Source organism: Corynebacterium sp. HMSC074E01 (genome assembly GCF_001808885.1).
Lineage (GTDB): Bacteria > Actinomycetota > Actinomycetes > Mycobacteriales > Mycobacteriaceae > Corynebacterium.
In genome coordinates this window covers 1-56712 of record NZ_KV794821.1, presented here as the reverse complement: position 1 = coordinate 56712, position 56712 = coordinate 1, and the positions used below count along the sequence as shown (strand labels likewise).

At 60.4% G+C, this 56712-nt stretch carries 53 protein-coding genes (1 of these 53 only partly in view); 29 read left to right on the top strand and 24 right to left on the bottom strand.

What is annotated here, in order from left to right; genetic code table 11:
- The 5 genes in view from yidC to HMPREF2537_RS01325 are tightly spaced (at most 23 nt apart) and all read left to right on the top strand, a layout consistent with a single transcriptional unit that may run on beyond the window.
- On the top strand, positions 1-811 hold the 3' portion of the coding sequence (gene yidC / locus HMPREF2537_RS01345; RefSeq protein ID WP_070524940.1) for a membrane protein insertase YidC. It extends 176 nt beyond the left edge of the window; only the last 811 of its 987 coding nucleotides appear in the window; its start codon lies off the left edge, out of view; it ends in the stop codon at positions 809-811.
- Between the two features lie 23 nt (positions 812-834).
- Positions 835-1464 carry a 16S rRNA (guanine(527)-N(7))-methyltransferase RsmG gene (gene rsmG, locus HMPREF2537_RS01340; RefSeq protein ID WP_070524939.1) on the top strand — a complete coding sequence of 210 codons (630 nt, stop codon included), beginning with the start codon at positions 835-837 and terminating at the stop codon, positions 1462-1464.
- Between the two features lie 10 nt (positions 1465-1474).
- Positions 1475-2323 (top strand): ParA family protein, encoded by an 849-nt coding sequence (locus HMPREF2537_RS01335; protein ID WP_070444533.1) that lies wholly within the window; start codon positions 1475-1477, stop codon positions 2321-2323.
- A 6-nt stretch (positions 2324-2329) separates the two neighbouring features.
- The gene (locus HMPREF2537_RS01330) at positions 2330-3385 is read left to right on the top strand and encodes a ParB/RepB/Spo0J family partition protein (RefSeq protein ID WP_070524937.1); all 1056 of its coding nucleotides are present in this window, start codon (positions 2330-2332) and stop codon (positions 3383-3385) included.
- A 6-nt stretch (positions 3386-3391) separates the two neighbouring features.
- The gene (locus HMPREF2537_RS01325; protein WP_070524935.1) at positions 3392-3967 is read left to right on the top strand and encodes a hypothetical protein; all 576 of its coding nucleotides are present in this window, start codon (positions 3392-3394) and stop codon (positions 3965-3967) included.
- 5 nt (positions 3968-3972) lie between these two features.
- Here the strand turns inward: HMPREF2537_RS01325 and HMPREF2537_RS01320 are convergent, their stop codons facing one another.
- From HMPREF2537_RS01320 to HMPREF2537_RS01280, 9 genes are all read right to left on the bottom strand, one after another.
- The gene (locus tag HMPREF2537_RS01320) at positions 3973-5157 is read right to left on the bottom strand and encodes an N-acetylmuramoyl-L-alanine amidase (RefSeq protein ID WP_070524933.1); all 1185 of its coding nucleotides are present in this window, start codon (positions 5155-5157) and stop codon (positions 3973-3975) included.
- Between the two features lie 65 nt (positions 5158-5222).
- Positions 5223-5546, bottom strand: a complete 324-nt coding sequence (trxA, locus tag HMPREF2537_RS01315) for a thioredoxin (protein WP_070444541.1) — start codon at positions 5544-5546, stop codon at positions 5223-5225.
- 7 nt (positions 5547-5553) lie between these two features.
- Positions 5554-6480, bottom strand: a complete 927-nt coding sequence (gene trxB / locus HMPREF2537_RS01310; protein ID WP_010188061.1) for a thioredoxin-disulfide reductase — start codon at positions 6478-6480, stop codon at positions 5554-5556.
- Positions 6481-6534: 54 nt separating this feature from the next.
- Positions 6535-7077 carry a sigma-70 family RNA polymerase sigma factor gene (locus HMPREF2537_RS01305; RefSeq protein WP_010188059.1) on the bottom strand — a complete coding sequence of 181 codons (543 nt, stop codon included), beginning with the start codon at positions 7075-7077 and terminating at the stop codon, positions 6535-6537.
- A 138-nt stretch (positions 7078-7215) separates the two neighbouring features.
- A complete protein-coding gene (gene pepN / locus HMPREF2537_RS01300) occupies positions 7216-9726 on the bottom strand; it encodes an aminopeptidase N (protein ID WP_070524931.1) in 2511 nt (836 codons plus the stop codon).
- Between the two features lie 160 nt (positions 9727-9886).
- Entirely contained in the window at positions 9887-10420 is a 534-nt protein-coding gene (locus HMPREF2537_RS01295) for a YceI family protein (RefSeq protein WP_070524929.1), read from the bottom strand.
- 220 nt (positions 10421-10640) lie between these two features.
- Complete coding sequence (gene murJ / locus HMPREF2537_RS01290; RefSeq protein ID WP_070524927.1) at positions 10641-13883, bottom strand: murein biosynthesis integral membrane protein MurJ; 3243 nt, start codon at positions 13881-13883, stop codon at positions 10641-10643.
- A gap of 8 nt (positions 13884-13891) precedes the next feature.
- Positions 13892-16033, bottom strand: coding sequence for a hypothetical protein (locus HMPREF2537_RS01285; protein ID WP_070524925.1), 2142 nt, complete (start codon positions 16031-16033; stop codon positions 13892-13894).
- Complete coding sequence (locus HMPREF2537_RS01280) at positions 16030-16632, bottom strand: NUDIX hydrolase (RefSeq protein WP_010188049.1); 603 nt, start codon at positions 16630-16632, stop codon at positions 16030-16032. Before HMPREF2537_RS01280 ends, HMPREF2537_RS01285 begins: the two co-directional genes overlap by 4 nt.
- 28 nt (positions 16633-16660) lie before the next feature.
- On the opposite strand from HMPREF2537_RS01280, the gene HMPREF2537_RS01275 reads away from it, so the two are divergent.
- The 4 genes from HMPREF2537_RS01275 to HMPREF2537_RS01260 are packed head-to-tail and all read left to right on the top strand — an operon-like array spanning position 16661 to position 19765.
- Complete coding sequence (locus HMPREF2537_RS01275) at positions 16661-18094, top strand: CCA tRNA nucleotidyltransferase (protein ID WP_070524923.1); 1434 nt, start codon at positions 16661-16663, stop codon at positions 18092-18094.
- A gap of 2 nt (positions 18095-18096) precedes the next feature.
- Complete coding sequence (locus tag HMPREF2537_RS01270; RefSeq protein WP_070524921.1) at positions 18097-18696, top strand: YqgE/AlgH family protein; 600 nt, start codon at positions 18097-18099, stop codon at positions 18694-18696.
- A 35-nt stretch (positions 18697-18731) separates the two neighbouring features.
- Positions 18732-19448, top strand: a complete 717-nt coding sequence (locus tag HMPREF2537_RS01265) for an AzlC family ABC transporter permease (RefSeq protein WP_070524919.1) — start codon at positions 18732-18734, stop codon at positions 19446-19448.
- On the top strand, positions 19433-19765 hold the full coding sequence (locus HMPREF2537_RS01260) for a branched-chain amino acid transporter permease (protein ID WP_070524917.1): 333 nt from the start codon (positions 19433-19435) through the stop codon (positions 19763-19765). The genes HMPREF2537_RS01265 and HMPREF2537_RS01260 overlap by 16 nt, the downstream gene beginning before the upstream one ends.
- Here the strand turns inward: HMPREF2537_RS01260 and HMPREF2537_RS01255 are convergent.
- The 5 genes from HMPREF2537_RS01255 to HMPREF2537_RS01235 form a co-directional block, all read right to left on the bottom strand.
- Positions 19762-20070, bottom strand: coding sequence for a hypothetical protein (locus HMPREF2537_RS01255; protein ID WP_070524915.1), 309 nt, complete (start codon positions 20068-20070; stop codon positions 19762-19764). The two genes, HMPREF2537_RS01260 and HMPREF2537_RS01255, sit on opposite strands and share 4 nt — an antisense overlap.
- Positions 20071-20076: 6 nt before the next feature.
- Entirely contained in the window at positions 20077-21036 is a 960-nt protein-coding gene (locus HMPREF2537_RS01250) for a bile acid:sodium symporter family protein (RefSeq protein ID WP_070524913.1), read from the bottom strand.
- Between the two features lie 75 nt (positions 21037-21111).
- Positions 21112-21483 carry a Rieske (2Fe-2S) protein gene (locus tag HMPREF2537_RS01245; protein ID WP_070524911.1) on the bottom strand — a complete coding sequence of 124 codons (372 nt, stop codon included), beginning with the start codon at positions 21481-21483 and terminating at the stop codon, positions 21112-21114.
- Between the two features lie 51 nt (positions 21484-21534).
- Positions 21535-21759 (bottom strand): hypothetical protein, encoded by a 225-nt coding sequence (locus HMPREF2537_RS01240; protein ID WP_070524909.1) that lies wholly within the window; start codon positions 21757-21759, stop codon positions 21535-21537.
- Between the two features lie 221 nt (positions 21760-21980).
- Positions 21981-22445, bottom strand: a complete 465-nt coding sequence (locus tag HMPREF2537_RS01235; protein WP_070524908.1) for an SdpI family protein — start codon at positions 22443-22445, stop codon at positions 21981-21983.
- 157 nt (positions 22446-22602) lie between these two features.
- Between HMPREF2537_RS01235 and HMPREF2537_RS01230 the strand changes: the two genes are divergently transcribed.
- Both HMPREF2537_RS01230 and HMPREF2537_RS01225 read left to right on the top strand, forming a co-directional pair.
- Positions 22603-23838 (top strand): dicarboxylate/amino acid:cation symporter, encoded by a 1236-nt coding sequence (locus HMPREF2537_RS01230; RefSeq protein ID WP_070524906.1) that lies wholly within the window; start codon positions 22603-22605, stop codon positions 23836-23838.
- Between the two features lie 440 nt (positions 23839-24278).
- Positions 24279-25397 (top strand): HNH endonuclease signature motif containing protein, encoded by a 1119-nt coding sequence (locus HMPREF2537_RS01225; protein WP_246818763.1) that lies wholly within the window; start codon positions 24279-24281, stop codon positions 25395-25397.
- A gap of 278 nt (positions 25398-25675) precedes the next feature.
- Here HMPREF2537_RS01225 and trpA read toward each other — a convergent pair whose 3' ends face one another.
- Genes trpA through HMPREF2537_RS01195 form a run of 6 tightly spaced genes read right to left on the bottom strand, consistent with a single transcriptional unit; the run spans position 25676 to position 32303 of the window.
- Positions 25676-26506, bottom strand: a complete 831-nt coding sequence (gene trpA / locus HMPREF2537_RS01220; protein WP_070524904.1) for a tryptophan synthase subunit alpha — start codon at positions 26504-26506, stop codon at positions 25676-25678.
- Complete coding sequence (gene trpB, locus HMPREF2537_RS01215) at positions 26506-27720, bottom strand: tryptophan synthase subunit beta (protein ID WP_070524902.1); 1215 nt, start codon at positions 27718-27720, stop codon at positions 26506-26508. The genes trpA and trpB overlap by 1 nt, the downstream gene beginning before the upstream one ends.
- 45 nt (positions 27721-27765) lie before the next feature.
- On the bottom strand, positions 27766-29148 hold the full coding sequence (gene trpCF / locus HMPREF2537_RS01210; RefSeq protein ID WP_070524900.1) for a bifunctional indole-3-glycerol-phosphate synthase TrpC/phosphoribosylanthranilate isomerase TrpF: 1383 nt from the start codon (positions 29146-29148) through the stop codon (positions 27766-27768).
- Positions 29126-30163, bottom strand: a complete 1038-nt coding sequence (gene trpD, locus HMPREF2537_RS01205; RefSeq protein WP_070524898.1) for an anthranilate phosphoribosyltransferase — start codon at positions 30161-30163, stop codon at positions 29126-29128. Before trpD ends, trpCF begins: the two co-directional genes overlap by 23 nt.
- Complete coding sequence (locus HMPREF2537_RS01200; RefSeq protein WP_070524896.1) at positions 30163-30807, bottom strand: anthranilate synthase component II; 645 nt, start codon at positions 30805-30807, stop codon at positions 30163-30165. The genes trpD and HMPREF2537_RS01200 overlap by 1 nt, the downstream gene beginning before the upstream one ends.
- The gene (locus HMPREF2537_RS01195; protein ID WP_070524894.1) at positions 30804-32303 is read right to left on the bottom strand and encodes an anthranilate synthase component 1; all 1500 of its coding nucleotides are present in this window, start codon (positions 32301-32303) and stop codon (positions 30804-30806) included. Before HMPREF2537_RS01195 ends, HMPREF2537_RS01200 begins: the two co-directional genes overlap by 4 nt.
- A gap of 432 nt (positions 32304-32735) precedes the next feature.
- On the opposite strand from HMPREF2537_RS01195, the gene HMPREF2537_RS01190 reads away from it, so the two are divergent.
- From HMPREF2537_RS01190 to HMPREF2537_RS01180, 3 genes are read left to right on the top strand one after another with little or no spacing between them, the layout of a single operon-like run.
- On the top strand, positions 32736-33719 hold the full coding sequence (locus HMPREF2537_RS01190; RefSeq protein ID WP_070524892.1) for an ABC transporter substrate-binding protein: 984 nt from the start codon (positions 32736-32738) through the stop codon (positions 33717-33719).
- The gene (locus tag HMPREF2537_RS01185; protein WP_070524891.1) at positions 33716-34573 is read left to right on the top strand and encodes an ABC transporter permease; all 858 of its coding nucleotides are present in this window, start codon (positions 33716-33718) and stop codon (positions 34571-34573) included. The genes HMPREF2537_RS01190 and HMPREF2537_RS01185 overlap by 4 nt, the downstream gene beginning before the upstream one ends.
- 3 nt (positions 34574-34576) lie before the next feature.
- Positions 34577-35365 carry an ABC transporter ATP-binding protein gene (locus tag HMPREF2537_RS01180; protein ID WP_070524889.1) on the top strand — a complete coding sequence of 263 codons (789 nt, stop codon included), beginning with the start codon at positions 34577-34579 and terminating at the stop codon, positions 35363-35365.
- A gap of 142 nt (positions 35366-35507) precedes the next feature.
- Here HMPREF2537_RS01180 and HMPREF2537_RS01175 read toward each other — a convergent pair whose 3' ends face one another.
- Both HMPREF2537_RS01175 and HMPREF2537_RS01170 read right to left on the bottom strand, forming a co-directional pair.
- Entirely contained in the window at positions 35508-37358 is a 1851-nt protein-coding gene (locus tag HMPREF2537_RS01175; RefSeq protein WP_070524887.1) for an FAD-binding monooxygenase, read from the bottom strand.
- Positions 37359-37582: 224 nt separating this feature from the next.
- Positions 37583-38947, bottom strand: coding sequence for an MFS transporter (locus HMPREF2537_RS01170; RefSeq protein WP_070524885.1), 1365 nt, complete (start codon positions 38945-38947; stop codon positions 37583-37585).
- Between the two features lie 124 nt (positions 38948-39071).
- Here HMPREF2537_RS01170 and HMPREF2537_RS01165 point away from each other — a divergent pair, with 124 nt between their 5' ends.
- From HMPREF2537_RS01165 to HMPREF2537_RS01125, 9 genes are all read left to right on the top strand, one after another.
- Positions 39072-40547, top strand: a complete 1476-nt coding sequence (locus HMPREF2537_RS01165) for a fumarylacetoacetate hydrolase family protein (RefSeq protein WP_070524883.1) — start codon at positions 39072-39074, stop codon at positions 40545-40547.
- Positions 40544-41206, top strand: a complete 663-nt coding sequence (locus HMPREF2537_RS01160; protein WP_070524881.1) for a GntR family transcriptional regulator — start codon at positions 40544-40546, stop codon at positions 41204-41206. The genes HMPREF2537_RS01165 and HMPREF2537_RS01160 overlap by 4 nt, the downstream gene beginning before the upstream one ends.
- A gap of 16 nt (positions 41207-41222) precedes the next feature.
- Positions 41223-42737: a 5-carboxymethyl-2-hydroxymuconate semialdehyde dehydrogenase gene (hpaE, locus tag HMPREF2537_RS01155; RefSeq protein WP_070524879.1), complete on the top strand. Its 1515-nt coding sequence runs from the start codon at positions 41223-41225 to the stop codon at positions 42735-42737.
- A gap of 49 nt (positions 42738-42786) precedes the next feature.
- On the top strand, positions 42787-43863 hold the full coding sequence (gene hpaD, locus HMPREF2537_RS01150; RefSeq protein WP_049155572.1) for a 3,4-dihydroxyphenylacetate 2,3-dioxygenase: 1077 nt from the start codon (positions 42787-42789) through the stop codon (positions 43861-43863).
- Between the two features lie 160 nt (positions 43864-44023).
- A complete protein-coding gene (gene hpaH, locus HMPREF2537_RS01145) occupies positions 44024-44809 on the top strand; it encodes a 2-oxo-hept-4-ene-1,7-dioate hydratase (RefSeq protein ID WP_070524878.1) in 786 nt (261 codons plus the stop codon).
- Entirely contained in the window at positions 44794-45579 is a 786-nt protein-coding gene (locus HMPREF2537_RS01140) for an HpcH/HpaI aldolase family protein (RefSeq protein WP_070524876.1), read from the top strand. Before hpaH ends, HMPREF2537_RS01140 begins: the two co-directional genes overlap by 16 nt.
- Positions 45580-45588: 9 nt before the next feature.
- Positions 45589-47076 (top strand): NAD-dependent succinate-semialdehyde dehydrogenase, encoded by a 1488-nt coding sequence (locus HMPREF2537_RS01135; protein WP_070524874.1) that lies wholly within the window; start codon positions 45589-45591, stop codon positions 47074-47076.
- 239 nt (positions 47077-47315) lie between these two features.
- Positions 47316-48827 carry an APC family permease gene (locus HMPREF2537_RS01130; protein WP_070524872.1) on the top strand — a complete coding sequence of 504 codons (1512 nt, stop codon included), beginning with the start codon at positions 47316-47318 and terminating at the stop codon, positions 48825-48827.
- An 18-nt stretch (positions 48828-48845) separates the two neighbouring features.
- Complete coding sequence (locus tag HMPREF2537_RS01125) at positions 48846-50177, top strand: NAD(P)/FAD-dependent oxidoreductase (protein WP_070524870.1); 1332 nt, start codon at positions 48846-48848, stop codon at positions 50175-50177.
- On the opposite strand, the gene HMPREF2537_RS01120 is transcribed toward HMPREF2537_RS01125, so the two are convergent.
- Positions 50174-51094, bottom strand: a complete 921-nt coding sequence (locus HMPREF2537_RS01120; protein ID WP_070524868.1) for an AraC-like ligand-binding domain-containing protein — start codon at positions 51092-51094, stop codon at positions 50174-50176. The genes HMPREF2537_RS01125 and HMPREF2537_RS01120 overlap by 4 nt on opposite strands.
- Before the next feature lie 151 nt (positions 51095-51245).
- On the opposite strand from HMPREF2537_RS01120, the gene HMPREF2537_RS01115 reads away from it, so the two are divergent.
- Genes HMPREF2537_RS01115 through HMPREF2537_RS01105 form a run of 3 tightly spaced genes read left to right on the top strand, consistent with a single transcriptional unit; the run spans position 51246 to position 53741 of the window.
- Positions 51246-52655, top strand: a complete 1410-nt coding sequence (locus tag HMPREF2537_RS01115) for an aldehyde dehydrogenase family protein (RefSeq protein WP_070524866.1) — start codon at positions 51246-51248, stop codon at positions 52653-52655.
- A gap of 30 nt (positions 52656-52685) precedes the next feature.
- Complete coding sequence (locus HMPREF2537_RS01110; protein ID WP_070444618.1) at positions 52686-52949, top strand: hypothetical protein; 264 nt, start codon at positions 52686-52688, stop codon at positions 52947-52949.
- 3 nt (positions 52950-52952) lie between these two features.
- A complete protein-coding gene (locus HMPREF2537_RS01105; protein ID WP_070512990.1) occupies positions 52953-53741 on the top strand; it encodes a zeta toxin family protein in 789 nt (262 codons plus the stop codon).
- A 169-nt stretch (positions 53742-53910) separates the two neighbouring features.
- On the opposite strand, the gene HMPREF2537_RS12345 is transcribed toward HMPREF2537_RS01105, so the two are convergent.
- The gene (locus HMPREF2537_RS12345) at positions 53911-54318 is read right to left on the bottom strand and encodes an RCC1 domain-containing protein (RefSeq protein ID WP_232745421.1); all 408 of its coding nucleotides are present in this window, start codon (positions 54316-54318) and stop codon (positions 53911-53913) included.
- Positions 54319-54348: 30 nt separating this feature from the next.
- Between HMPREF2537_RS12345 and HMPREF2537_RS01100 the strand changes: the two genes are divergently transcribed.
- From HMPREF2537_RS01100 to HMPREF2537_RS13100, 3 genes are all read left to right on the top strand, one after another.
- Positions 54349-55830 (top strand): ApeA N-terminal domain 1-containing protein, encoded by a 1482-nt coding sequence (locus HMPREF2537_RS01100; protein ID WP_070524865.1) that lies wholly within the window; start codon positions 54349-54351, stop codon positions 55828-55830.
- Positions 55831-56179: 349 nt separating this feature from the next.
- The gene (locus HMPREF2537_RS12950) at positions 56180-56434 is read left to right on the top strand and encodes a nucleotidyltransferase family protein (protein ID WP_232745419.1); all 255 of its coding nucleotides are present in this window, start codon (positions 56180-56182) and stop codon (positions 56432-56434) included.
- Entirely contained in the window at positions 56355-56609 is a 255-nt protein-coding gene (locus tag HMPREF2537_RS13100) for a HepT-like ribonuclease domain-containing protein (RefSeq protein WP_083298937.1), read from the top strand. The genes HMPREF2537_RS12950 and HMPREF2537_RS13100 overlap by 80 nt, the downstream gene beginning before the upstream one ends.
- The last annotated feature ends 103 nt before the right edge of the window (positions 56610-56712 follow it).

The following is a 56712-nucleotide window of genomic DNA, read 5'->3' as shown; positions in this document are numbered from 1 at the left end:
CAAGATGCAGGAGATCCAGCCGCAAATCCAGGAACTGCGCACCAAGTACGCCAATGACCAGACCAAGGCGGCGCAGGAGATGCAGCGCATCTACAAGGAATCTGGCGTGCGCCCGGTGGCGGGCTGCTTGCCTATGTTCGCGCAGATCCCGATGTTCATTGGTCTGTTCCACGTGCTGCGCTCCTTCGACCGCACTGTTGCTGTCGCCGGTGGCATTGGCCACCCGGCGGGTGACGCCATGTCGGAGGAAATGAACGCCTCCATCGCCAACTACATCTTCGAACCCGCGCTGGTGAAGGAGTTCGTCGATGCCAAGATCTTCGGTGTGCCGCTGGTGGCCAACCTACGCCTGGACTCTGGTCTGGAGATCATTAAGGAAACCACCACCGCGCAGGCGGCCGTCATCATCGTGCCGCTCATCGCCATCATTGCGACGCTCACGCACTTCAACGCCCGCATGACGCTGAACCGTCAGGAGGCTCGCCGCGCCGCCGGCAAGACCGCTACCCCGCAGGGCCAGAATGCGGAGATGATGCAACAGCAGATGGCCATGATGAACAAGATGATGCTGTGGTTTATGCCGGCAATGCTGGTGTTCTCCGGTTTCATCTGGCCCATCGGCCTTCTCTTCTACATGTTGGCCAACACCGTGTGGACCTTCTTCCAGACCCGCATCGTCTACGCCAAGATGGACCGCGAGGAAGAAGAGGAGGCAGCCGCTAAGGCTGAGCTCAAGCGCACCTCTGCTCCGAAGCCGGGCGCACGCAAGAAGGACAATCGCTCCAAGAAGCAGCGCCGCAAGAACAACTAGAACTTAACCCAGGAGTTTTCACAGTGACTGAATCTGTGTCCGACACTGTGCCACTGGACCCGTCTGACGTCTTCGGATCGCGTCTGCCGCTCGCGCAGAAATACCACGATTCGCTGGCTACGGACGGGTCCACCCGTGGTTTTATAGGCCCCCGCGAGGTCCCGCGCCTCTGGGAGCGCCATCTCATCAACTGCGCCGTGGTCGCCGAAGTCATGCCGCAGGGCGCCACGCTTATCGACGTCGGCAGTGGCGCCGGCCTGCCCGGCATCCCGCTCGCGATCGCGCGCCCTGATCTGAAGATCACCCTCATCGAACCGTTGCTCAAACGCTCGACCTACCTCAACGAGGTCGTCGACCTACTGGGCCTCGATAACGTCACCGTCATTCGCGGCCGCGCCGAGGAAGGTCCAGTGAAGAAGGCCGTTAAGGGTGCCGACATCGTGACTTCCCGCGCGGTGGCCCCGCTGGGAAAGCTGGCCAAGTGGTCCCTGCCGCTGGTGCGCAAAGGCGGCGAGATGATTGCTCTCAAGGGTTCCTCAGTGCATGAGGAGCTAGAGCGCGATGCTGCTGATATCAAGCGCGCCGGTGGCGGAAAAGCCGAGGTCATGACCATCCACGGCACCACGATTATCCGTGTCCCGCGCGTGAACTAAAGTAGACGGCATGACTCATCCTCGTCTTATCACCATCGCGAACCAGAAAGGTGGCGTGGGTAAAACCACCTCCGCCGTCAACCTTGCCGCCGCGCTTGCTGAGGCCGGCAAGAAGGTCCTGGTGATCGACTTGGACCCGCAGGGCAACGCCTCCACCGCGGTAGGCGCGGAGCACACCTCCGGCACCAAATCCAGCTATGAGGTTTTGTTGGGTGACTGCAGCGCGGAGGATGCGATGCAGCACTCCCCCGATGATGAGAACCTCTACTGCATCCCGGCCACCATCGACCTCGCTGGCGCAGAGATTGAAATGGTCTCTCTGGTCCGCCGCGAGTTCCGCCTCTATGACGCCCTGCACAATGGCTTCCTCGAGGAGCATGGCTTTGAGTACGTTTTTATCGACTGCCCACCTTCCCTAGGCTTGCTCACCATCAATGCGATGACGTGTGCAGAAGAAGTTATTATTCCCATCCAGTGTGAGTACTACGCCTTGGAGGGCGTGGGCCAGCTGCTGGGCAATATCTCCATGATCCGGGAGCACCTCAACGAGGACCTTCACATCTCCGGTGTGCTGCTCACCATGTTTGACGCCCGCACCAAGCTGGCAGAGCAGGTGGCTAATGAGGTGCGTGAGCAATTCGGCGCCGTCGTCTTGGGCAACGTCATCCCGCGTTCTGTGCGCGTTTCGGAGGCGCCGGGCTATGGTAAGACAGTTATTGCTTATGACCCGTCGTCGACGGGCGCCCGCGCCTACTCCGCCGCTGCACGCGAGCTGGACAAGCGCGGAGACTACACGCCGCACCCCACCACGGGTGCCATTGGCGTGAGCCCAGAGATTTTCGCGGAATTGGAAGGATAGGACACCGTGGCAGATAAGAAGGCAGAGCAGAAGCCGGAGCAGCGCCAGGGCGGCCTTGGCAAGGGACTGGCCGCTCTCATTCCGTCTGGCCCGGGTGCGCCCTCCCGCAAGCCGCGCCTTGGGGATTCGGCGGCTGACATTATCCTTGGCGCTTCGACCGGCGGGGCTCACGGATCTGCGCCGAAAAAGGTGCAGGGTGCGCCCACCATCCAGCAGTCTTCTGGCTCGAAGAAGCGGCAGGCCAAGCCTTCGGTGATTGGTGCGACGTACCGCGAGATCTCCGTCGGGGACATCATGCCCAACCCGAAGCAGCCGCGTACTGTCTTCGATGAGGATGAGCTAGCGGAGCTGGTCCACTCCATCAAGGAATTCGGGCTGCTGCAGCCGGTCGTGGTCCGCCCTGCTGAGGAGGGCGGCTTCGAACTCATCATGGGTGAGCGCCGCTGGCGCGCCTCCTCCAAGGCAGGCCTGGCCACCATCCCAGCTATCGTGCGCGATACCAAGGATGATGATCTGCTGCGGGATGCCCTGCTGGAGAACATCCACCGCGTGCAGCTCAACCCATTGGAAGAGGCTCACGCCTACCAGCAGCTGCTGGAGGAATTTGGTGTAACCCAGAACGAGTTGGCTGATCGCATCGGCCGCTCCCGCCCTCAGGTCACCAACATGATTCGCTTGCTCAAGCTGCCGGTCAGTGTGCAGAAGCGCGTTGCCGCTGGCACCTTGTCTGGCGGCCACGCCCGCGCGCTGCTGGGCCTGCCGGATGCTGAGGCCATGGAGCTCATTGCCAACCGCATTGTGGCCGAGGGCCTGTCTGTGCGCGCCACGGAGGAAGCTGTCACCCTATACAAGCGGGATGGTAAGCCGGCCGAGCCAACGAAGAAGCCTGCCGCTCCACAGCCGCAGTTCTTCACCGATTCCGCTGAACGTCTGGCAGATCGCTTCGACACCAAGGTCACCGTCACCATGGGCAAGCGCAAGGGCAAGATGGTCGTCGAATTCGGCGACCAGGAAGATTTCGAGCGCATTCTGGCCCTCATTGAGGGCAAGGAAAGTAGCTAGCCCACTATGTTCGTTCAGGCCGTCAAGGAAGGCATTGCCATCAATCCCTTGGCGGCCCGATCCATCTTCTGGGAGCTGAAGACCACGGTCGCTGATCCGGCCTTTGAGAAAGAAGCATGGATCAGCGCTACTCTGCTGCGCTGCGGCGAATGCGGCTTCACCGTGAGCGATGAAGCTACCGTCTTCTTCTGCCCACCTGACCTTGCCCCCGGTGCCGCGAAACTGCCCACCTCTCCTGTCTCGGAGGATGCTGTGCTCGTGTCCTCGCTGTTCGTGAAGTCGCACCGTGCGGCGAAGGGCCTGGAGGCGGTGCTTCTCGACGCCACCATTATGCACCTCACCTCCCGCGAAGCCAGCGCCGTCGAAGCTTTTGGCTACCGAGATGCCCAAGCCGCAGAAGATCTTCTGCGGGACAAACCCGGCCGCATCGGCCTTTTACCTGTGGAAACGTTGGAATCCGCCGGGTTCATGGTGGTGCGCGATCACCCCATTACGCCGCGCTTGCGCCTTGAGCTGCCCCCTGCCTTCGACCTGCTGACGGCCGCTGCAGTCGAAGACCTCCTCGCCCGTGCCCTAGCCTAGGCCTGTTAAGAAGAGCGCTCGGCGCGCAGCAGCTCGTCGAAGCGGTAGGTGCCGGTCACGGCGGTGTCATCGTCGAGGAGGTACAGGCGTTTGACGGAGACAACGATGGCCTCGGCGATGTCATCGCGGCGATCCGGGTTGGTCAGAATAGCCACGTCCTTCGGGCTGGTCAGGTACCCCAGAACCACTTGGACGACCGGCATTTGCGTCAGACGTAGCAGCGCCCACGTGCGGCCGTGGTTGCGGCAGTTACCCAGTTCGGTACGGGCAACAATCTCACGCTGGATGAAGCCGGAGAGCGTTTCCCCGATGAGGGAAGAATTGCCGGACTCCGAACCGAAGTAGAAGGTGGCCACACCATTGGCCTTCTCTGTGGGGTACTCGTCGCAGGCGAGCGAAATGACCAAGTCAGCACCAAAGGCATTGGCAATATCGGCGCGATCGTGGATGGAGGGATCATCGGTACGCGGGCGGGAGATGATGGTCTCCATGCCGGCGGCAATCATGCGGCCAGCAACTCGCTCAGCCAAATCCCAGAGGATCTCTTCCTCAGTGATGTCACCAAAGCGGCCCTTGACCGTACGGCCCTTGTTGAAACCGCCCAAGCTGGGATCGATGACAACGCGCTTGCCGGCCAATTGGGGCCCCGCATTGCGGACGCGCTCACGTTCCTGGATGTTGTGCGCTGAGCCGCCGGTGATGCGCCGACCCAAAAGGTTCAACGCGTTGATGGTCTCCGGGCCACAAATTCCGTCACTGCGCAGCCCAGAGTTCAACTGGTACTCCGCCAGCGCCGCATAGGTGCGGGCGCCAAAATGGCCGTCGATGCGTTCCTGGTAGAAGCCGAGCTCCTGGAGTTGTTGCTGCAGCTGGGAAACATCATCGCCCACCTGCACGTTGCCTGGCTCATAGGCCAGAACGCGAGCGCCCAGCGTGTAGGAAGCCTGGCGCAGCTCGCGCAGAGTGAGGTCATCGATATCGCCGCTGGGCACGATGCCACGCGATTGCTGGAAGGCCTTAAGAACCTCCGCTAGCTCGGCGTCAAAGTGCTTATCGGCTTCGGAGTACTTCTGCTTCCTCCAGTCGGACAAGGTCCCCTGGTAGTCAGTCATCAGGCCGAGGCGGGCAAGGGTTGCGCGTGCTTCGGCGACCCGAACGCTCTGGTCACCTACACGTAAAACGCGGTTCACACCTACCCCTTTCGTGATCAAGGAGGCGCACTACAGTGCGCCAACAACGAGTTAAAGAATACCAGTTAGAGCTGTTTCTTTACCTGCGCCACGATGTCGGCCTTGGAACGCAAGCCAACGAACTCATCGACCTTCTCGCCGTCCTTGAAAATCAGCACAGATGGGATGGACATGATCTGGAACATGGCACCCAAAGTGCGTTCTTCATCCACGTTGACCTTGACTACGGAGACGTCCTCACCGAGTTCTTCGGCGACCTCCTCAAGGATCGGGGACAGCTTCTTACACGGACCACACCATTCGGCCCAGAAGTCCACGACGACTGGCTTGCCTGCCTCTACGACGTCAGCGCGGAAGGAATCAGTAGTGACGTTTTTAATGTTGCTCATGTGATTACTAACGGTTCTCAGCGAGGAAATGTTCCGCATCAATGGCCGCGCGGCAGCCGGAGCCCGCAGCGGTGATGGCCTGCTGGTAGTGGTCATCCACCAAGTCACCACAGGCAAAGACACCTGGCAGCGAGGTCTTGGTGGAGGGCTGCTCCACCACCACGTAGCCAGCCTCATCGGTCTCTACCTGGCCGTTTAGGAAGCCAGAGCGCGGATCGTGGCCAATGGCCACGAACATGGCGGTTAGGTCCAGCTCGCTGGTCTCACCGGTCAGCACGTTCTTGACCTCGAGAGCACCGACCTTGCCGTCCTTTTCCAAAACGCGCTCGACGGTGGTGTTGGTCAGCCACTTGATTTTTGGGTTCTCCTTGGCGCGTTCCAGCATGATCTTGGAGGCGCGGAAGTTCTCCGAGCGGTGAATAATGGTGACGGTCTCGGCGAACTTGGTGAGGAAGGTGGCCTCCTCCATGGCGGAATCGCCGCCGCCGACGACGGCAATGTTGTGGTCCTTGAAGAAGAAGCCATCGCAGGTGGCACACGCGGACACGCCGCGGCCAGTTAGCTCCGATTCGCCCGGAATACCCAGGTAGCGCGGAGCGGCACCGGTAGCGAGGATGACAGCACGGGCTTCATAAACCTCGTCGCCCACATGCAGTTTCTTCACCTCGCCTTCGAGCTCGACGGAATCTACAACTTCCATGCGCAGGTCGGCACCGAAGCGGATGGCCTGGGCACGCATCTCTTCCATGAGCTCAGGGCCCATGATTCCCTTCTGGAAGCCCGGGTAGTTCTCCACCTCGGTGGTGTTCATGAGTTCGCCACCGTATTCAAAGCCCTCGAAGACGATGGGATTGAGTTCGGCGCGTGCTGCGTAGAGCGCTGCGGTATAGCCGGCAGGGCCGGAGCCGACGATGGCGACATCGTGGATAGTCACTAAAAACTCCCTTGTAACGATACTTTTTAAGTAAGACTCAGATTCTACTCGCCCTCAGTCTATCGCCGCACGCAACACTTGCCGAGCTCGAGCGCGCCGTGACTTCACCGTGCCAGGTGCCACGCCTTGCACCTTAGCCACCGTATCGATGGGATAACCTGCAACATCGGTGAGGTAGAGCGCCTCGCGCTGGTCTTGGCGCAGGGTTTCCATCGCTTGAGCCACCGTGATGCGTTCCGCCAGGTTTTCGCTGGGGTTGTGCGCGAGCGCATAGTTGCGGTCATCCTCAATGATCTCCGCATCGAGGGAGGCGTTCTCCCGGTTAGAGCGATGATTGAGGAAGTCATAGCCGGAGTTCATCACCAGGCGGTGCAGCCATGTGCTCAGCGTGGCATCGTGCCGGTAAGAGGCCATGTTGCAGCTGGCCTTGAGCAGTGCCTCCTGGACAATGTCCTGCGCATCATCATCGTTGCGCGTATAGCGCCGCGCCATGGCGGTCAGGCGCGCGCGGTGCTTTTCGACGATTGCCGAAAAGGCCTTGGTATCTCCGCCAATGAAGGCGTCGACGAGTTCACGATCGGTCGGCTGTGCTGACACTAAGAATCCCCCCGGAAACTTGAGCAATGACAAGTGGGTCAACACAGTCCCCAGCCGAAGCTGTTGGTTTGTGATTGTCCCCCCGTTAATGTGTCTGCGAGTTTACGGGAAGATTCTGCTATCCGCTACGCGAAGCGCTTATTGCGCGGCACGCACGCGGCGTGCACGACGCAGCGCATCCTGGCATTCCAGCAGCACGCGGCGAAGTGCACGCGGACGCTCGGTGGCCAGGAACTCGCTGGTAGCGGTATCCGCCATCGCGAGATCCGGGTAGAGCCCGCGCACGAGGCGGTTGGCAATCTCGATGGGGTGCTCCTCCCAGAGCTTCGCCAGAGAATCGAAATACTCCTGGGCGAAGGCCTCGGTGAGGTGGGCCGAGCGCGGGGCGTTAAACGCCGCGAGCAGGGAATCCACCTCGGCGTTGGAGTACTTGCCCGGCGTGCGCACGAGGTCGAAGACCTCTCGCTTGAGCTCTGCCGACGGGAAGGCGTGGGAGGCCCCCAGGTAGGCGGCGGCACCGGTAAGCGTGTTATCGCGCTCCTTCTCTGTCTCTAGCTCTTCGGTGCTGACGGCATCGCGGGCGGCCAGCGCGCGGAGGATGGCCCAGCGGATGTCCGGGTCGAGGGCGAGGCCGTCGAGGGAGCCGTCGTAAAGCGCGCGCAGGCGTTGCGTGCCGGATTCCTCCGGCGTGGCCGCGAGTGCCTGAATGGTGGCGCGGGCGAAGGTGAGCTGTGCGTCGGAGCCTGCCGGTGCTTGCTGCAGCACCTCCCACAGGCGCTCGGCGTAGTCGGCGCGAATCTCCTCGCGAGCCTCCTCGCCCACAAAGTGGTTGATGGCATAGGCGGCGTTGGCGAAGGCCGTGGTCAGAAGCGTCGGGTTGGACTCCGCCGGGGCGTGGTTGAGCACGGTGTCCAGGTAGGAGCGCACCGGCCACTCGCCATCGCGGGTGAGATTCCACAGGGAGGTCCAGATAACCGCGCGGGAAAGCTCATCCGGGACTTCAGACAGGCGCGTGCGGATGGTCACCAGGGAAGTCTCGTCGAAGCGGACCTTGGCGTAGGTGTGGTCGCCGTCGTTTAGCAGCAGCAACGCCGGTGCCTGAAGCCCCGATGCCTCATCGAGGATGGTGCGCTCGCCTTCCAGATCGACGTCGAGGGTGGCGTACTTGTTCAGGGAGTCATCGAAGAACGCCACGTTGAGGCGGTGCGGGCGCGTGGTGTCCTCGGCCTCCACCGCGATGGCGAGCTCGTGAATCTTATCGCCGTCCGTGTGCAGCTCCGGGGTGAGCGTGTCCGGGCCCCACGTGCGCAGCCAGGCTGTGGACCAGGCGTCTAGGTCGCGGTCGGTGTGCTTCTTCAACGCCTTGAGCAGGTCGTCGAAGGTGGCGGCAGCAAAGGCGTGCTCCTGGAAGTAGTCGCGCGCGCCGGCGTAGAAGTTCTCGCGGCCCACGTAGTGCACCAGCTGCTTGAGCACCGCAGCACCCTTGGCGTAGGTAATGCCGTCGAAGTTCTGGCGCGCGGCGTCCACGTCCGGGATCTCGGCCTTGATCGGGTGCGTGGTGGGCAGCTGATCTTGCAGGTAGGCCCAGTTCTTGCGCTGACCAGCGAAGTTGACCCAGGCCTCGGTGTACTTGGTGGCGTGCACCGAGGAATCCGCGCCCATGAACTCCGCGAAGGACTCCTTGAGCCACAGGTCATCCCACCACTGTGGGGTGACCAGATCACCGAACCACATGTGTGACATCTCGTGCAGGATCGTATTCGTGCGGCCGGCATGCTGCGCGCGGGTGGCGGCGGAACGGAAGAGGTAATGCTCCGTAAAGGTCACCAGGCCGGGGTTCTCCATGGCACCCAGGTTGTACTCCGGCACGAAGATGGAATCATACTTGCCCCACGGGTAGGGATAGCCGTAGTTGCTGTGGAAGAAGTCCATGCCTTGCGCGGTGACCTGCAGGATCTCATCATCCAGATACTCCGCCATGGAGGCGCGGGCAAAGGCGCGTAGTTCTACGCTTAAGGATCCATCGGGTGCGGTCCAGGTGCTGTGCTTCTCGACGTACGGCCCAGCCGCAAACGCCGTCAAGTACGTTGACAGCAGCGGGGTCGGTGCAAAGTGCGCTACTTCCCCACCCTCAGTCTTCTCGCGGCCGACCTCCGGCTGATTGCTGAGGAGCTGCCAGCCCTGCGGGCCGGTGAGGTGCACCTCGTAGCTTGCCTTGAGGTCCGGCTGATCAAAGCAGGGGAAGATGCGGCGGGCATCAGAAGGCTCGAGGTGCGAGTAGAGGTACGTGGTGTCATCGGCTTGGTCGTGCATGCGGTGCAGGCCCTGGCCGGTGCGGGAGTAATAGGAGGAGCCGGTGATCTCCACGGTGAGCTCCTCTCCCACTGGAAGATCCCGCAGGTAGACGCGTCCGCCGTCGAAGGTGTTCTCCACCTCCTCGCCGTTGATGCGCACTGCGTGCACGGCCTTGCCCAAGTAATCCACGAAGGTCTCGGGCTCGGTGGTGGTGAACGTAATGCGTGAGGTGGCCTCGTAAGAATCGGCGTCGGTTGGGGCGCTCGTGACGTCGAGGTGCAGCTCGTAGGTGCTCAGGCGCAGCGCGGCGCTGCGGGCGGAAGCTTCTGCATGGGTGAGGTTTGCGGTAGTCATGCGCTACATCTTAAACGTCGCTGCGGTGCGTATCACATGCCGGTCACTCAAAGTTGTTTCAAACAACTCCGCAACAAAACTGTTGCCCGCAGTACCGAAATGGGCACTACGGGCAACAACTAAGAACTACTTCCTACGGAGAGGTGTCGCGCTTTTGGGCTTACTGCTTGATGGCAGAAACCTCGAGCTCGATCTTGATCTCCTCGGAGACCAGCACGCCGCCGGTCTTCAGCGGAGCGTTGAAGTCGATACCGAAGTCGAGGCGGTTAATGGAGGTCTTAGCCTCAAAGCCCAGGCGGGTGTTGCCGAAGGGATCCTCAGCTACGCCGGTCTCTTCAACCTTGAAGTCGACGGACTTGGTGGTGCCCTTGATGGTGAGGTCACCGGTGACAGTGCCCTCGCCTGCCTCGTTAACGTCGAACTTGGTCGCGGTGAAGGTCATCTCTGGGAACTTCTCAACGTCGAAGAAGTCCTCGCCCTTCACGTGAGCATCGCGGTCAGCATTCTTGGTATCGATGGATGTGGTCTTCACCGTGGCGGTGGCGGCGGAGTCAGCAATGTTCTCCCCTACGGTTAGGGTGCCTTCGAACTCGTTGAAGTTGCCGCGCACCTTGGTGATCATGGCGTGGCGTGCGACGAAGCCAATAGTGGTGTGTGCTGCGTCCAGTGCGTAGGTTCCTGCGGTGATAGTCATGGTTTCCTCGTTTCTTCTAGGTTTCTCTAGGTTGTTGACGTGACAACAATAATTATACGCTCCTTCTCTTATCTGTCAAGGGAGGAAATCGCAAGAACAATAAAGCCCCAGACCTGCAACCCGAAACCTGGGTGGGCGTCGTCAAGCGCGTTGCACGTCTGAGTCAGCGAGCCCAGGTAGTTTCGGGTTTCAGGTCTGGGGATGTGTGTGAGGCAGTGCGTTAGTTGGTGGGGATGCCCACCAGTGTGGCCTCCTTCAGAGTGACAGAACCGGACTTGGGCATGTCGGTGAAGATGATCAGGGCGCCGTCGAAAGCCACCGACTTCTCCTTGAGCTCGATGTCTTGGCGTGCGCTCGTCAGGGTGCCGTGTGCGAGCTCGGTCAGCGTCGCGGCTTTAGGGTTCGTGGGATCGAAGTCCTTGGTATTGACGCCATAAACCTCATACTTCGCGCCGGTGGACTTGCTCTGTTGCAGCGGAAGCGCGTGAAGTTGCGTGGGCTTGTCAATGCTGAGCAGGAGGCCGGTGTCTGCTTCCTTCGTGGACCAGGAGCCGGATACCTCCTTGCCTTCTGGGACGGAGGTGGTCTTTACGTCCTTGAAGAGCACCGGCGGCACGTTGGGGAAGGTCGTTTCCGTCGTGGATTCGCTCTTCGTCACCACTGGGGAAGTCTTTTCATTACCCACCTGGGAGAGAATCCACACGCTGAGTGCGGCCATCGCCACGACGAAGAGGGTGGCGAGTACGCCGAGCACGATGATGCCGGAGCCAGAGTAACCGCGGCCGCCGAAGCCCGGTGCAGGGCTCGGGTCCTCCTTGCGCGGGGTCTCCTCCACCGGTACCTGGAGGGTTTCCTCGCCGTCCTCGCCATCGCCGGCGAAGGCCGCCAAGCGGTGGGCGATGTCCTCGAGGTCGGAGTCCTCACCCTCTTCAGCGTCGGTAGCGATCTCCTGCAGCACCTCCGGTGTTGGGCTGGTGGACTCCACCAGGAGCGAGATTGCGGAGGCCAACGCTGAGCGGTCAGTTTCCTCATCGTTGCTGTGCAGTACCGCGGGGAAGGCCAGCGTGGCAATGCCCTCGGTGGAGATGCGGATGCGGTTGCGGTTTTCAATGCCCAGCACGAGACCTGCCGCGTGGGCGGCGGCCGTGGTGCGCACCAGCGGTGCCAAGGCATGGGCGACGGCGCGGGGATCGAGGTCCTCATCCTCCGAGACCGTCTTCAGGGACGTGCCCTCCACCCAATCCGCCACGACGAGGCAGCCCTGGCGGTAGGACAGGATATCGATGTTCTTCGCCATGGCATCCAGCTCCATCTCCGCCAAGCGGCGCGTGGAGCGGGATACCTCCGCGGAGCGGCGGGCAGCCACGGCCGGGGTGGCCGGTGCCATCGGAGCTTCGCCCGTGGTGTCCACGAAGGTCAGAGATACGAGGCGTCCAGTTGCTTGCTCGCGGGCCTTCCAGAAGCGGGTACCCGGTGCGGAGCCATAGTCCTTGAGGAGGCGGAAGCGACCGTCGGAGACTGGGGCACCCGGAACCAGGCGCGGGCCGCGCACGATACCGGCAGACATTGGCGGCGGCACCGGCGAGGAGTTGAAGGCATCCACGCTGAAGATGGGCTGGAACTCCAGCTGCTCCGGGGCTTCGACCTCGATAGCCTCTGCATGCTCGATCTTGATGAAGCGGGACATGCCCGGAATACGCTGCAGCTGGCGGCCCAGGTTGATGACTTCCGGCAGGCCCGAACGCGAGAGCACGATGCCGGTCACGATCACGAACACTAGGCCCACGACGGCTAGCTTCAGCAGGTGTACGAAGGGCGGTAGCTCTTCCGGCAGCACCAGGTTTATGGCGTAGTTGATGACGAAGGCCACGAGGAGGCCCACGAGGGAGGCCAGCACTGACCAGATAGTCGTCGCGATAACCGCCCGGCCGCCCAGGCTGCCCAGCTTGCGCTTAAGCAGGAAGCCGCCGATCACCGCGCCGGCCACGAAGCCGAAGCCGTTGGCCGTACCCAGCAGGATGACCACGCGCTCCGGGGAGTCCGCAACGTGCGGGGCCAGCAGGGAAAGCACCACCTTGGTCAGCGTGATGCCGGCGATAATAAACGTCGGCGTCCACGCTTCCTCACGGGCGTAGAAGACGCGCAGGTGCAGCAGCACGAGGGCGTAGGGGATGAGGGTAAAGGCGGAGAAGCTCAACGTGAGGCCGAGCAGCTCGGCCGCGTCGGCGTCGAAGGCGCCGTACTGGAAGAGGCCGCGGGCGATCGGGATGCCGAAGCCCGTCATAAAGATGACGATCGGGATCAGGGCGATAAACGTCAGCTTTGTGCCGAGCGTGAGATCCCGGACCACGGCCTTGACGTCACCGTCCGCGGCGTTGCGGGACAGGCGCGGCATAATTGCCGTCAGCAGGGTAACGCCGATGACGCCATAGGGCACCTGCAAAAGCAGCCAGGCCTGCTGGTAGGTAAAGGGCGCGCCTTTATCCGCATGCGCCGCCACGCGGGAGGTGATGACGTAACCCAACTGGGAAATCGCCACATAGGCCACGATTGCCATGGCCATGCCGCCGAACTGCTTGAGGCGGTCATCCAAGCCCCAGAGCGGCTTGAGGTTAATGCCCGCCTTCTTAAGATAAGGGAAGAGGATGAGACATTGCACCACCACGCCCGCCGTGGTGCCCAGCGCAAGGAGCAGCACGTGCCTGTCCGTAATCGGCGAGGGCGCATCGGGATGCAGACTGCCCGGCACCAGCTGGTAGGCCACCAGCACCGAAATCGAAATGATGTTGTTGACCACCGGTGCCCACGCGCCCGGCCCGAAGATATTCTTGGTGTTGAGCACCGCTTGGAAGAGCGCGAAGAGTCCGTAGAAGAAGATCTGCGGCAGCAGCAAGTAGGCAAACGAGGTTGCCTGCACGGCATTGACCTCGCCGTCTTCTGGCAACATCATGCGCGTTAACTGCGGGGCAAAAATACAGGAAAGCACCGTGATCGTGGCCAACAGGGAGAAGGCCAGTGTGAAGAGGCGCCGGACAAAGTCTTCGCCGCGGTCGGCATCCTCCTTTTCCGCGCGCACCAGCACTGGAACCACGAGGGAGGTCAGCACCGCACCCAGCACGATCTCCGTGATGAGGTTGGGCAGCTGGTTCGCCGTGGTAAAGGCGGAGGAAATGGCCGGGCCAAGCGAAGAGCCGATGAGCACGTTGCGAATGAATCCCGTGATACGGGAAATCAACGTGGCGATAGCCATGGAGCCGGTCGCGCGGACGACGGCGCCGTCGGAGTTCTTCTCGCCGGCGGACTCACTCGGGGCCGAGGCAGCCTTGCCCTTCAGTCCCGAACGGTCCTCGAGTTCGTCGTCGACAGCAACGACGCCGCTCGGCGCGCGCTTTTCCGGGACCGGTGCCGGCGGCGAGGGCGTGACAATGCGTCGACGGGCACCAGACATAGGTTCATGTGTCATAGAGAAAACTATCCGTGAGACTTCTTTTTCTTCCGCTTACCCAGCCGGAACAGTGCAGCTAGGACGAGGGCGAGCGCGGCGATCGCGCCGACTCCATAGACGCTAACGATACCGGCACGCGTCTGCACCGTGATGTCGATTGGATCCGAAATCAGGTGCTCAGATGGTGTTGCTAGCCACAGGCGCAGCGACATCTGGTCAGCATTGCTGGGCAGGTCAGCGGTCATGGACACGGTAATGGATCCCTTGGCCGGGATGTGAATCATGTTCTGCGTGTTCAACGTGGCGCCGTCGGGGGCGTCATAAGCCAAGTGGGCGTCGACAGGCAGCGGCAGGCCGTTTTCTGCCACGATGAGCAGCGGCGATGACTCTGAGACGCGGGTATACACGTTGCCCGGTGGGATGAGAGATACGGAGGCGCGGAGCTCGCGAAGCATATCCGCGTTCTTCTCCAGCCGGGAGCGGCTCTGCGTCACCGAAGTCGGAAAACCGTGCAGGCTTGAGCGGCCGGTCGCGCTGAGGGCCGTGAGCAGATCGTGGCGCAGGGGCGCCGTGAAGTCGTAGCGCGTCATGGCAATACTAGGGTCGTTGACCATGATGGACATCAGCTCGTCGGTATAGCGCGCCTGCTGTGTGACCTGTGTGATCTCGGCGTCGTGAAATGCTGAAGGGTCCGGGTAGGGGCTGCCGGGACTCCCATTGCCCTCCTCCACCTCTAGCGCGGTAACGGGGCGGGGTTGGAGGCGCCCAGAATCGAGGAGCCGCTGCGCTGCTTCCATCACCGCACGTGCAGCGGCAGGGTCCTGGTAATTCGGCAGTTTGGCCACGGTCTCCTCTTGTGCAGACGCCACGCTTATCGACGCCCCCGCCGTCAGCGCCCTCGCCTGCTCCGAATCGATCGAGAAGTCGTAGCGCAGCTCCGGGTTGGAGTACCCGGTGGTTTGCGGCTTCGACCCGGTTTGGGCCAAGAGTGCGCCGAGAGAGGCATCGAAGGTGGCGGCCTTGCCTGCCCACTCGGAATTATCCGCCACCAACAGCGGAACGGACATCGCATGCTCGCTCGTCCCAGAGGCAGGTGCGGTGAGCTGCGTGCTGAGCGGGGCACCGAGGATGCGCTCGATGGTGTCGGCGCCTTGCTCGACGGCCTCGTGGGTGAGCCATTCGTTGCCAACTTGGGCCACGGCATCGGTGTCTGCGTTAGCCCACGGCATGAGCATGCGGCAGTCCACCTTCTTGAGCTTCTCCAGCCACGCGGCGGCGTCTCGGGCACCCGCGCCGGGCGTGCCACGATCGGAATCGGCGCTGCTGAACCAGGAATCGCGCAGGCGTGTGGGGTGTTTGGCTGTGGAGGGGCGTGTCTCGTTGACGGTGTAGCCGGCGGACATGCGGTCGGCGGCGTTGACAAGCGCGGGGTCCAAGGCCATACAGCCGGAACCGTGCAGATCATGCTGCAGGTATGCATCGAGCAGCTGATCGAGCCGCCCGCCCGGGGAGAGCTGCTCAGCCAGCTGCTCGCTTTCCAGGATGAGCTCCTCGCCACCGGTATCCCCCGGCACCACATCTACCTCGGCGGTGACGGGATAGACCAAGGAAAAGGAATGCTCGCCCTCGTCTTCGGGAGCCGTTTCTTCTCCTTGGAAATCCAGGATTGTCCGCTCCTCCGCGAAACTGGCAGCCTGGCCGTCGCGGGTGCCGGTGAGCGTGAACAGGAGCGGGTAGGCGCCAGGTTCCGTGATGGCGAGCGTGGAGTCCTCGCCCAATGCGGTGGGAACTTCCACGGTCAGCTCGCGGCTCTCCCCCGGTTCAAGCTTTCCTGCGCTGAGTGTCGCCCCATAATAAGGAAAGGATCCCGCAGCGAGCTCTTGGCGGGCCTGGGTGGTGGAGTTCACGGCAGTGCTGCGCCTGGAGGTTATCTGCAAGTCATCAACGGCGCTCTCGGTTGGGTTGTGGATGCGCAGTTGTAGCTTGAGCGTCTCCCCTACCCGCGCCTCCGTTGCGCTGAGCAGGCTGAGCTCCAGCTCGTCGGGACCGCGGGAGCCGAGCCAATAGTGGGAGTCAGTGATCCCAGTTTCGGGAGTTTGTGCCTGGGCCACGGGGACGGCGCAGCCCACCGCCAGCGCCGCGATGGCCGCCGCTGCGCGCCACCTCACCGTGGGGTCGCCTTTCCTGCGGCAGCTTCCTTTCGCGCGAGATCCGGGAGGAGGTCGTGGGCAATGCGAGCCAGCTTGCGTTCGTCCGCATAGGCCAAGTGCTCGATGAGCTCGGAGACCGGGATCCAGGACACCTCCGTGACCTCGGGATCCTCGTCATTCATGATGCCGTCCACGAAACGCAGCAGGTGGTGGTGCACGGTCTTGTGAATGCGCACGCCATCGGAGACGAACCAATAATCAATCATGCCGAGGTCTGCGAAGACCTTGCCGTGGATTCCCGTCTCCTCCCAGACCTCGCGCTCAGCGGTGAGCTCCTTGGCTTCGCCATTTTCCACATGCCCCTTCGGCATGGACCACAGCAGGCGCCCGCGGCGGTCCAACCTGCCGATGAGCGCCACATAGATCTGGGACAGGTCTACGTTGCCGTCTTCGTCGACGGCCTCCGCCAATCCGGACACGACGAGTCCGCCGGCGGAGGTCTCATCCCGCGTGGTCATGCGGTTGGTGGACGTGCGCTGGGGGCGTCCCGTGCGGTGGTTCCGGTGGCCCGCGCCCCGCCGGCGGCGGCGTTTGGACCCTGGCGTGTTCTTAGTCATCCCTGCTAATCGTAGTAGACTTCGATCCGTGAATTTTCAGGACACTCAGCTAATCGGCGTTCTTGCCCGCGCGGACGCTACCGTCAGCCGGCTCAGTGGCCTCTTAAGCGGCCTGGTGGAGCGCTTTGCGCTTCACGACGCCCCCCTCTACCTCGTTGGCGGCTCCGTCCGCGATGCCCTACTTGGCCGTTTGGGCAACGATCTCGACTTCACCACTCCGGCTCGGCCCGATGTGGTCTATTCCATTCTCGAAGAGTGGGCGGAGACCGTGTGGGATACCGGCATTGACTTCGGCACGGTTTCGGCGGCCTATAAGGGCCAGCAGATTGAGATCACGACTTTCCGCTCAGATAGCTATGACGGGCAGTCCCGCAACCCCGAGGTCATGTACGGCGATACCCTCGAGGGTGATCTCGTGCGCCGCGATTTCAAGGTCAATGCCATGGCCATCGAGCTGCGGCCGGACGGCACCCGTGAATTCCACGATCCGATGGGTGGCCTCGACGACCTAGCGAACCGCATTCTCGATACCCCGGATGCTCCGGAGATTTCTTTCCACGATGATCCCCTCCGCATGCTTCGTGCTGCGCGGTTTGCGGCGCAGTTGGAGTTTGAGGTCGCCCAGCGCGTGCGCGATGCCATGAAGGACATGGCCGCTGAAATCCAGCGCATCACCGTGGAGCGCGTGCAGGTGGAGCTCAACAAGCTCATCTGCGGCGTCGCGCCGTGGAAGGGTATTGACCTGCTCGTTGACTCCGGTATTGCGGACTATGTGTTTCCGGAGATCCCGGCATTGCGCATGGCCCCTGACGAGCACGCGCAGCACAAGGACGTGTACGCGCACTCGCTCACCGTGTTGCGCCAGGCCATGGACCAGGAAGAGGACGGTCCCGACCTGATTCTGCGGTGGGCGGCGCTGCTCCATGACATTGGCAAGCCGGATACCCGTGACACTACCGACGGCAAGGTCAGCTTCCACCACCACGAAGTCGTGGGTGCGAAGCTCACCCGCAAGCGTCTGCGCAAGCTGAAATTCCCCAAGGCAACGACGGAGGACATCGGCCAGCTGGTCTACCTGCACATGCGTTTCCACGGTTTCGGCGATGGCCAGTGGACCGATTCCGCCGTGCGCCGCTATGTCACCGATGCCGGTGATCTCCTCCCGCGCCTGCACAAGCTTGTGCGCGCCGATTGCACTACCCGTAATGAGCGCAAGGCCCGCCGCCTGCAGCGCACCTACGATCAGCTGGAGGAACGCATCGCGGATATCGCCGCCAAGGAGGATCTCGCTCGCGTACGTCCCGATCTCGACGGCAACGAGATTATGGAGATACTCGGCCTTGAGCCCGGTCCCGAGGTGGGCAAGGCCTGGTCTTACCTCAAGGAGCTGCGCCTCGAGGAAGGCCCTCTGGAGCGCGAAGTTGCTATTGCGAAGCTGCGCGAGTGGTGGAATTCTAGATAGGGATGTACGCAGACAGACTCTTCAACGCCCTTGAGCGCAACGATCCCGCCCCTGGCCAGCTTCTCGTGGCGGCTCCCGACGTCCTTGCGCCCCATTACAATCGCTCCGTCATCCTCATCACCGAACAGCATGCTGGGCGTACCTATGGCGTGGACCTGACTAAACGCTCCGAAGTCGCCGTTTTCAACGTCATGCCGGAGTGGCTACCCGTTGTGGCTAAGCCGCAGGCTCTTTATATCGGTGGTCCGCACGACCAGCAGGCGGCCATTGGTGTGGCGTTGACCAAGCAGGGCGTCGACATCGAGAAGCAGCCTTCGTTGAGCCGTCTCGCCCCGCGCGTGGCTCTCGTCGATCTGCGCGTCGGTCCGGATGCCGTCACCGAATTAGTGGAGGGCATGCGCCTTTTTGCCGGGCATTTCGAGTGGGGACCGGGCGAACTCGATGAGGAAATCGATCGCGGTGAGTGGTACGTGGCCCCCGCTCTGCCCCAAGACGTGGTCTCCTCCGGATCGACAGACACGTGGTCAGACGTCATGCGCCGCCAAGCCATGCCCCTGCCGTTGTTTGCCACCTTCCCGCGCTATATCGATGAAGATAATTAGAGTTCCTCTTCACCCTCTGCGCTAACATCTCTGCCATGCGTGCGGAGATCATCAAGGCAATACGGACCTGCATGCCCATCGCCGTGGGGGTGGTGCCGCTGGGCCTCGCCTTCGGCGTGCTCATGGTTCAGACCGGTTTCGACTGGTGGTGGACCCCCATCTTTTCCATCGTTATTTACGCCGGCTCGATGGAATTCCTCGCCATTTCCATGGTGACCGGTGGCGTGACGCCCGCCGTTTCCGCGCTGACGGGTTTCATGGTGAACTTCCGCCACATCTTCTATGGGTTGACCTTTCCACGCGATGAGATTCGGAATCGTTTCGGCCGCGCCTATTCCACGTACGCGCTGACCGACGAATCCTATGCCGTCCTCTCCGCCCTTCCCCGCGGTTCGCGCCCGAGCGGTGCATTTGTCTTCACCGTGCAGCTTTTCTGCCAGGTGCTGTGGGTTGTTTCGGGCATCATTGGTGCGCTGGCCGGCCAGGCTATTCCGCCCTCGGTGAAGGGCCTGGATTTCGCCCTCGTCGCCTTGTTCATCGTCCTGGCGATTGACTCCTTCCAGAACAACAAGGACTACTCGCTTCCCCTGTCCGCGGCGGTCCTGGGCGTCCTCGCGGGATTCCTTTTCCCCGATCAGCTACTCATGGTGGCGCTGAGTGCCTACTTCCTGCTCTTGGTGGTGCGCTACTTTTCCCCGCGTATCGATAGCGCGATGATTCTACGGAGGGAGCCGTCTTGCCAGTCGGAGTAACCCTAGGGAGCATCCTCGCAGTTTTGATTCCTGTGGGGGTAGTGACCGTTCTTTTGCGTTGGCTGCCTTTCGGATTCGTCAAAGCGCTTAAAGGAAGCCAGTTCATCAGCATGCTGGGGTTCACTATGCCCGTGGGTGTGATGACTGTTCTGGTGGTCTATACCTTGTTTAGTCAGACTCAAGACACGGGAAGCGTGGTGGCTCCCCTCGTCGGTGCAGCGGCTACTGCCGTGCTGCACCTCTGGCGCCGCAATTCCGGCTTGTCCATCTTTGGTGGAACGGCCGTGTACATGGTGTTGGTGAACTTGGTGCTTTAAAAGTCGCCGTACAGGGCGATGGCCTCTGTCCACAGGGAGTGGAACTGGAAGGCGTCGATAAGCTCGGCGTCGATGTCGGGGAACTTATCGTAGGTATCGGGGTGTGGCACTACTTGCTGGGGGATGTTGGCATCACCCACGGAGGCGGTCGGGGTTGCGGCGCCGACGATGGCGTCATTCGGCGCGAGCGCGATCATGCGCAGCATCGAGCAGGCTTCCCCGTTAATCTCCTCAAGTTCTGCGATATGGATGGCGGTGCCGACCTCTGGGACAGTCATGGTGGTGCGAACGTAAAGCTTTTTCATGTGCTCTCACTCTACCCGCGCGTAGCGAGCCGCCATAGACGCGCAAATCATAAGCTGCACTTGGTGGTAGATCATGAGCGGGAGGATGAGCAGCCCCAGAGAGGTACCGCCAGAGGCAAAGATGACCGATGCCATGGGAAGGCCCGTGGCCAAGGACTTTTTCGAACCGCAGAACTGGATGGCGATGGTGTCTTCTCGGTCGAAGCCCAGCTTTCTGCTCACCACTTTGGTCAGCCAGAGCATGAAGAAGACGAACACAGTTGAGAATGCAATCTGGAAAAGGATCTGCCAGACGCTAATCGACGCCCATATCCCGTCCACCATTCCCTTTGAAAAGGCGGCATACACCACCATCGCGATGGAGCCGCGGTCTACTACTTTCGTGGCTTTACTGGCTGCGAAATTCCCTACCCATTTTCTAGTAAGTTGGCCGAGCACGAAGGGAAGGAGCAGGAGGATTGAGATCTCAAGGAATACTGAGCCATCGATGTGGATCCCGTCGCCGGCACCCATGAGCGCCATGACCAGTAGGGGCGTGAGGAAGACGCCGGCCAGATTCGATGCGGACGCGGAGACAATTGCGCCGGGAACGTTTCCGCGGGCGATTGACGTGAAGGCCACCGAAGACTGCACTGTGGACGGCACGAGCGTCAGGTAAAGGATTCCCAAGTAGAGGTCGGTCGGGATGAAGGAGGTGAGTGGCCGGAGAACAAGGCCGATGACTGGGTAAACCACGAAGGTGAATACCAGAATGGTCAGGTGAAGCTTCCAATGCTTGATGCCGTTGATGGCTTCGCGCGTTGAGAGTCGCGCGCCGTAGAGGAAGAAGAGGAGAGCGATTCCGATGTTGGTGAGGACATCGAAGCTTTCCGCAAAACTCCCCCGCGCGGGGAAAACGATCGCGAGCGTGACGGCGCAGAGGATGAGGACAATGAGGGGGTCGAGTCTTTTCAGGCGCTCAAGCATATAAGAGAGTGTAGACCCGCACCCACTGTTTCACGTGAAACACCGCTTTAGCCTCGTGAGGCCGCGGGGATTGTCCTAGGCGGTGACGTTCTTGATTGTTCCGCCGTTGGTTTCCACGCCATATTCCGTGAGCGGCTTGGGGCTGGGGCCGCCGGTGACCTCGCCATTACTGAGATCAAAGCTGGAGTAGTGGCTCGTGCAGGTGGCGGTCATGCCCTCAATTTTCGTAATGAGGGAGCCCTGGTGCGGGCAAGTTTGCGAATATGCCTTGAATTCGCCCTCGGTAGGTTGTGCGAAGATCACCTTGTCCACAATGATGGCTGAGCCAACGGGGATTTCCGTGGCAGCGATCTCCGCCGAGGGCTCCTTGCCGCAAGCAGCGAGGTAAGCTCCGGCAAAGGTTGTGGCGGTACCAAGCAGGAAGAGGCGGCGCGAACACGTAGTCATGTGGTTTACTCTATCTGATTCCCCGCCTTTGGTGGGGACCGTGTTGAATTGCTAGCTGAGATTGCCATCCCACAAGGGCAGCTCTTCTTCCCTACTGCCGCTGAAATCGTAGGCGCCGTAGGTTGTGCCGACATCGCTATAGATGGTTCCAGCTACGTTGCGCACGCCGCGGCTATCGCCTGCGAACGCATAGGTCGCTCCCGCGCCAAGAATGGTGAAACTGAACGCAGCTGCAGCGATGATTTTAAGCGCGCGAATATTCTTCCTCTTGTTCATGGGATCCATGGTGCGCCGTCGATAGTGAACATTCACTGTGCCGCGCCATCCTTCCATTGAGTTGGTGCGTGGTTCCCAGTGCGGACACAGGATAATTAAAAAGGTCACGCCAACAGTAGAGTTTCCCACTGTTGGCGTGACCAAGTATTAATTTAGTTGTTACGAAATGGGGGAAACGTCATTACGCGTACCTATTACGTCACTGTGCCATAATGACAGTGCTAGTCATTGTTCACGTTGTCGGCACGTTCCGCAGCTGCGCGGGCCGCGGAGACGTCGACTGTCGGCGCTTCTCCCCCGCACCCGCCATCGCCGCAGTTGCAGGAATCACCACAACCCTCATCCTCCTTGTGTGCCTGGTCCCACAGGTAGGCTGCGCGGGCACCCATGTTGGAACCGATGGAGAGCGCGAGGATCGCTACGACGAACGTGAGTGCAGGAATCAGCCACATCCATCCCTCGGCGCGCAGTGCGATGATGCCGCCGAATACTAAAGCGACGCCGCCCAAGAACCAGAACGGGCCCGCGACAGCGTGGGCGTTATCCCAGGCTTCTTTAGATTTGCGGATCTCGGCCAGGCGTAAACCAACGACGCTATTTCCAGGAAGCTTACGGAGCGTGGCAAGGCCGCCGACGATAATAAGTACCGCGGCCAAGATGAGGAAAATGATTCCGACTACGAGCATGCCCCTTAGTCTATCCCGCTTCCTAGCTGGCGAGAAAGCCAGTTCAAATTATTCGCATCCTGCTGTATTATACATTTCGTGTCGCTTGGTAGATATTAATGTACTTATCATCGAGCGAGAAAACCGACGTGGTAGCAACCATAGAAAAGACTCAATCATGACATTTAAGAGTGTTCTCAACTCTCTGTTGTTCAAGGTTATCGTCGCGATAGTTTTGGGCATCATCGTTAGCCAGTTTGCCCCAGAGTGGTTTGGCAGGGCTTTCGCCACATATAACGGCCTGTTCTCAAACTTCCTCGGCTTCTTCATCCCCATTCTTATTCTTGCGCTCGTGGCTCCGGCAATTGCCGGCCTCGGGCGGGGTGCCGGCAAGTGGCTGGGCATTACTGCAGGAATTGCCTATGGCTCAACCATCGTGGCGGGCCTTGTTGCGTATGGTCTGACCCAGGCCCTGTACCCCACTTTGCTGGCTGGGCAAACGCTCAATACCGAGGTATCCGACATCGATGCTGGTGCACTCGAGCCCTATTTCACTGTTGAGATGCCAGCACCATTTGAGGTGATGACGGCCCTACTTCTGTCCTTCTGCATTGGCGTGGCCATGACCACTGTGAAATCCGACAATCTCTATGCGATTACCAAGGAATTCGAAAACGTTGTCATCAAGGTGATCTGGGGCTTCGTTATCCCACTTCTGCCGATCTACATTTTCGGTATGTTCCTCTCGCTGGGCATGAACGGAAACATCGGCACGGTTCTGATCGCCTTCACGAAGGTACTCTTACTCGCAGTTGTGATGACCTTGGTTTACCTTGTGCTCCAATACGTCATTGCTGGTGCCATCGCAGGTAAGAATCCGTTCAGCGCTTTGAAGAACATGGCACCGGCCTACTTCACGGCGCTGGGTACATCCTCCTCGGCGGCTACGATTCCGGTTACCTTGGATGCCACTTTGAAGAATGGGATTTCCAAGCCTGTTGCTGGCTTCGTTATCCCCCTTTGCGCGACCATTCACCTCTCCGGTTCGATGATCAAGCTGACTCTATATGCCTTTGCGATCGTGTTCATGGCTGACGGTATGGAAGCTGATTTGGGTAAGGCTCTCGGATTCATTCTTCTTCTTGGCATTATGATGATCGCTGCCCCTGGCGTTCCGGGTGGTGCTGTGATGGTCGCTGTGGGTCTGTTGCAGGCCAATATGGGCTTCGATGATTCGATGGTGGCATTGATGATTGCTGCCTACATTGCCATCGACTCTGTTGGTACTGCTGCGAACGTTACTGGCGACGGCGCTATTGCGATGATCGTTGACCGCTTCGCACGGGACAAGATCGAAGGCTTGGAAGCTGAAGTTGACTCCTCTGCCGCCAACGAGGAGGCCGCCACAGCCTAAGTTTCACGTGAAACGCTGATAGCTTCCCTCTCCCCTAGCCCGCTTCACTTCGGTGGTCTATTTACCGAGACCAACCTTCTGGAACGCGGGCTCTGGGAGGGGGACTTTTGTTTGCCCGAATAGTTCCTTCGCTAGTTGCGCAACCGCCTTCCGTGACTGGGGAGCCCTCGGTGGAAAGATTTTAGTTAACCCTTGCGGGCTCTCGTTCGAACAGGTATTCTATAGGTGGGCGTGGGGACGTCATTGTTCGGCTAGTTTAGGGGGTGCAACTACCCATGGGAACCACAACAAACTCTTCAACGTCAATACCTACCGCGTACTTCTCTCACTCAAACCCGCACGATCCTGATTGCAAGGCGGGCCAACTGATGCGGAGAATAGAGTACGAGTTTTGGTCCAGTGTCCAACCACCGCTCGATGCAGACTCAGGTACTGCCTTCATGCGCATTGGGCAAAAGACAGGAAAGTCTCTTGCCCATGTGGCGCGGAATGTTATGGGACTCATTCGTCTCAATGAGTTGCCGAAGGTAAAGGCTTTGCAAGACGCTGAGTTCTTGCTTGACATGCAGGCCTTGGTCGCTATCGATCAAGTAATGGCAAAGCTCGGAAACCCTATTTCATCAGTTGTTGCCGAGATTGATAGTCAATTGGCGGCGTGGTTAACGCCGACTAAGCCGAACCAACTTTTCCCAAGCGCAGATAAGATCCGGCGCAAGGTGCGTGACATTGCGAAGGTCTTAGATGATTCAATCGCCTTCCGAGACAGTCGGAGGAAGAATCGCTACTCGCTCCTCACTCGCGGAGAGCGTGCCTCGATTGAACTTGAGGTAGACAGCAATGTCGGCATCGTCATCCACGAAACCATCAAGTTGGCCGCTAAAGAGCACGACGTCTCAATGGCGGATGCCTTGATCCTCCTCATTACGGGCAAAATCAAACCTGAGGTAGGAAAGGTGGTCGTGCATGAATACAAAGCCACGGATGTGGAAGGAGCCCCAGTTTACGTCCAAGGACATGGATGGGCCGGCGAAGGAGTCCCGGCGTCGAAGACAGTGGCGCGCGACTTTAGTGATGCTCCAGAACCGTGCAAGGGTTACCAGCCTTCAGATGTCACACGAAAGTATGTCGAGGGGCGCGACGGGACTTGTCGCGCCCCCGGCTGTAATCGTCCAGCATGGACTTGCCAATTGGACCATCGGATCAACTATTCCGATGGTGGCCAGACGCATGCATCCAATTTGGTTGCTCTTTGCCAGCACCACCACAACATGAAAACTGATGGGCGGGCCTTCTATATCCTAGACCCAGTTACCGGTGACGTTGTGTGGTTGTTTGAGGACGGAACCTGGGCGGTGACCGAGGCAACTGGCCCCCTGGCTCCGGCGTCAAAGGTGTGGGCGCGAACCATTGCGGAGGATGTCATTTCTCACCGTCGGAAGATGCACGAAGAAGCAAAAGCCTTGAAGGTGGAGCTGGACGGCGGTGAAATGGTCGAAATATTCGACAGGACGGACCCAGCAGATCGTTACTCGAGTGGGCACGAGGATATCCCCTTCTAGGGGTCTAGGGTCGGAAGTTGTTAGGAACGCACGGGGAAGTGAGGAGGCATCTGGAGGGACATGGATTAGGCTCCACGGGTTGTTACCTATTTCGACGTCGGTAGTCATCAGGTTAGCGCACGCGGACAGTGCGTAGTTTCACGTGAAACGGCCCCTTCCATCGCGATGCGCGGCGGCGGACGAGGTGATGGAAGAGGCCGAGGTGAGTTGACTAGTCTGGGGCGCTCCTAGTCATGGTTGCCCGAAAAGGCGTCCAGAAGGGTGCCTAGAAAGCTTGTTTAGGATTCCGTATGTTTGGTAGCGGCCTTCATCTTGGAGACAAAGTCGGTGACCGCAGTGGCGAGCCCGTCGGCGGGGCGGCCTTCTTCGTCGAGGTGGGCGTCGACAATCTTCGTTAAAGCGGAACCGGTGATTGCACCAGCTGCGCCGGCGGCGATTGCGTCGGCGACGTGCTGAGGCGTCGAGATACCGAACCCAAGAAGAATCGGCGCTCCACCGAAGCGCTTCACGTTATTCACCACTTCATCGAGCCCGCGGGTTTCTGACTCCTTCTCGGTGCCAGTGACGCCGTCGCGCGAGATAGCGTAGATATATCCCTTGGAGTACTGAGCCACTCCCTGGAGAGTCTGTTCAGATGCTTGAGCCGGGGCGATAAAGATTGGGTCAATTCCGGCTTTTTCGGCGGCGGCGACGAAAGGTGCGCCTTCGCGAACGGGGACGTCGGGAAGCAAGATGCTATCGGCACCCGCTTCCTGGAACTCGGAGTAGAAGGTCTCTAGCCCGCGAGTGAAGGGAACGTTTCCGTAGATGAGCATGCCGATTGGTAGGTCGGGGAATTCGCTTCGGATGCGGCGGATTTGTTCGATCGCGGAGTCGACCGTCGCGCCGCCTGCAAGTGCGCGGATATGGGAGGCCTGAATGGTGGGGCCGTCGGCGACCGGATCGGAGAAGGGGACGCCGAGCTCGAGCGCATCGGCACCACCGGCGACAGCGGCGCGAACAATGGCGAGAGCGGTGTCTGGGCTGGGATCGCTCAGCATGATGAAGGGGACAAATGCCCCTTCCTTGCGGGCGGCGAGGCTGGAGAAAAGTTTCTCGTAGCGGCTCATTACTTGTCCTCCGTGATCTGGAATTCGGGGTGCGCGTCGAGGGTGCTGCGAACGTGGTCGATGTCCTTGTCACCGCGGCCAGAAAGGGAAACGAGAATGGTGATGTCCTCATCTTTGCGCTTGAGTGCATAGGCAAGGGCATGCGAGGATTCGAGAGCTGGGATGATGCCCTCCCGGCGGCTGAGAATCTGGAAGGCTTCGAGTGCTTCGGCGTCGGTGATGCCGACATAAGTGGCTCGGCCGGTCTGTGCGAGGTGGGCGTGTTGTGGGCCTACACCCGGGTAGTCGAGGCCGGCAGAAATAGAATAGGATTCCTCAACTTGCCCGTCAGCATTGCGCATGAGGTAGGAGCGGGCACCGTGGAGGATGCCAATGGTGCCGTTGTTGATCGTGGCGCCATGGTGGCCGGAGTCTAGGCCCTCTCCCCCAGGCTCGGCACCGACGAGTTCGACTGATTCCTCGTCGATGAAATCCGCAAACATGCCAATGGCATTGGAGCCGCCGCCGACGCAGGCGACGACCACGTCGGGGAGCCCGCCAGTGCGCTCCAGCATTTGGGCCTTGGCTTCTTCAGAAATGACTTTGTGGAATTCTCGAACAATCGTCGGGAAGGGGTGAGGGCCGGCCGCGGTGCCTAGGAGGTAGTGAGACTCGTGGAACGTCGCGGTCCAGTCACGGAGAGCTTCGTTGACAGCATCCTTGAGGGTTCCTGAGCCGGAATCCACGGGCACCACCTTGGCGCCCATGAGTTCCATGCGGTAGACATTGGGCTGCTGCCTCTCGACATCCTTTGCGCCCATGTAGATCACGCAGTCGAGGTCAAGCAGCGCACAAGCGAGGGCGGTCGCCGTGCCATGCTGGCCGGCGCCGGTCTCCGCGATAATACGGGTCTTGCCCATTCGCTTGGCCAAGAGCGCTTGGCCGACTACCTGGTTGGTCTTGTGAGCGCCGCCGTGCACGAGGTCCTCACGCTTAAGGAAGATGCGTGCCTTTCCGCCAAGCTTGGTCGCTTCGGTGAGAGGCGTAGGGCGGCCCAGATAGTCCCGTAGGTAGCCGGCAAGTTCCTCGCGGAAGGCCGGATCATTCTGGGCGTCGACAAAGGCTTGCTCGAGCTGGTCGAGTGCTGGAATGAGTGATTCGGGAACAAATTGTCCGCCAAACTCACCGAAGTAGGCGGGAAGAATGGTCTCCCTGGTGTTCTGATCGTTGGTCATGATTGTCCTTTTGTCTCGGGCTGTTGCTAGGGCTCGGGTTGGGAATTAATACGTAAAGTGACGAATAGTATGGAAGGCCTGGGCGATGAGCGCACTGTCCTTTCGACCGTTGACTTCGACTCCTGAGTTAATGTCCAATCCGGCGGTGCCGACGCGAAGAGCCTCGGTGAGGTTCTCTGGATTCAGGCCCCCAGCGAGAAGTGACTTTGCCTTGACCTCGTCCGGGACAGACGTCCAGTCGAAGGAGGTGCCGGTGCCCCCGGTGCCGGAGTCGAGGATGAGGAGGTCGACGGCGTCGGCAAGCGCGGAGGCAAGGGCCGGGCCGTGGGGTGCCGTCATGTCGATGGCGCGCCACACCTGGCGCTCCCCCGCTGCTGCGCGTACGGACTCAATGAGTTCGAGCTCGGCCTTCGTGCTCCCCTGGTATGGCGCGTGGATTTGCAGGGCGGAAATACCGTCGAGGGCCAGTTCCTCCCAACCGGTAGTGCGGCGTGAGACCGCGACATAGTTAAGGTCGGGCTCATGAGCGATGATATCGAGCGCGGTTTCACGTGAAACATTGCGCGGCGATGCCTCTTCGAAGATGAGACCACCGTAGACCGCACCGGCGGCGCGGGCGGCTTGGGCCGCAGACCACGAGGTGAGGCCGCAAACTTTGTTGTGGCCATAGACAAGCTCACGGGCGGCGCGGTCGATGTCAGGTGTGCCGGTGAGCTGCGAGCCAACGAGGAAAGCATTGGCGTGAGAACCCAGGCGGCGAACGGTTTGGTTGTCGCGGATACCGGACTCCGAGACGATGACCTTGCCAGACGGCACGTGGTGCGAAAGGCGCTCGGAGCGAGTGAGATCGATGCTGAGGTCGTGGAGGTTTCGGTTATTGATTCCGATCACGTCAATGCCGAAGGCAGTGGCGCGGGCGACTTCCTTCTCGGTGATGGCTTCGGTAAGGACATCAAGTCCAAGGGAATCCGCGAGCTGCTTGAGTTCCGCGTAAGTCTTGTCATCGACGATCGACATCATGAGCAAAATAGCGTCAGCGCCGAAATAACGCGCGGCATAAATCTGGATCGGGTCAACGATGAAGTCCTTGCACAGCACCGGCAGGTGCGTCGACAGCGCTACGGTCTGCATGTGGTCATAGTCGCCGCCGAAGCGATCAGGCTCGCAGAGGACGGAGATAGCCGAGGCATAACGCGAGTAGACGCGAGCGATGGCCCCAGGCTCATAATGTTCCCGAATGAGCCCGAGCGATGGCGAGGCGGACTTGCACTCCATGATGAAACGGTTGGTGCCGTTGAGCGCATCGTAGAAGGAACGTTCTGAGCGCGGGAGGGCAGCGAGATCCACGTGTGCCAGGCGCTCACGGATGGCGGGCAGGTGCGTGCGGCGCTTGGCGACGATCCCCTCAAGCACGGTCGGCAGAGCCATAGTTCGCCTCCTCGTGCTTCTTCAGCCATGCAGCCACGGTGCCATCCTTGATGAGCTGGTCAGCATGCACAACGCCCTCGTGAATGGAGCCGGTAGTGCCATTGAGGTAGAACATCGCGCCGGCGGTCGCGGCGATCGCATCATGGTGGGCGGGCTTGCCGGTGCCGGCGAAGACGGCGCGCAGGGCCTCGGCGTTTTCCTTGCCATTGCCGCCGGCGAGGTCAGTTAGCTCGTGGCGGGAAATGTCCAGGTCCTCCGGGGTGAGCTCGTAGTGGGTTATGGTGCCGTCGCGAAGCTCCCAGACCTGGGTGGTGCCGTGGACAGCGATCTCATCGGTGCCGGCGCCGTGGACGACGAGCGCGCGTGTGCGGCCAAGATCCTTGAACACCTCAGCAATGAGCTGACCCTGTTCGGGGTTGGCGATGCCCATGATCTGGAACTCCGGGCGGCCCGGGCTGAGCAGCGGGCCCATGGTGTTGAAGAGGGTCGAAATCCCGAGTCCTTTGCGCACCGGTTGCGCGTGGGCAACCGCCGGGTTATAAGCCGGCGCAAAGAGGAACGTGAAATTCGAGGCCTCGAGCTGGCGGACCGCGCGGTCCGGATCGAGATCAAGCGGAATACCGAGGGCCTCGAGGACGTCGGCTGAGCCAGACTTGGAAGAGACAGAGCGGTTGCCGTGCTTGACCATCTTGACCCCACCGGCGGAGGCGACGAGGGAAGCGCCGGTGGTGACGTTGATGGTGTTAGCGCCATCGCCGCCGGTTCCCGCGGTGTCCATGAGCCCCTCGCCGGTGACCGGGAAGGGGCGGCCGGCGTTGAGGAAGGCGCGGGCCGCGCCGGCGACATCGGCGAAGGTCTCCCCGCGGGTGCGGATGTGGGTAAGGAGGGCGGCGATATGGATGTCGTCGTACTCCCCCACCGTCAGTGGGGTGAAAACCTCGATAGCCTGCTCGAGGGTCGGCTCGGAGATATCGAGGAATGCCTGCAGCGTCTTTAGTGCTTTATTGTCTGTCATTACTTGATTGCCTCCATAGTAGGTTGAGTAGAAAGTTGTTTGATGCAGCGTTCGATCATGATTGGTCCCGTCGGAGTGAGCACCGACTCCGGGTGAAACTGCAGGCCGAGGGCCATACCGTCGAGAGTTTCCGCCGCCATCGTGACAGGGCCGATGTCGGTCTCCGTCTCCGCGAGGCTGCGCATCTGGGCGGGAATGCGAGCACAGCCCAAGGAGTGATACCGCGCAACGGGGACGAGGCGGCCCACGTAATCCGGGTTATCTGGCTCGGAATCAGTAGTAAGCCCTTGGAAGAGTGGGTGCTTCGCGCCAGCGTCGGTCAGCGTCATGGGCACAGAAGAACCGTGTACCGGCCCGCAGGCTTCGACCGTGCCGCCGAAATGCTCGAGCAGCGCCTGAAAGCCCAGGCAGATGCCGAGGATGGGGATGCGGCCGAGGGAGGCGTCGATAAGCTGCATCATCGATCCGGCGTCGCGGGGATGGCCCGGCCCCGGCGAGAGGATGATGATGTCGGGCTCGGCGGCGAGGACCTCCTCCACCGGCACGGTGTTGCGGAAGACGGTGGTGTTATAGCCGGCGAGAGAATCGACGAGGTTATAGACGAAGGAATCGTGGTTATCGATGAGGACGACGTGCGGATTCATCGGATGACCTCCAGAGATGCGTTGTGTGCCTGGGCGATGGCGTTGAGCACCGCGTAGGCCTTATGGACCGTTTCATCGGCCTCGGATTGTGGGACGGAATCGCGCACGACGCCCGCGCCGGCCTGGACGACGGCCGTGCCATCCTTGACATAGGCGGAACGGATAACGATGCAGTTATCCATCGAGCCATCGCCGCGCAGGTAGCCGATTGCTCCGCCGAAGGAGCCGCGGCGAGTACCTTCGGTTTCGCGGATGAGCTCCATGGCGCGCAGCTTCGGAGCGCCGGTGAGCGTGCCCATATTCATGCAGGCTCGGTAGGCGTCGAGGGCGTCGAAATCCTCGTGCAGCGTGGCGACGACCCGGGAAACCAGGTGCATGACGCGCGAGTAGCGGTCCACCTGGAGCAGGTCGGCGACCTTTCGGGTGCCGGGGACGGCGACGCGGGCGAGGTCGTTGCGGGCTAAGTCCACGAGCATGATGTGCTCCGAGACTTCTTTGGAGTCGGTGCGCATCTCCAGTTCATTGCGGATATCCAGCTCGTGAGTGGCACCGCGCGGTCGAGTGCCGGCCACCGGATAGAGCTGTACCTGCCGGTCAGAGGCCGTGTACTTGAGGTTGGATTCCGGAGAGGCACCGAAGAGCTCGTGGTCGGCACCGCGCACGTAGAACATGTACGGCGAGGGGTTGGTCTCACGCAACGTGCGGTAGGCGGCAAAAGCATCGGGGCACTCGAGGCTAAAGGCGCGGGAAGGAACGACCTGATAGATATCGCCCGCATGGACGTTGCCCTGGAGGCGCTCGACGTGGCGGCGGAAAGCAGCGTCATCAATCGAGGCGTGGGTGCTGATGGTCTCGCGCGGTGCCGGGGCCTCTGGGGTGATGGGCTCGGTGGCGGCGGCCCGGTCGAGCTCCTCTTCGAGGGCGTGCTTGTCGACGCCCCACCCCTCAATCTTTGCCGTCTGCGTCAGGTGGTCCACCGTGAGGACGTGCTCGGCTACGAGAAATTCATAGTCGGGGTATTCGTTAGGGCCATCAGGAATCGGCGGCAGTGCCTCGAAGGTATCGACGTAGTCGAAGGCGAATCCCCCACCAAGGAAAGGTAGCGATTCGCCGGAATAGAGCTGGCTAAACTGCAGCGTGCGAAGGATATCCGCGGTTGAGGTGGCGCGGAGGCGGGCGCGCTCATCGTGCTCGGTTGAGAGCTCAAAGCTAAAGGTGGCGGTCTCCTCACCGTTCTGCCTCATCCTGGAGCGGAAGTCCTGACGAAGCTCATCTAAGAGTAGGTGACCGGCTGGCGTTAAGGCCGTTGCGGTGACCTCCTGGCCACGGCATACGACCTTGAGTGCTGCCTTGGTGATGGCGATGCAGGTGAGGTTCTTCTTGGACTCGATGTCCGCGGATTCTAAGAGCAGGGAATCCTGCGGTGTGGCGAGGGCATAAAAGAGCGCGCTGGCGTCGGGTGTGTACCTGACCTCGCGTTTGGCTGTAAACGGCATACTGTGTCTTTCTTTAACGATTTTGTGTGCTGCCGCGAGCTTCGCAAGAGAGCAAAACGCCGAAAAGCCCGCAGCTGCGGGCCTTAAATATGGGAGAACAACGAGGCCCGCGGGTTACGCGCGCCACCACCAAAGGTTAAATGTGTTCTTCACATCACTGACTCTAACACCGATACCTTCTGCCGTACAGATAAAGGGCGTGTGGGTACCCCCGTGCCCGAAAGGTGGTACGCCTTAACCAGCGATAGAGTGAGATAGGAAACATGCAGCTAAACGGTGTGATGGAGAACTCTAAAACTGTAGGACTATAGCTTTTGAGGGGCTAAGAATACCCCCGGCCGGGAAAAACATTCATAAAACTGCTGGTTAGAGGGATGGAAAAAGGATTAAATAGCGGTCACTACTGTCACTCTCGAGTAGATAAGGACCGATATGTTCTCTAAAACTTCCGCCGTTCTCTCAGCCATCGCCTTGAGCGCTGCTGCTCTCGTGGGATGCTCTTCGTCGTCGGAAAGCGCCAGCGGGGATTCCGGAGGTGGAGACTCCTACTCCATCGGAATTAATCAGCTGGTTCAGCACCCTTCCCTCGATGCCGCTGCAGAAGGATTCCAAGAAGCCTTCGAGGATGCGGGTGTGGACGTGGAGTGGGATGTCCAGAACGCCAACGGTGAGCAGGGCACCGCGGTGTCCATCTCCCAGCAGATGGCGAACGCCAACCACGATCTCTACCTGGCCATCGCCACCCCAGCCGGCCAGGCCATGAGCAAGTCCATCAAGGACAAGCCGCTGCTGTTCACCGCGGTGACGGACCCGGTGGAGGCGGAGCTGGTGGAGTCGCTGGATAAGCCGGGCAAGAACGTCACCGGTACCTCTGACGCAGCGCCCATCGAGGAGCAGGTAGAGCTGATCACCCAGCTGGTTCCGGATGCCAAGACCGTCGGCGTGGTCCACTCCTCCGCCGAGGTCAACTCCAAGGTGCAGGTGGAGCAGTTAACGGAGGCCGCTAAGCCGAAGGGTATTGAGGTGAAGTCGCAGACCGTAACCTCCGTGACGGAGATTCCGCAGGCCGTGGAAGCGCTGGGCGATGTCGATGCCATCTACGTGCCCACCGACAACATGGTCGTCTCCGGCATCTCCTCCCTGATCAAGGTAGCCAACGACAAGACCATCCCGGTCATCGCAGCGGACTCGGGCGCCGTTGAAGGCGGCGCCGCTGCCACCATCGGCATCGACTACAAGGAGCTGGGCCGTCAGACCGGCGAGATGGCGCTGCGCATCCTCAAGGACGGCGCGGACCCGGCCGAGACCCCGGTCGAAACCGCCTCTGAGTACACCTACGTCATTAACGAGGAGGCCGTGAAGGCACAGGGCGTTGAGGTGCCGCAGGAAATCCTAGACAAGGCTGAGACGCTGTGATTGGAGCACTTGAGCTTGGCCTCATCTATGCGGTGATGGCCGTGGGCGTCTACTTGACGTTTCGCGTCCTTGATTTCCCAGACCTGACAGTCGATGGCTCCTTCACCACCGGGGCGGCAACTGCCGGCGTGCTCATTACGAATGGGGTCAACCCCTTTGTGTCCTCGCTGGCTGGCTTCGCCACCGGATTCGTGGCTGGCTGCATCACCGGGCTTTTGCACACGAAGGGCCGCATCGATGGGCTGCTTGCTGGCATCCTCACGATGATCGGTCTGTGGTCCATCAACCTACGCATCATGGGCAGCGCTAACGTGCCACTGCTGACGCAGGATTCTGTATTCACCCCACTGGATGCCGTCATGGGAACCTGGGCCGGGGTGGGGCTGCTCGCTGTGGGCGCTGTGGTGCTCAGCCTACTGATCGTGTGGTTCCTGTCTACGGACTTGGGCCTCTCGCTGCGCGCCACCGGTGACAACCAACAGATGATTACGTCCTTTGGCGTGTCCACGGATTTCACCAAGATTCTGACCTTGGCTCTGTCCAATGGCCTGGTGGGTCTGTGCGGTGCGCTCATCGCGCAATATCAAGGCTTCGCCGATATCTCGATGGGCATTGGTCTCATTCTGGTGGGTCTGGCCTCCGTCATCCTTGGGCAGGCGGTACTCCGCCAGTCGCGCTTGTGGATGGCCGTCGTAGCGGTGGCAGTGGGATCTGTAATCTACCGACTCATCATCTTCGCCGCGCTGCAGGTGGGCCTCAACCCGAATGACATGAAGCTCATCACTGCGCTGTTGGTTATCGTCGCTCTCCTGGTGCCCCGCATGACGCGGGTACGTGGCAAAAGGAAGGCCTAAATCATGCTTAACGTAGACAAGATCTCAAAGACCTTCTTTCCGGGCACGGTGAATGAACGCCGCGCGCTTCGCGACGTCTCCCTGGAACTCGCCCCTGGCGACTTCGTCACCGTCATCGGGTCCAACGGTGCGGGCAAGTCGACGCTGCTGAACTCGATTGCAGGCCGTCTCATCCCGGATGCTGGAAAAATCACCATTGACGGCAACGATGTGACAAGCCAGCCGGAGCATAAGCGTGCGAGGAAGGTTGGGCGCGTCTTTCAGGACCCCATGGCGGGTACAGCGCCGAACCTGACGATTGAGGAGAACCTCTCACTCGCTTATCTGCGCGGCAAGAAGCGCGGACTCGGCCTGGGCCTCAACTCTGCGCGCCGGGCTGTTTTTGTGGAACAGCTGGAGTCGCTCGAGCTGGGCTTGGAGAAGCGCCTTGGAACGAAGGTGGGGCTGCTCTCCGGCGGCCAGCGCCAGGCGTTGTCGTTGCTCATGGCCGGCTTTACCAATCCGAAGGTGATGCTTTTGGATGAGCACACGGCTGCTCTCGACCCGCAACGCGCGGAGCTGGTGACCACACTGACGAAGCGCATCGTTGAGCAAGGGCAGCTCACTACACTGATGGTGACGCACAATATGGCGCAAGCACTGCAGGTAGGAAACCGCCTCATCATGATGCATGAGGGAGAGATCATCTACTCCGCTGACGCCGAGGAAAAGGCGAAGCTCACGGTGGAGGATCTCATGGCAGAGTTCGCGAAAATCAAGGGCGCGACTTCCGATAGGACCCTTTTGCAGTAGCGTTCCTCTGTGGTTGTTTCACGTGAAACCTAGGTGCCGTCTCTTCGGCGCCTAGGTCTTTTTATGCCTTGGGCTGCAGCATCCAAACGCAAATAAGGGCCCAGCGTTGTGCTGGGCTCTTTCGTTCTACGTGAAACCGAAACTACTTGAGCTTGATGAGAGCGGAGGAGAAGTAGTCCTCGACTGCTGATGGATCATCGAGAGGGAGAACAGCGCCTACGTACTGGTCCGGGCGAACGATGACCACTGCTCCGTCGCGGGAAATTCCGCGGGCATCGAAGATGTCCTTGTCACCAGGGAGAGCGTTGAAGACGTTCTCCCAATTCGGAACATTGAACTTGCCGTTGCGGGGGCGGAAGAGCAGTGGGGCGTCAAGAATCTCATAGTCGTGATGGTTGGTTTGCTGGTAGATGGCCTTCACGTCGAAGTAGGTATTCTCGTCAGCGCCCTCCGGGGTGAACTTGGCCAGGATGGGGCCGACCTTCTCTGCCCACTGGCTCAGCGTAGAGTCCTCGCCTGCCTTGGGGGCGTCGGCAAAAGCGTAGATACGGTAGCGGCCATCCGCGGTGTGCTGGTGGCCCAGGTGCTGAGGGTAGGCATCGCAGCGGCGCAGGACCTCGTAGGACTTGAAGCGCTTGCCCACTGGGAAGCCGGAAGCCAGTTCTTGGTGCTGGGTGGAGCCGACGATCAGGTTCTCCTCGTACTGAGTCATCATGCCGGCGGCGAACTCTTCCGCAGCAACGTAGTACTTCTCCACTGCCTCCGGATCGTCGAGTTCCTCGGTCGGGGTGGCCATGAGGGTGGACCACTCACGGTCAAAATTGATGAGGTTCTGGGCGGCCGGCTGGCGTTCGCCGTGGTAAGTGCTTAAGAGTTCCTTGGGAGCGCGGCCGTCGAGGACGTGACCCAGCTTCCAGCCGATGTTGAAGCCGTCCTGCATGGAGACGTTCATGCCTTGACCAGCCTTGGCCGAGTGGGTGTGGCAGGCATCGCCGGTGAGGAAGACACGCGGGTTTTCATCGCTATCGTCGAAGGCGTCGACCAAGCGGTGGCCCACCTCGTAGACGGAGTGCCACGCCACCATCTTGACGTCGATGAAGTAGGGCGAGTAGATCTCATTGGCCTTCTCGATGATCTTCTCAATCGGCGTGTTGCGGACCTTGTGGTTGTCATCCTCCGGAACGACGCCGAGGTCTACGTACACGCGGCAGAGGTAGCCACCTTCACGCGGGATGTGCAGGATTGAGCCGGCCTGTGAGTGGATGGCGCACTTGGTGCGCCAGTCTGGGAAGTCGGTGTCAACGACAACGTCCATGACACCCCATGCGTGGTTGGCCTGGTCGCCCTTGAGCGAGCGGCCAATGGACTTGCGGACGCGCGACTTTGCACCATCGCAGCCGACGACGTACTTAGCGCGCACGTCGCGCGGGTTGCCGTCGACATCCTCGAGGTGCACCGTCACTGGGTACTCGCCCTCCCCTACCTCCAGGGAGACGAAGTTCCAGCCGTAGTCCGGGGTGATGCGGCCGGGTGCGCGGCGGGCATAGCGGGCAAAGTAGTCCAGCACGCGGGCCTGGTTGACGATGAGGTGGGGGAACTCAGAAATGCCCTGCTCGTCGTCTACTGGGCAGGCACCGCGGGCAATCTTGGAACGATCCTGAGGATCGGGGTTCCAGAAGGCCATCTCCGTGATCTCATAAGCTTCTTCCGTAATTTCCTTGGCAAAGCCAAAGGCCTGGAAGGTTTCCACCGAGCGGGACTGAATACCGTCGGCCTGACCCAGCTCAAGGCGGTGCGGACGGCGCTCGATAATCCGCGTATTGACGTCAGGGAACATTGCCAGCTGCGCCGCAGCGATCATGCCGGCCGGACCAGAGCCCACGATGAGAACGTCCATTTCATCTGGAAGTTCAGAAACGCGATCGATGCCGAATCCGGCGGGCTCGAGCACGCGGGGATCTTCCGAAACGTAGCCGTTGTGGTGGAACTGCACTGTGGACTCCTTAGTTAGCGGTTGTAGTGGACGAGAACAAAGGGGGTCGTGGGGGTAATGACCACTCCCCCATTGCTATGTGAGCTTCGCTCTTGGAGGTGGTGACTCAGTTCAAGGTGTCTGGAGGATGTGAGATGGGTCGTATATGAGAATCATATATTATGCGCTCCCCTTGCACAATGAGTTGTTCGGAAAGGATGCGCATGCGTGGAGGGGGGCGTCGTCTAGCGCTGGCTGAAGATGAAGTGCCCCTGAGATTGCTCGACCTCGTGCTCTGCGCCGAGTGCGATTCCTTTGCGCTCACGCAGGATGAAGGTGCAGATGAAGCCGACAATCGAAGCGGAAACGAGGTAGCCCGATACCGCAAAGGTGGTACCCGTTGCCTCGACGAGCGAGGCGGCGATCATGGGGGCAAAGGCGCCGCCCAGGACCGAGCCGAGGGCATAGGTAATGGAGACGCCGGTGGCGCGAATGGAGGCCGGGAAGAGCTCAGCGTACATCGCAGACTGTGCGCCATAGGTGAGGCCCAGGCCGACAGTGAGGAAGAGGAGCGCACCGTAGAGCATCCCTAGGCTGCCCGTGTTGACCAGCGGGAAGAGAGCGGCGGCGCCAATGCCCTGCAGGATGAATCCGAGAAGATAGGTTTTCCGGCGGCCGATGTAGTCGGAGATGAATCCGGCGAACAATGTGGTCAGGGCCCACGCGAAGGCAGAAACGGTCACCGCGTTGAGAACGTCACCGCGGTCTAGCGCGACGGGGCCGTCGGGGTCCGTAGCGTAGCGCTGGATGTAGCCGCCCGTGGTCATGTAGCCAACTGTGCCGTTACCTGCGAAGACGAGCGCGGCTACCAGGACTAGCGGGGTGAAGTTCTTGAAGAGTTTGCCAATGGGGTTGGTGGCTTCTTCCTCTTCGCGCTCTGCAATCTCTTCGAAGACCGGGGACTCGTCGACGCCCATGCGGATGAGGTAGCCCACCAAGATGAGGACGAAGGAGAGCAGGAAAGGTACGCGCCAGCCCCAGCTCATGAAGGCGTCACCAGGCGCGATGGTGTTCATGATGGAGAGCACACCGGAAGAAAGCAACAGACCGGCAGGAACGCCGATCTGGGGGCCGGCGCCGTAGAGGCCGCGCTTGTCATTCGGTGCGTGTTCCACCGCCATGAGAACTGCGGAACCCCACTCGCCACCTGCGGAGATGCCCTGAATGATGCGCAGGGTGATGAGCAGGATGGGGGCCCAGATTCCGGCGGTTTCGTAGGTGGGCAGCACGCCAATGAGGGTGGTTGCGCCGCCCATGGCGAGGAGCGTGACCATGAGGACCACGCGGCGCCCGAAGCGGTCGGCGAAGTGTCCCGCCAGGAACGCGCCGACTGGGCGGAAGAGGAAGGACAAGCCAACGGTCAGGAAGGAAATGATGGTGGCTAGGCCACCCTCGAGAGGGCCGAACATGAGCTGGTTGAACACGAGTCCAGCCACTGCTGCATAGAGGAAGTAGTCGTACCACTCGATGGCGGTACCGATGGTTGTCGCGGCGACGACGCGGCGGCGTTCGGCCGTCGAAATTGTCGGCGTGACAGTTGTGTGCGACATAGTGAGATTCCTTTCGGCATGGGGTGTGCCATATACGGAAATGCGTGTGAGTTGAACCACTTGCGGTGGTGTTAGGGATAATATACGATCTGGGCAAGGATTTGTTCACAATTAAGGATTCTTCATGGCTGTACCTGAGTTCTTGCCGGTTAAACCGGGCAAAATGATCGCTGTCCATGTGGCCTTTGAGTCCCGCGCAGCGCAGCGCGGTCGCTGGCCCAAGACCCCGAGCTACTTCCTCAAGGCGACCAGCACGCTGGCCGAGTCGGGCGGGATCGTCGAACGCCCCCAAGGGACCGAGCTGCTGGCCTTCGAAGGCGAAATCGCACTCATCATTGGCACTCCGGCCCGCAACGTATCCCTCGAGGACGCGTGGAAGCACGTCGCCTACGTGACGGCTTCGAACGACATTGGCCTGTATGACTACAAGGTGCAGGACAAGGGCTCCAACACCCGTTCCAAGTCCCGCGATGGCTACACCCCCATTGGGCCGGAGCTTATCGACGCCCAGGGGATCGATCCCAAGGGCCTCCGCCTTCGCACGTGGGTCAATGGCGAGGTCGTACAGGAGGGAACCTCTTCCGATGAAGATCTCATCTTCCCGCTCGCCCAGTTCGTCGCGGACCTTTCCCAGCACATGACCCTGGAGACCGGTGACATCATCCTCACCGGTACCCCGGCCGGCTCCTCTGTCATTGAGCCTGGTGACGTCGTCGAGGTCGAGGTCGACGTGCCCGGGGGCGTGAGCTCCGGCAGGCTGAAGACTACCGTGAAGGAAGTCCCCGCCTCCTTTGATCCGCAGCTGGGCAACCTTCCCTACATGGACGATAAGCAGCGCGAGGATGCCTACGGAGACCGCGAATCCGCCGGGCTTCCCCCCAAGGGTGACGGTGGCCTCGACCCAGAGCTCAAGGCGGCCCTGGAGGAGGCCCCGACCGCCGGCTTGTCCGCTCAGCTGCGCAAGCGCGGCATCAACCAATCCGTAATCGAAGGCGTGTACCCGCAGGCCAAAGGAACCAAGATGGTGGGCGTTGCCCGCACGCTGCGCTTCGTGGCTGGCCGCGAGGACCTGTTCAAGTCCCACGGTGGCGGTCTCAACGAGCAGAAGAAGGTCTTCGACACGGTCAAGGAAGGCGAGGTCATCGTCATTGAGGCCCGCCAGGAATCCGGTTCCGGAACACTGGGTGACATTTTGGCTCTGCGCGCCAAGGTGCGCGGTGCCGCAGGCGTTGTCACCGATGGTGGCGTGCGTGACTACGAGGCTGTGAAGGAGATTGGCCTTCCCGTCTTCACCCAGGGCGCCCACCCCTGCGTTCTTGGACGCAAGCATGTCCCGTGGGATAGCGATATCGCAGTTTCTTGCGGCAACGCTACCGTCCTGCCGGGTGACATCATCGTCGGTGACGATGACGGCGTCGTGGTCATTCCACGCGATATTGCAGCCGAGGTCGCTGAAGGTGCGCTGGCCAAGGAACACGAGGACGAATGGGTTGCCTCCCAGGTGGAGACGGGCGCCAGCCTGGATGGCCTCTTCCCGCCCACCGGAGCGAACAAGGAAGCCTATATTGTTTTCCGCGACGGAAAGGCGGGTGGTCAATGACGGAACCCGCACTACCAGCTGGGGAAAGCAAGTCCCAACAGGCCTATAACTGGATAAGTGAAAAGATTCGTACTCGCGAGTATGAACCCGGGTACCGCCTCGTATTGGCAACAATCGCGGATGACTTGGGTGTCAGCGTGGTCCCCGTCCGCGAAGCCATTCGGCAACTAGAAGCGGAAGGCATGGTTACCTACGAACGAAACGTCGGCGCCAGCGTGACCACTCACAATCGCGAGGCCTATTACGAATCGATGGACATCGTGGCCACCGTGGAAGCAAACGCTACCGCCCAATCCGCCCCGCATCTTGACGCGGAGGATCTTGCCCGGGCACGGGAGATCAACCAGCGCATGCGGGAGCTCGATATCCACCACGATCCAGAGGAATTTACCCAGCTCAATAAGGAATTTCATAGCGTTCTCTTCTCCAAATGCCCGAACGAGAGGCTGAAGAACTTGGTGATGGACCAGTGGAAGCAACTGGAATATCACCGTGTCTCCACCTTTCGGTACGTGCCCGAGAGAGCCCAAGAGTCAACGCGCGAGCACGAGCAATTGGTCAGCCTCATCGAGGCTGGCGCGGAACCCGCCTACATAGAAAAAGTGGCCAGGCAACACCGCCTGACCACCCTCAGCACCTATCGCAAGACAAACGACTAAGGAGTCTCAAGCACCCATGGCTATCAACAACGATGCTGCTAAGCCCACCGATCTTCCCGAGAAGATTCTTCACTACATCAACGGCGAGTTTGTTCCGTCGATTGACGGCGATGAATTCGAGGTCCTGGATCCGGTAACGAATAAGACCTACATCAAGGCTGCTTCCGGCAAGCCGGCAGACATTGACAAGGCTGTCGCTGCCGCCAAGGAGGCCTTCGAGAACGGCCCGTGGTCCAAGGCCCTGCCGCGCGAGCGCGCACGCGTCCTCAACAAGATTGCGGACATTGTCGAAACCCGCGCAGACAAGCTTGCCGCGTGGGAGTCCTTCGACTCCGGCCTGCCCATCACCCAGGCCAACGGCCAAGCTAAGCGTGCTGCTGAGAACTTCCGCTTCTTCGCAGACCTGATCGTGGCGCAGGCTGACGACGCCTACAAGGTTCCGGGCCGCCAGATCAACTATGTCAACCGTAAGCCGATTGGTGTCGCGGGCCTGATTACCCCGTGGAACACCCCGTTCATGCTGGAGTCCTGGAAGCTTGCCCCGGCCATCGCCACCGGTAACTCCGTCGTCCTGAAGCCGGCCGAGTTCACTCCCCTCTCCGCACAGCTGTGGGCAGGAATCTTTGAGGAGGCTGGCCTGCCGAAGGGTGTCTTCAACCTGGTTAACGGCTTTGGTGAGGAAGGCTATGCAGGTGACCCGCTGGTCAAGCACCCGGATGTGCCGCTGATCTCCTTCACCGGCGAGTCCCGCACCGGCCAGATCATCTTTGGCAACGCAGCCCCGCACCTCAAGGGTCTGTCGATGGAGCTGGGCGGCAAGTCCCCCGCCATTGTGTTCAGCGATGCCGACCTGGAGACCGCGATTGATGCCTGCATCTTCGGCGTCTTCTCCCTCAACGGTGAGCGTTGCACCGCCGGCTCCCGCATCCTGGTTCAGCGCGATATCTACGACGAGTTCGTGGAGCGCTATGCCGCACAGGCCAAGCGCGTGAAGGTGGGCCTGCCTTCCGACCCCACCACCGAGGTCGGCGCTCTGGTCCACCCAGAGCACTACGAGAAGGTCACTTCCTACATCGAGATCGGCAAGCAGGAGGCCACACTGGCCGCCGGCGGCGAGCGCCCGGAGGGCTTCGAGGAAGGCAACTTTGTTCAGCCGACCGTCTTCGTTGACGTCAAGCCGGACGCCCGTATCTTCCAGGAAGAGATCTTTGGCCCTGTCGTTGCCATCACCCCGTTTGATACCGATGAGGAAGCACTCGAGCTGGCCAACAACACGAAGTACGGCCTTGCCGCCTATGTCTGGACCTCAGATCTGAAGCGCGCCCACAACTTCGCTCAAAACGTTGAGGCCGGCATGGTGTGGCTCAACTCCAACAACGTCCGCGACCTGCGCACCCCGTTCGGCGGCGTCAAGGCTTCCGGCCTGGGCCACGAGGGCGGCTACCGCTCGATCGACTTCTACACCGACCAGCAGGCCGTTCACATCAACCTGGACAAGGTGCATAACCCGGTCTTTGGCAAGCAGGACTAAGACGTCCACTCTCTACTCCCCCACCACTACTTCTATCTAAGGAGCCATCATGGCTGACATTCAGGCCCCCGACATTCTGCGTTGCGCCTACATGGAGATCATCGTTACTGATCTCGCTGCATCCCGAAAGTTCTACGTTGACACCCTCGGCCTTGTCGTGACCGAGGAAAACGAGAACGAAATCTACCTGCGCACCTACGAGGAGTTCATCCACCACAACCTCGTGCTGCGTCAGGGTCCCGTCGCTGCGGTTGCTGCATTCTCCTTCCGCGTCCGCTCTCCGGAAGATCTGGACCTCGCGGAGGAGTTCTACAAGGCGCGCGGTTGCGAGGTGCGCCGCAACAAGGATGGCTTTGTCAAGGGCATCGGTGATTCCGTCCGTGTACAGGATCCGCTGGGCTTCCCGTATGAGTTTTTCTACGAGGTAGAGCACGTCGAGCGTTTGGCCTGGGCATACGACGCCCACATCCCTGGTGCGCTGGTTCGCCTCGATCACTTCAACCAGATCACTCCGGATGTTCCTGCTGCCGTGAAGTACATGGAGGAGCTCGGCTTCCGCACCACCGAGGACATCCGCGATGAGGAAGGAACCGTTTACGCCGCATGGATGCGCCGCAAGCCGACGGTGCACGACACCGCCATGACCGGTGGCGATGGCCCGCGTATGCACCACATCGCCTTCGCTACCCACGAGAAGCACAACATCATCGCGATTTGTGACAAGTTGGGTGCGCTGCGCGAATCCGACCGCATTGAGCGCGGCCCTGGCCGCCACGGTGTTTCCAACGCGTACTACCTGTACTTGCGTGACCCGGATGGACACCGCGTGGAGATCTACACCCAGGACTACTACACCGGCGATCCGGATAACCCGGTCGTGACCTGGGATGTCCACGATAACCAGCGTCGTGACTGGTGGGGAACCCCGGTTGTTCCTTCTTGGTACCGCGATGGCTCCACGGTCCTCGACTTGGATGGAAACCCGGTGCCACTGGTTGCCCGTGAGGATGAGTCAGAGCTGGAGGCCACCATTGGCGCGGATGGCTTCTCCTACACCCGCAAGGAAGATGCGGAGGAGATGCCGGAGTGGAAGCAAGGCGAGTACAAGCTGGGACACCAGCTCTAAAACGACCTAAGTACTCAGGTTGATGAACGTGGCCCCGTGGCGTCGAAAGGCAAGCGCACATATCGCGGGGCCGCGTTGTTGTTTCACGTGAAACCTTCAGGTTCAACAAACCTGTTAAACAGAACAAACACGTTCTACAACACCTTAAGGAGCGAAGTACATGCTGGATGAGAAACAGCACATCGCTATTGCAGACGAACTGGCACAAGCCGAAAAAGACCGCACAATGGTCCCGTTGCTGACTGCCCGTTTCCCAGAGATGAGCATCGAGGATTCCTATGCGGTGCAGCGCGAATGGGTGCGCCGTGGTACCGAAGACGGCCGTCGCCTCGTCGGTCGCAAGATTGGCCTGACCTCGAAGGTCATGCAGGAGGCCACGGGAATCACTGAGCCGGATTACGGCGCAATTTTTGAAGACCAGGTCTACGAGAACGGTTCCACCATCGAGCACGCACAGTTCTCTAACGTCCGCATCGAGGTCGAGCTGGCCTTCGTGCTCAAGGAAGAGCTGAAGGGACCGAATTGCAGCATTTTCGACGTGCTGCGCGCGACGGAGTACGTCGTCCCAGCGCTGGAGATCCTCTCCTCCCGAATCGAGATGGAGGGCCGCACGATCGTCGACACGATTTCGGATAATGCGGCGCTCGGCGCCATGGTTTATGGCGGCAATCCGGTAGACCCTGCGGATGTCGATCTGCGCTGGGTGTCCGCGCTGCTCTACCGCAACGAGTCCATCGAAGATACGGGTGTGGCGGCTGCCGTGCTCAACCACCCGGCCATGGGCGTGGCATGGCTTGCCAATAAGCTCCACGCGCACGGCGATAGCCTGGCCGCCGGTGACATCATCCTGGCCGGTTCCTTCACCAAGCCCATGTGGGTCGAACCGGGCGATACCGTCCACGCAGACTACGGAAAGTTGGGGTCCATCACATGCCGATTCCAGTAAAGTTGCCGCCCACCTTCGCGGACGTCCTCGAGAAGGCTGAGCAGCCGCTCGTTGGCGCATGGATTTGTTCTGGCTCGGAGGCCGCGGCGGAGATCATCGCCTCGGCTGGCTTTAGCTGGACGCTGATCGATGGTGAGCATTCGCCCTATGGCCTGGAAACCATTCTTTCCCTGCTGCGAGCCACCGATGCCTATGGTCTTACACGCGTGGTCCGCGTGCCCGTGAATAACACCGCGTTGATCAAGCAGTACCTAGACCTCGGCGTACAGAACCTGATGGTGCCCATGATTGATACTGCCAAGGAAGCTGAAGCGGCCGTGGCGGCTATGCACTACCCGCCCCGCGGTGTGCGTGGAGTCGGTTCGGCGCTGGCCCGCTCCTCGCGGTGGAACGGCGTGGAGAACTACCTTGCGAACGCTTCGGACACGGTGAGCCTCACGGTGCAGATTGAATCTGCGACCGCAGTGGAGAACGTCGAAGAGATCGTGGCTGTCGAAGGCGTGGACAACATCTTCGTCGGCCCCTCGGACCTAGCAGCCTCAATGGGGCTTTTGGGCCAGCAGGCCCATCCGGATGTACTCGCGGCGGTCAATCACACATTTGAAGTAGTCCGTGCTTCCGGAAAGAAGGTAGGCGTCAACGCTTTCAACCTTGAACAGGCCCAGAAATACATGGCTTCTGGCGCATCATTTGCGCTGGTTGGGGCGGATGTTCAACTTCTTTCGGGTGCGGCACGTCAACTGGCAGACAAATTCCATTTGGGAGGGTAAAAAAGAACCATGAGTGAAAACAACAAGGTCAATATTGACGAGCTGCTGGCCAAGGTTCCGACCGGCTTGCTGATTAACGGTGAGTGGGTAGACGCCTCCGATGGCTCCACCTTCGATGTAGAAAACCCGGCTACCGGTGAGGTTATCGCTACCCTCGCGTCCGCTACCTCTGAGGACGCGAAGAAGGCTATGGACGCTGCCTGTGCAGTACAGGATGAGTGGGCGCGCACGTCCACCCGTGAGCGTTCTAACCTGCTGCGCCGCGCTTTTGACCTGGTGCAGGAACGTAAGGACGAATTCGCTGCGCTGATGACTCTGGAGATGGGCAAGCCGCTGGCGGAATCTTATGGTGAGGTCACCTACGGCGCGGAGTACCTGCGCTGGTTCAGCGAGGAAGCCGTCCGCAACTACGGCCGCACCCTGCCGGCACCGGAGGGCACCCTGCGCATGGTCACCCGCCGCAAGCCGGTGGGCCCGTGCCTGCTTATCACCCCGTGGAACTTCCCGCTGGCTATGGCTACCCGCAAAATTGCACCAGCCATCGCCGCTGGTTGCACCATGGTGGTGAAGCCGGCCAAGCTGACGCCGCTGACCACCCAGTACTTCGCACAGACCATGATCGATGCCGGCGTTCCGGCAGGCGTGGTCAACGTGGTGTCCGGTAAGTCGGCCTCTGCCATCTCTGAGCCGATCATGGCGGATTCCCGCCTGCGCAAGGTGTCCTTCACCGGCTCTACTCCGGTGGGCAAGACTCTGCTCAAGGCCGCTGCCGACAACGTCCTGCGCACTTCGATGGAGCTGGGCGGCAACGCTCCGTTCATCGTCTTTGAGGACGCCGACATTGACCAGGCCGTCGAGGGTGCAATGGGCGCCAAGATGCGCAATATCGGTGAGGCCTGTACCGCGGCCAACCGCTTCATCGTTCACGAGTCCATCGCCGATGAGTTCGCGGAGAAGTTCGCCAAGCGCATCGGTGAGCTCAAGGTCGGCAACGGCCTCGACGAGGGCGTCACCTGTGGTCCGCTCGTGGAGCAGAAGGCGCTGGATAACATCACCGCGCTTGTCGACGATGCCGTGACCAAGGGCGCCAAGGCCATCGTTGGTGGCAAGCCGGGTGAGGGCAAGGGTTACTTCTACGCCCCGACCGTGCTGACGAACGTCTCCCGTGATGCCCGCGTGGCGCAGGAGGAGATCTTCGGCCCGATCGCTCCGATCCTGACCTTCTCCGATGAGAAGGAAGCAATTGAGATTGCTAACGACACGGAGTACGGCCTGGCCTCCTACGTGTTTACCGAGGATTCTGACCGCATGTGGCGCGTTGGTGACGGCCTCGAGTTCGGCCTCATGGGCTTCAACGCCGGAGTTATTTCTAACGCCGCTGCCCCGTTCGGTGGCGTGAAGCAGTCCGGCATGGGCCGCGAGGGCGGCGCCGAGGGCATCGACGAGTACACGTCGCTGCAGTACATCGCGATGCGTGACCCGTACGCGAATGCATAACTAGTGCATTAAATTCGCTGCTAATAATGCTGGCATCTCCTTTGAGGGAGGTGCCAGCATTATTTTTTGCGTATAGTATTCGCTCTGATGTGGTGTGACAGCACTCATAGACAAATCGTGATCACGCACAAACAACAATCACTCTGTGTGGTGCGACACAATTACTAACTACACACCGAGATGCGTTGGGCTCGCTCCAAGGCATCTCGGGCCGACATAGTTAGTAAGGAGGAGTTGGCGTGGACACATCGACGCAGTCACCAGTGCTACCCGCTCGAAACGTACAGCCCGGGCACCGGGCTCCCAACGACCAAGAGGGCGGCCTGGGCGCCGGGCGCCTAGGGACAACGTCGCTAGTATTTATGATTATTGCGGCGTCCGCCCCCCTTACTGTGCTCGCGGGAGGCGTACCGACCAACTTTGCGGTATCTGGATTGTTGGGAGTCCCTTGGAGCTACTTAGTGCTCGGGATCATCCTCGTGTTCTTTGCAGTCGGGTACGGAATTATGAGTTCGAAGATTCAGAACTCAGGAGCCTTCTATGCCTATGTGTCTGAGGGGCTGGGCAACCGTCAAGGAATCGCAGCGGCGATTCTAGCGCTGGTTTCTTATAACATGATGCAGGTTGGCCTGTACGGAATCTTCGGTTTCTCCCTCGCCAATCTGATCAATGGTTGGTTCGGCACGAGCATTTCGTGGTGGATGGCGGCCTTGGTTGGCTGGGTCTTGGTAGCAGTCATGGGAGTCAGCAACGTCGACTTCTCGGCCAAGGTCTTGGGAGTTTTGGTAGCGCTTGAATTCCTCGTCGTTGCCGGTGTTTCTTTGTTGTCGCTAGGTGTTGCTCCCGAGGGAATCACCGCGGAAACGATGCGTCCAGGCCAGTTCTTCACTAACGGCATTGGCGTGCTTCTCGCTTTCGGAATCGCAGCCTTCATGGGCTTTGAGTCCGGTGCGATCTACTCGGAAGAAGCGCGAAATCCGGAGCGGACGGTTCCGAAAGCCACGTATATCGCTGTTGGAACTATTGCCCTTTTCTACGCCCTTTCGGCATGGGCGTTCGCTCAGGGAGTGGGGCCGTCCGTGATCATCGACAAGGCAACTGAGCTTGGTCCGGATTTGGTCTTCGCGTGGTTGGGCGAATATTCGGTATTCGCCGCAAACATCGCGAACTGCTTATTTGTAACCTCGCTTATTGCTGCTCTCGTGGCGTTCCATAACGCCGCAGCGCGATACTTTTTCTCCCTAGGGCGCTCACGCGTTCTTCCTAAGAAATTCGCGACATCATCTGCTAAAGGCGCTCCTATAGCTGGGTCTCTTACACAGACTGCACTTGCAATCGTTGTAGTGGCTGGCTTCGCAGTGGCTGGAAATGGGAGTGAAATGGGCGAGCTGTTCCCAGTTCTTACTCTCTTTACGTGGCTCACTAACGCGGCGGCATTTGGCTTGGTCTTCCTGCTTGCGGTGGTCAGCGTGTCCATCATGGTTTGGCTGAACAAGGAAGAGAAAGGCTACAGCCTCTTTACAAGGGTTATGGCACCGCTCGTCTCGGCTTGCGGGCTGATGGCTGTCTTCGCACTGGTGCTGGTGAACTTCCCGCTCATGATCGGCGACACCGGCCCAGATGCCCTCGTGTGGATAATGCCGGGGATCATCATCGCATCCGGAATCCTTGGCCTTATCTGGGGCGAGTACTTGAAACATAAGAAGCCGCATATCTACGCAGGTCTTCAAGACAATCTTGACCAAATCTAAAACTTAAGGAAGGCAATCATGGAAAAGAAGAATGTAATCGTCGTTGGTGCAGGATTCGCAGGTCTAACGGCAGCGCGCGAGTTGCAAACCGCTGGAATTGACTATCACATCGTGGAAGCACGCGACCGCATTGGTGGCCGTGCGTGGACGGATGACAGGCTCGGACGTCCGTTGGAGATCGGTGCAACCTGGGTGCACTGGCATCAGCCGCATGTCTGGTCCGAAATCACTCGTTATGGCCAGGATATTATCGCTTCGCCCGTTGTAGATACCGCCTACTGGTATGCCGGTGGTGAGCTGAAGTCTGGCACGGAGGCAGAGATGGATGCCAAACTGGCGCGGCCGATGGAGAAGATCTTCGAGAATTCTCGCGAATTCTTCCCAGAGCCGCACAAGCCGCTGCTTGTGCTGGATGAAAAATTCGGTGCATCCCAAGAGTTAAAGGATGCTTTCCTCGCTGCAGATCAGGCTGGAGTTCTCGATGCGTTGGAGGACGGTGACTTTACCCAGGAAGAAAAGGACCTCTGCAATGCGTATTGGTCGGCCGGGTACATCGGGTACCCAGAACAGGGCTCCTCTTTGATGGCCAAGCAGTGGGCAGCCTTGTGCGATCATCGTCTTTCCTTGGTGGATGAGCAAACGCTGCGATACAAGCTCGTCAATGGCATGCGGGGTATCTACGGCAACATTGCAAAAGATCTGACCGGAGAAATTCGTTTAAACACTGCGGTGACGGCGATTGAGCATGGAGAAGATTCAGCCACCGTTACATATGCGGACGGTACTTCCGAAACGGCAGACGCGGTGATTGTCACGGTTCCGGTCGGTGCGTTGGGGAACATTACGTTTACGCCAGGGCTGCCCGAGGGCGCGCAGAAGACTGTCGAGCAGAAGTGGAACTCAACTGGTTTCAAGGCGTGGATCAAGATCAAGGGGCACCACAATATTTTCGGCTACGCGCCTCAGCCGGCCGTTGTGTCTGTGCTGCGTTCGGAGTACTTCGAAGATGACGACACGACCATTTGTGTCGCCTTCGGCTCCGATCACGAGAAGATTGACTTAGAGAGCATTGAGGATGCGCAAAAGGTTGTCGATCAGTGGCGTCCAGACCTCGAAGTTGTTGGCGTTACCGGACATGACTGGGTTGCTGACGAGTACTCCGGCCAGGCCTGGGCCACGCTGCGTCGGGGCCAGTTCACCGAGGGATGGCACCATTTCCGTAGCTCCACTTCCTCGTTGCACTTCGCGGGGGCCGACTGGGCCTCCGGCTGGCGTGGAGTGGTTGTCGATGGAGCCATTGAAACCGGAATTTCCACTGCTCGCGAGGTCATCAACAAGCTGCGTGACTAACCGCTAGCTTCCGCACGGTACGCACTCGGTGACTTGTGGTACTCCGCCTTGAAGATGCGCGAGAGGTGCGAGGGATCGTACAGGCCATAGCGGGCGCTGATGTGGCTGATTGATTCCTCGGAGTGCCGCGGGTCCACGAGCTCTCGGCGGATGTGCTCGAGGCGCCTGGTTCTGATGTAGCTGCCTACGGAAAGGCCCTGTTCGGAGAACTTGGCGTGAAGGTGGCGCACCGACACGAAGAGTGCTTGGGCGATGGTGCTGGGGCCTAGGTCCGAGTCGCCCAAGTGCCTCTCGATGTAGGCGGTTGCCTGGTTGAACAAAAGCGTGCCCGCTGAGGGTTCATCGGCTACGTCGGAGGAGAGGACCGACACCAACATAGTGAGCGCGGAGCGGACCAAGGCCGTGGCGTGCGGGCCCTTGAGCAGATCGAGGTTCTTCGCGAGCTGCTCAAAGAGGGGAACCGCCACCGCGCCCAAGCCGTGTGAGCGTGAGATGGGGTTCGCGGTGAGGCGTTGGATCTGCGCGGGTGAAATATCGAGGAAGCTCTGCGGGAAATGCACAATGAGTGTGTTTTGCTCCTCCGGATAGCGCAGAGTGTAAGGCCGTTGGGTGACATACAGCGCTAGGTCGCCAGGGTGTAGCTCACAGGTTCGCCCGTCCTGGCTCATGGTTGAGGATCCGGTGATTTGCAGGCTGAGCTTGCAAAAGGGGGCCTCGTTGGCGGCTATCTTGAAGCGATTCACGGTGTGCGGGGAGGTGCACATATCGAAGAGGGATATGTCCCCCACTTTCGTTGACCGCAGCGTGGCGTGAAAGGAAGAGGGGTCCTCAGTGTCCACGTCGAGTTGTCCAAAAGACTCGGATGACGCGGTGCGCCATGACGCGATATCGAAGTACTCAACGGCGGAAGTAGACATAAGTGGCATCATATCGTGAGAACTGGCACATTTTTGGACAAATTGTGTGCACTCAGAGTCAATAGAGTCGGTGTGGTGCAGGTAACATCCTAGGTAAAAGTTTCTTTGGGCTTTGTTCGCGGGGCCCTCGACTTCTTTACAAGGAGATCTCATGACTCAGTTCGCCACCTACGCTGATCTGCTCAACGCCATCACGGATGAGAACGGACGCGACATCTTCAACCCTGCCACCGGTGAGGTTGTTGGTCGCGCCCCAGAGAACACCGTTGAGGACCTCAACGCTGCAGTTGAGACCGCACGCGCAGCGCAGAAGGACTTTGCCAAGCTTAGCGACGCCGACCGTTGCGAGCTTCTCACCAAGGCCGCCGCCGCCATCGACGCTAACGCAGAGGCGCTCGTGGAGCTGCTCTCCCGTGAGCAGGGCAAGCCGCTCAACGGCCCGAACGCCCGCTTCGAGGTCGGTGCCTGCTCCGGCTGGCTGAATGCCACCGCCTCCTTCGAGAACCCCAACTACACCGCCGTTGATGATGACATCACCGCCACCGTCAACTACCGCCCACTCGGCGTCGTCGGTGCTATTGGCCCGTGGAACTGGCCGATGATGATTACTATCTGGCAGATTGCGCCGGCGCTGCGCATGGGCAACGCGGTCGTCGTCAAGCCCTCCGAGTACACCCCGCTCTCCGTATTGGGCCTGCTCAAGGTTGTGAACTCCGTGCTGCCGGAGGGTGTCCTCCAAGTCGTTAGCGGCGCCGGTGAGGTTGGCGCGGCGCTGACTACCCACGAGGGCGTCGACAAGATCATGTTCACCGGTTCTACCGCCACCGGCAAGAAGATCGTGGAGGCCAGCGCGGACAACCTCACCCGCCTCACGCTGGAGCTTGGCGGCAATGATGCGGGCATCGTACTGGATGATGCCGACCCGAAGGAGATCGCAGGCGACCTTTTCTGGGGTGCCTTCATCAACACCGGTCAGACCTGTGCGGCGATGAAGCGCGTGTACGTGCCGGAGTCGCTGTACGACGCCGTCTGCGAAGCCCTCGTCGAGGTGGCCAAGGTCTCCCCGATGGGCGTGGGCTTGGAAGAGGAGAACGTGCTCGGCCCGCTGCAGAACAAGCAGCAGTTCGACATCGTGGACAAGCTTGTCAACGCCGCCAAGGACTCCGGTGCCCGCGTGCTGCTGGGCGGTGACCCGGACTATGACGCGCCGGGCTACTTCTACCCCGCCACCCTGGTGGCAGACATCGACCCGAACAACCCGCTGGTCGTGGAGGAGCAGTTCGGTCCCGCACTGCCGATTGTGAAGTACACGGACCTCGATTGGGCCATTGAGCAGGCCAACAAGCTTGACGTGGGCTTGGGCTCTTCCGTGTGGTCCTCCAACCGCGAGCGCGCTCTGGACGTCGCCGCGCAGCTGGAGGCGGGTACTACCTGGATCAACGCCCACGGTGCCGTGGATCCGCGCGTACCTTTCGGCGGCATCAAGTCCTCCGGCTACGGCGTGGAGTTCGGCACCGAGGGCCTCAAGGGCCTGGCGTACCCGCAGATTATCAACGGCTAAAACCGCCGTGGCGCTGCTATTCTTAGCGCCATGAGCACCGCCAAAGTCCCGGAGATCGAGTACGCAGCCTTCGACGCCATGAAGGAGGTTGCGTCCTCGCTGAAAGCTGCCTACCTCACTAGGGCCGCTGAAGCAGGCAACGACGTTGAATCGCAATGGTGGATTCGCCAGAACTGGCTGGTAGAGGACATGGTTGGCGAGGTTGATGCAACTGACATCGAAGCCATCCGATCCGCTGCGGCTCTCTTTGCGCAGCGGCTTGAAGCCCTCTCCTCCGAGCACAAAGCGGCATAGCCTATGCTTTCTGCCGCTGACTTCCCCGTTGATCCGCAGGTTATGGAGCAACGGCTAAAGACTCTGCAAGCCAGCTATTTCGGCCGATCGAATGCTCATGGTCCGGCTGTTCCAGAGGTCATTTATGTGGCGGGGCAGCCAGCGTCAGGCAAATCAACGGCCATTGAATCGGTAAAGAACGGTCACGCGGTCCTTGATTCCGATGAGATTCGGAAGCTGCACCCCGCCCTCGACGAGATTGTGGAGCGCGATCCCTTACGCATGGACGTACTCACCAATGGGCCGGTGCCCTATTGGATGTCCTCGCTGATTGAGTATGGCCGTCAGCACGGGCACTCCCTCATCATTGAGAACACGCTGTCCAACCCGGAATTCATCGCGGGTGAGATAGCCAAGTTTCGGTCTGCGGGTTTCCGCGTGAAGGTCGTGGGCCTGGCGGTGGCGCAGGAGGTCTCCAGGCTGGGCGTGGTCCAGCGCTACCTGGAGGCGCAGCGTGTGAGCCGCTACCCGCGCTGGACCAATGAGGTTTCCCATACGTCGGGCTTTAAAGCCATCGTCCCAGGGCTTCAAGCGATTGCCCCGCTTGTCGACGACCTCGAGATCCGCACCCGCGACGGCCGTACCTTGAGCGGCATCGAGGATATTGAAGCCGAGCGCGCAACCTGGTTCGACTCCCCCGCTGTTCGGGCCGACTGGCTGGCCCGTTTCGACAGCTGTGACTTGAGTGGGCTTGAAGCTGAGAAGCTCACGCAAAACCTCGTGGCTGATGCAGAGCTTATCCGCAAGCTTTAAGGCTGTGCCCGTGGAACTGCGCGCCCGGTAGGCGGTGAGAGCTTCGTGTCAAAGCGGCTGCTGGCGAGCTGGCGGTCTGCGAGGTCTAGCAGGCTGAGGATGTCGTCTGCGTGGAGTTTAGATTCAACGTGTGATCGACCGCCGATTATCGGGCACGCTGGACTTCAGTTCATCTGTGGTCGAGCGGCCCAGGCGTTGACATTGCATTGCTGCTCGGTGTGGTCGCCCGCAGCCCGAGCGAGTGTCTCGCTCCGGCTGCGATCGCTGTGATGCCGGTCCATGACTGGACATCGCACTGGCCTCTGCTGTCGTCGCTGACGGCGACGACGGTGCCGTCTTCGTGTAAGCCGACGGTGTGTAGGTAGCCGGCAAAGACCCCGGACACGTGTGTCCACCGGGCGACGTCGGTCTGCCCTCGCTGATTGTTGCCAGTTGCGAGGGCTGTGCCGTCGCGTCGAACTGCGATTGTGTGCCAGTCGCCGCATCCGATCTCAGTTGACCATGATCTCGCTGTAGATTGTCCTACGTGGGGGGCATGTGGTGGAGTAAAGATTTTCGACCTGACATCTGGCCGCAAGACAGGAAGGAGCCCGGGACCGGGAGTACGATGCCTAATGATCCTCTCAACCTCGACAAGGCCGGCGAGTGGGCTGGCGTGTGGTGGCTGCCGGAAGCCCCTAGCGAGAAGGTCCCGGGTGTCCTACGGTACGACCCGGAAGATGGTCTCTCTCTGTCGCTGATCGGCACCTTCGAGGATCGGATCTTGACGACGGACTCGTCTGGATGGACTGCTGTTCACGAAGGAACCCGCACCTGGGAAGTCATGCACGGTGTGGCCGAGCTCAGGGAGATCACACTGCTTGGCTGTGTTCCTAGGAGCACCAGAAGGACCATGGGTGCGCGAGTGGCGAGCCCTGATAAGCAGACCGTGACCGCGACGGTCGCCATCATCGGCGCGCATGTCAGCGGTGACGCGGATCCGGCGTTCGCTGGGGCAGAAGTCTCAGTCGAGGATCTGAGTCTCTGGGCGGCGTCTTCTGTGTTCGAAGGATCCCTCGGGGCTCCCGACGGCAAGATCGATGGGACCGGGCGTATCTCGGTGAAGCCGGTCGAGGCGCAATCGGTCGTGGTCGACGACACTGAGTATCGCCTTCAGCACACGCACACGCTTCCATTCTTCGATCAGCGCAAGGGAGGAAGCGTCGGACGTATGCGGGACACGGTGTCCATCTGCGTCGTGCCAGCCGAACCATTCTCTCTGAGTGTTGCTCTGCAGGAGGCGAGCCTGGTGCAGGACCTGATCTCCCTGGCGACGCATCGCGCGGCCGGAGTGATCTGGCTCCGACTGGAAGTTGCCGGGACCGAGTCGCACTTCCCTGATGGCTGCCCGCTGCCGCGCCGACGTGCCGATGTGCTCTACTCACCGGCCGCGCTTGGAAAACACGACGCGAAAGTCGTCGATCACCACCGAATGTTCTTCACCTGCGGCTCGATCCCATTTGAGGAGGTCATGCCCCGATGGTGCGAGGCCCATGGCCGCCTGGAGGCAGCGACAAACATGATCTTGGGCTTGCGCTACGCACCGGCCCGTTTTGTTGAGAACAATCTTCTGACGGCAGTCGGTGCTGCCGAGGTGTTGCACCGCAACCTCCGCATCGACGAGAAACCGTTCCCCAACGCGGAGTTCAGGGCGATGCGAGAGGCGATGCTGGCGCAGGTTCCCGATGAGCACCGAAACAGGTTCAAGGGGGCGATCCGCAACGACCCGACCCTCCGTGATCGGCTCCATGCCCTCGCCGCGCGACCCGATCAGGAAGCGATTGCACTGCTCTTACCGGATGTCGACCATTGGGCGAAGTGGACGACGCGCGCCCGCAATGACCTCGCGCACGAGGGCAGAACGCCCAACCATTCCATCGAGGAGCTGATCGCCGTCGTCGAGGTGACGACCGCGGTCGTAATCCTCAACGTCTTGCACGAGCTCGGGTTGCCGGCGGAGCGGCAGCGAGAGATCGTGCGGGAGCACCCGCAACTGAGGGCTACGTTCCGTACCGCTGCCGAATGGCTGGTTCCCTCACCAAACCCTTAGGTGCACTGCGATAGCCGCTACTTCGGAACCTCCGTGACGCTGCTGCCCGGTCGTTTAGTGCGAGACGCGTGTAAGCCTGCTCTATCGCTCGTTCGTTGAGTGCGTCATGGCGGGCGGGCGAGACGACCGGCTGTAAGTGGTGGCAGCGCGTCAGTGCCGCCTGGTGCGGCGGTGAGACGGGAGAATGTCGTCGGCCCTTAAGAACGCGGTGGAGTTCCGCTTCAATGTCAAAGCTCCATGTCGACGTGCTGCCGGGCCCGTTTCCCCCGGAAGCATGTCTGAGACCGTCATGACGCCTGAGACGCTTGCCCTACGCGGGATTCTCGTTGCGCGTCTTGACTAGTTCCAGGTGCTCATCGATCGGTACGGCGCGACCAACCCGAAGTTGTTCGGGTCCGTCGCGCGCGGCACCGCGTCTGCAGGATCGGACATCGACATCCTCGTCGGGATGGACCCTGCGGAGGGACGTCTCCTGATGCGTGCGTCTGGTCTGCTCGAGGAGAGTCGCGCTCTGTTCGGGCGCGATGGCATCGACGTGTTTCCTGCCCAGTTGCTCAGGCACCCGGTATCCGCTTCGACGCTCGCCGAGGCGGTGCCGCTGTGAGTCGCAGTCCGGCGAAGCCGTGAACCATCTTCCCGATGAGATCACCGGCGCGCATCCTGAGATCGTCTGGCCTCAGATTCGGGATTTCCGCAACATCCTGGTGCACCAGTATTTCGGCGTCGACATCGACGTGGTCCGCGATGTCGTCGATACTCATCTGCCTCCTCTTGCCTAGGCGCTGCGGTGCCACATCTCTGCTGACTGACGGCGCGGCTCCAAAGGTTATTCGGCTACGGAACGTGGTCGAGTTTAAGTTCAATGTTAGCTAAGGGCCTTAT

Excerpts from the sequence above, each read along its gene's own strand:
- HMPREF2537_RS01255 (WP_070524915.1), bottom strand. The coding sequence starts at position 20,070 with ATGAAAAAGCTTTACGTTCGCACCACCATGACTGTCCCAGAGGTCGGC.
- HMPREF2537_RS01265 (WP_070524919.1), top strand. The coding sequence starts at position 18,732 with ATGCGTGCGGAGATCATCAAGGCAATACGGACCTGCATGCCCATCGCC.
- HMPREF2537_RS01250 (WP_070524913.1), bottom strand. The coding sequence starts at position 21,036 with ATGCTTGAGCGCCTGAAAAGACTCGACCCCCTCATTGTCCTCATCCTC.
- HMPREF2537_RS01235 (WP_070524908.1), bottom strand. The coding sequence starts at position 22,445 with ATGCTCGTAGTCGGAATCATTTTCCTCATCTTGGCCGCGGTACTTATT.
- HMPREF2537_RS01170 (WP_070524885.1), bottom strand. The coding sequence starts at position 38,947 with ATGTCGCACACAACTGTCACGCCGACAATTTCGACGGCCGAACGCCGC.
- HMPREF2537_RS01240 (WP_070524909.1), bottom strand. The coding sequence starts at position 21,759 with ATGAACAAGAGGAAGAATATTCGCGCGCTTAAAATCATCGCTGCAGCT.
- HMPREF2537_RS01195 (WP_070524894.1), bottom strand. The coding sequence starts at position 32,303 with ATGCCGTTTACAGCCAAACGCGAGGTCAGGTACACACCCGACGCCAGC.
- HMPREF2537_RS01225 (WP_246818763.1), top strand. The coding sequence starts at position 24,279 with ATGCGCATTGGGCAAAAGACAGGAAAGTCTCTTGCCCATGTGGCGCGG.
- HMPREF2537_RS01160 (WP_070524881.1), top strand. The coding sequence starts at position 40,544 with ATGACGGAACCCGCACTACCAGCTGGGGAAAGCAAGTCCCAACAGGCC.
- hpaE (WP_070524879.1), top strand. The coding sequence starts at position 41,223 with ATGGCTATCAACAACGATGCTGCTAAGCCCACCGATCTTCCCGAGAAG.
- HMPREF2537_RS01135 (WP_070524874.1), top strand. The coding sequence starts at position 45,589 with ATGAGTGAAAACAACAAGGTCAATATTGACGAGCTGCTGGCCAAGGTT.
- HMPREF2537_RS01295 (WP_070524929.1), bottom strand. The coding sequence starts at position 10,420 with ATGACTATCACCGCAGGAACCTACGCACTGGACGCAGCACACACCACT.
- HMPREF2537_RS01270 (WP_070524921.1), top strand. The coding sequence starts at position 18,097 with ATGTACGCAGACAGACTCTTCAACGCCCTTGAGCGCAACGATCCCGCC.
- HMPREF2537_RS01200 (WP_070524896.1), bottom strand. The coding sequence starts at position 30,807 with ATGAATCCGCACGTCGTCCTCATCGATAACCACGATTCCTTCGTCTAT.
- trpA (WP_070524904.1), bottom strand. The coding sequence starts at position 26,506 with ATGAGCCGCTACGAGAAACTTTTCTCCAGCCTCGCCGCCCGCAAGGAA.
- HMPREF2537_RS01120 (WP_070524868.1), bottom strand. The coding sequence starts at position 51,094 with ATGTCTACTTCCGCCGTTGAGTACTTCGATATCGCGTCATGGCGCACC.
- HMPREF2537_RS01325 (WP_070524935.1), top strand. The coding sequence starts at position 3,392 with ATGTTCGTTCAGGCCGTCAAGGAAGGCATTGCCATCAATCCCTTGGCG.
- hpaD (WP_049155572.1), top strand. The coding sequence starts at position 42,787 with ATGGCTGACATTCAGGCCCCCGACATTCTGCGTTGCGCCTACATGGAG.
- murJ (WP_070524927.1), bottom strand. The coding sequence starts at position 13,883 with ATGACACATGAACCTATGTCTGGTGCCCGTCGACGCATTGTCACGCCC.
- HMPREF2537_RS01335 (WP_070444533.1), top strand. The coding sequence starts at position 1,475 with ATGACTCATCCTCGTCTTATCACCATCGCGAACCAGAAAGGTGGCGTG.
- HMPREF2537_RS01140 (WP_070524876.1), top strand. The coding sequence starts at position 44,794 with ATGCCGATTCCAGTAAAGTTGCCGCCCACCTTCGCGGACGTCCTCGAG.
- HMPREF2537_RS13100 (WP_083298937.1), top strand. The coding sequence starts at position 56,355 with ATGGCATCGACGTGTTTCCTGCCCAGTTGCTCAGGCACCCGGTATCCG.
- trpB (WP_070524902.1), bottom strand. The coding sequence starts at position 27,720 with ATGACCAACGATCAGAACACCAGGGAGACCATTCTTCCCGCCTACTTC.
- trpCF (WP_070524900.1), bottom strand. The coding sequence starts at position 29,148 with ATGGCTCTGCCGACCGTGCTTGAGGGGATCGTCGCCAAGCGCCGCACG.
- trpD (WP_070524898.1), bottom strand. The coding sequence starts at position 30,163 with ATGACAGACAATAAAGCACTAAAGACGCTGCAGGCATTCCTCGATATC.
- HMPREF2537_RS01110 (WP_070444618.1), top strand. The coding sequence starts at position 52,686 with ATGAGCACCGCCAAAGTCCCGGAGATCGAGTACGCAGCCTTCGACGCC.
- HMPREF2537_RS01180 (WP_070524889.1), top strand. The coding sequence starts at position 34,577 with ATGCTTAACGTAGACAAGATCTCAAAGACCTTCTTTCCGGGCACGGTG.
- HMPREF2537_RS01165 (WP_070524883.1), top strand. The coding sequence starts at position 39,072 with ATGGCTGTACCTGAGTTCTTGCCGGTTAAACCGGGCAAAATGATCGCT.
- HMPREF2537_RS01125 (WP_070524870.1), top strand. The coding sequence starts at position 48,846 with ATGGAAAAGAAGAATGTAATCGTCGTTGGTGCAGGATTCGCAGGTCTA.
- HMPREF2537_RS01100 (WP_070524865.1), top strand. The coding sequence starts at position 54,349 with ATGCCTAATGATCCTCTCAACCTCGACAAGGCCGGCGAGTGGGCTGGC.
- HMPREF2537_RS01230 (WP_070524906.1), top strand. The coding sequence starts at position 22,603 with ATGACATTTAAGAGTGTTCTCAACTCTCTGTTGTTCAAGGTTATCGTC.
- trxA (WP_070444541.1), bottom strand. The coding sequence starts at position 5,546 with ATGAGCAACATTAAAAACGTCACTACTGATTCCTTCCGCGCTGACGTC.
- hpaH (WP_070524878.1), top strand. The coding sequence starts at position 44,024 with ATGCTGGATGAGAAACAGCACATCGCTATTGCAGACGAACTGGCACAA.
- HMPREF2537_RS01190 (WP_070524892.1), top strand. The coding sequence starts at position 32,736 with ATGTTCTCTAAAACTTCCGCCGTTCTCTCAGCCATCGCCTTGAGCGCT.
- HMPREF2537_RS01280 (WP_010188049.1), bottom strand. The coding sequence starts at position 16,632 with ATGACTAAGAACACGCCAGGGTCCAAACGCCGCCGCCGGCGGGGCGCG.
- HMPREF2537_RS01115 (WP_070524866.1), top strand. The coding sequence starts at position 51,246 with ATGACTCAGTTCGCCACCTACGCTGATCTGCTCAACGCCATCACGGAT.
- pepN (WP_070524931.1), bottom strand. The coding sequence starts at position 9,726 with ATGACTACCGCAAACCTCACCCATGCAGAAGCTTCCGCCCGCAGCGCC.
- HMPREF2537_RS01245 (WP_070524911.1), bottom strand. The coding sequence starts at position 21,483 with ATGACTACGTGTTCGCGCCGCCTCTTCCTGCTTGGTACCGCCACAACC.
- HMPREF2537_RS01105 (WP_070512990.1), top strand. The coding sequence starts at position 52,953 with ATGCTTTCTGCCGCTGACTTCCCCGTTGATCCGCAGGTTATGGAGCAA.